This is a genomic window from Flavobacterium coralii, from assembly GCF_019891545.1.
Classification (GTDB): Bacteria; Bacteroidota; Bacteroidia; order Flavobacteriales; family Flavobacteriaceae; genus Flavobacterium; species Flavobacterium coralii.
This window is the reverse complement of record NZ_JAHDIU010000009.1, coordinates 1-57,671: the sequence shown is the minus strand read 5'-3', so window position 1 is coordinate 57,671 and position 57,671 is coordinate 1. Positions and strand designations below refer to the sequence as shown.

At 40.9% G+C, this 57,671-nt stretch carries 48 protein-coding genes (1 of these 48 running past the window's edge); 19 read left to right on the top strand and 29 right to left on the bottom strand.

The features are described 5' to 3' along the window. Positions 1–569: the 5' portion of a LysM peptidoglycan-binding domain-containing protein gene (locus KJK34_RS12545; RefSeq protein WP_223054231.1), read on the bottom strand. Its footprint begins 451 nt before the window's first position; 569 of the gene's 1,020 nt are visible here — the first part of the coding sequence; its start codon is at positions 567–569; its stop codon lies beyond the left edge, outside the window. 230 nt (positions 570–799) lie between these two features. Continuing rightward, positions 800–2,329 carry a glutamine-hydrolyzing GMP synthase gene (guaA, locus tag KJK34_RS12540; protein ID WP_223054230.1) on the bottom strand — a complete coding sequence of 510 codons (1,530 nt, stop codon included), beginning with the start codon at positions 2,327–2,329 and terminating at the stop codon, positions 800–802. 240 nt (positions 2,330–2,569) lie between these two features. Between guaA and KJK34_RS12535 the strand changes: the two genes are divergently transcribed. Together KJK34_RS12535 and KJK34_RS12530 are read left to right on the top strand one after the other, a co-directional pair. Continuing rightward, the gene (locus tag KJK34_RS12535) at positions 2,570–3,241 is read left to right on the top strand and encodes a hypothetical protein (protein WP_223054229.1); all 672 of its coding nucleotides are present in this window, start codon (positions 2,570–2,572) and stop codon (positions 3,239–3,241) included. Between the two features lie 149 nt (positions 3,242–3,390). Then, a complete protein-coding gene (locus tag KJK34_RS12530) occupies positions 3,391–3,639 on the top strand; it encodes a DUF7218 family protein (protein WP_223054228.1) in 249 nt (82 codons plus the stop codon). On the opposite strand, the gene KJK34_RS12525 is transcribed toward KJK34_RS12530, so the two are convergent. Beyond that, complete coding sequence (locus tag KJK34_RS12525; protein WP_223054227.1) at positions 3,636–4,262, bottom strand: hypothetical protein; 627 nt, start codon at positions 4,260–4,262, stop codon at positions 3,636–3,638. The two genes, KJK34_RS12530 and KJK34_RS12525, sit on opposite strands and share 4 nt — an antisense overlap. Before the next feature lie 15 nt (positions 4,263–4,277). Then, positions 4,278–6,143 (bottom strand): ABC-F family ATP-binding cassette domain-containing protein, encoded by a 1,866-nt coding sequence (locus KJK34_RS12520; protein ID WP_223054226.1) that lies wholly within the window; start codon positions 6,141–6,143, stop codon positions 4,278–4,280. A gap of 170 nt (positions 6,144–6,313) precedes the next feature. On the opposite strand from KJK34_RS12520, the gene KJK34_RS12515 reads away from it, so the two are divergent. Beyond that, on the top strand, positions 6,314–6,748 hold the full coding sequence (locus KJK34_RS12515) for an Hsp20/alpha crystallin family protein (RefSeq protein ID WP_223054225.1): 435 nt from the start codon (positions 6,314–6,316) through the stop codon (positions 6,746–6,748). A gap of 76 nt (positions 6,749–6,824) precedes the next feature. Here the strand turns inward: KJK34_RS12515 and KJK34_RS12510 are convergent, their stop codons facing one another. The 3 genes from KJK34_RS12510 to KJK34_RS12500 form a co-directional block, all read right to left on the bottom strand. Further along, on the bottom strand, positions 6,825–7,247 hold the full coding sequence (locus KJK34_RS12510; RefSeq protein WP_236937650.1) for a DoxX family protein: 423 nt from the start codon (positions 7,245–7,247) through the stop codon (positions 6,825–6,827). Between the two features lie 8 nt (positions 7,248–7,255). Next, positions 7,256–7,786, bottom strand: coding sequence for a YceI family protein (locus KJK34_RS12505; RefSeq protein ID WP_223054223.1), 531 nt, complete (start codon positions 7,784–7,786; stop codon positions 7,256–7,258). Positions 7,787–7,950: 164 nt separating this feature from the next. After that, complete coding sequence (locus KJK34_RS12500) at positions 7,951–8,859, bottom strand: AEC family transporter (RefSeq protein WP_223054222.1); 909 nt, start codon at positions 8,857–8,859, stop codon at positions 7,951–7,953. Between the two features lie 63 nt (positions 8,860–8,922). On the opposite strand from KJK34_RS12500, the gene KJK34_RS12495 reads away from it, so the two are divergent. Beyond that, entirely contained in the window at positions 8,923–9,384 is a 462-nt protein-coding gene (locus tag KJK34_RS12495) for an Rrf2 family transcriptional regulator (RefSeq protein WP_236937649.1), read from the top strand. A gap of 62 nt (positions 9,385–9,446) precedes the next feature. Beyond that, entirely contained in the window at positions 9,447–10,535 is a 1,089-nt protein-coding gene (gene meaB, locus KJK34_RS12490) for a methylmalonyl Co-A mutase-associated GTPase MeaB (protein WP_223054309.1), read from the top strand. 116 nt (positions 10,536–10,651) lie between these two features. Here the strand turns inward: meaB and KJK34_RS12485 are convergent, their stop codons facing one another. Together KJK34_RS12485 and KJK34_RS12480 are read right to left on the bottom strand one after the other, a co-directional pair. After that, positions 10,652–10,882 (bottom strand): DUF8828 family protein, encoded by a 231-nt coding sequence (locus KJK34_RS12485; protein ID WP_223054221.1) that lies wholly within the window; start codon positions 10,880–10,882, stop codon positions 10,652–10,654. A 21-nt stretch (positions 10,883–10,903) separates the two neighbouring features. Beyond that, positions 10,904–12,292: an MATE family efflux transporter gene (locus KJK34_RS12480; protein WP_223054220.1), complete on the bottom strand. Its 1,389-nt coding sequence runs from the start codon at positions 12,290–12,292 to the stop codon at positions 10,904–10,906. Positions 12,293–12,483: 191 nt separating this feature from the next. Here KJK34_RS12480 and KJK34_RS12475 point away from each other — a divergent pair, with 191 nt between their 5' ends. Both KJK34_RS12475 and KJK34_RS12470 read left to right on the top strand, forming a co-directional pair. After that, positions 12,484–13,032: a hypothetical protein gene (locus KJK34_RS12475; protein ID WP_236937648.1), complete on the top strand. Its 549-nt coding sequence runs from the start codon at positions 12,484–12,486 to the stop codon at positions 13,030–13,032. A gap of 102 nt (positions 13,033–13,134) precedes the next feature. Next, on the top strand, positions 13,135–13,503 hold the full coding sequence (locus KJK34_RS12470; RefSeq protein ID WP_223054219.1) for a hypothetical protein: 369 nt from the start codon (positions 13,135–13,137) through the stop codon (positions 13,501–13,503). Here the strand turns inward: KJK34_RS12470 and KJK34_RS12465 are convergent. Then, positions 13,467–14,351, bottom strand: coding sequence for a PPK2 family polyphosphate kinase (locus KJK34_RS12465; RefSeq protein ID WP_223054218.1), 885 nt, complete (start codon positions 14,349–14,351; stop codon positions 13,467–13,469). The two genes, KJK34_RS12470 and KJK34_RS12465, sit on opposite strands and share 37 nt — an antisense overlap. Positions 14,352–14,423: 72 nt before the next feature. Between KJK34_RS12465 and KJK34_RS12460 the strand changes: the two genes are divergently transcribed. The 5 genes from KJK34_RS12460 (at position 14,424) to KJK34_RS12440 (ending at position 19,519) form a co-directional block, all read left to right on the top strand. Further along, on the top strand, positions 14,424–15,260 hold the full coding sequence (locus KJK34_RS12460; protein WP_223054217.1) for a DUF6929 family protein: 837 nt from the start codon (positions 14,424–14,426) through the stop codon (positions 15,258–15,260). A gap of 151 nt (positions 15,261–15,411) precedes the next feature. Continuing rightward, positions 15,412–15,930, top strand: coding sequence for an RNA polymerase sigma factor (locus tag KJK34_RS12455; protein WP_223054307.1), 519 nt, complete (start codon positions 15,412–15,414; stop codon positions 15,928–15,930). Then, positions 15,914–18,727, top strand: coding sequence for a vWA domain-containing protein (locus KJK34_RS15325; RefSeq protein ID WP_317196884.1), 2,814 nt, complete (start codon positions 15,914–15,916; stop codon positions 18,725–18,727). The genes KJK34_RS12455 and KJK34_RS15325 overlap by 17 nt, the downstream gene beginning before the upstream one ends. Positions 18,728–18,822: 95 nt before the next feature. Then, complete coding sequence (locus KJK34_RS12445) at positions 18,823–19,134, top strand: hypothetical protein (protein ID WP_223054216.1); 312 nt, start codon at positions 18,823–18,825, stop codon at positions 19,132–19,134. After that, the gene (locus KJK34_RS12440; RefSeq protein ID WP_223054215.1) at positions 19,100–19,519 is read left to right on the top strand and encodes an FEKKY domain-containing protein; all 420 of its coding nucleotides are present in this window, start codon (positions 19,100–19,102) and stop codon (positions 19,517–19,519) included. Before KJK34_RS12445 ends, KJK34_RS12440 begins: the two co-directional genes overlap by 35 nt. A gap of 114 nt (positions 19,520–19,633) precedes the next feature. Here the strand turns inward: KJK34_RS12440 and KJK34_RS12435 are convergent, their stop codons facing one another. From KJK34_RS12435 to rpmH, 4 genes are all read right to left on the bottom strand, one after another. Continuing rightward, on the bottom strand, positions 19,634–21,265 hold the full coding sequence (locus KJK34_RS12435; protein WP_223054214.1) for an ABC-F family ATP-binding cassette domain-containing protein: 1,632 nt from the start codon (positions 21,263–21,265) through the stop codon (positions 19,634–19,636). Between the two features lie 260 nt (positions 21,266–21,525). Further along, positions 21,526–22,488, bottom strand: coding sequence for an ion channel (locus KJK34_RS12430; protein WP_223054213.1), 963 nt, complete (start codon positions 22,486–22,488; stop codon positions 21,526–21,528). A gap of 56 nt (positions 22,489–22,544) precedes the next feature. Next, the gene (gene carB / locus KJK34_RS12425; protein WP_223054212.1) at positions 22,545–25,397 is read right to left on the bottom strand and encodes a carbamoyl-phosphate synthase large subunit; all 2,853 of its coding nucleotides are present in this window, start codon (positions 25,395–25,397) and stop codon (positions 22,545–22,547) included. A 161-nt stretch (positions 25,398–25,558) separates the two neighbouring features. Then, a complete protein-coding gene (gene rpmH, locus KJK34_RS12420; protein WP_026979292.1) occupies positions 25,559–25,720 on the bottom strand; it encodes a 50S ribosomal protein L34 in 162 nt (53 codons plus the stop codon). Positions 25,721–25,888: 168 nt separating this feature from the next. Between rpmH and KJK34_RS12415 the strand changes: the two genes are divergently transcribed. Further along, the gene (locus tag KJK34_RS12415; RefSeq protein WP_223054211.1) at positions 25,889–26,404 is read left to right on the top strand and encodes a DUF2892 domain-containing protein; all 516 of its coding nucleotides are present in this window, start codon (positions 25,889–25,891) and stop codon (positions 26,402–26,404) included. Position 26,405: 1 nt separating this feature from the next. On the opposite strand, the gene KJK34_RS12410 is transcribed toward KJK34_RS12415, so the two are convergent. Next, positions 26,406–27,170, bottom strand: a complete 765-nt coding sequence (locus KJK34_RS12410) for an OmpA family protein (protein ID WP_223054210.1) — start codon at positions 27,168–27,170, stop codon at positions 26,406–26,408. Positions 27,171–27,261: 91 nt separating this feature from the next. Continuing rightward, positions 27,262–29,451 (bottom strand): glutamine synthetase III family protein, encoded by a 2,190-nt coding sequence (locus KJK34_RS12405; protein ID WP_223054209.1) that lies wholly within the window; start codon positions 29,449–29,451, stop codon positions 27,262–27,264. Positions 29,452–29,818: 367 nt separating this feature from the next. Here KJK34_RS12405 and KJK34_RS12400 point away from each other — a divergent pair, with 367 nt between their 5' ends. Continuing rightward, entirely contained in the window at positions 29,819–30,082 is a 264-nt protein-coding gene (locus KJK34_RS12400; protein WP_223054208.1) for a hypothetical protein, read from the top strand. A gap of 66 nt (positions 30,083–30,148) precedes the next feature. Continuing rightward, on the top strand, positions 30,149–32,512 hold the full coding sequence (locus KJK34_RS12395) for a glycosyltransferase (protein WP_223054207.1): 2,364 nt from the start codon (positions 30,149–30,151) through the stop codon (positions 32,510–32,512). A gap of 79 nt (positions 32,513–32,591) precedes the next feature. Here KJK34_RS12395 and KJK34_RS12390 read toward each other — a convergent pair whose 3' ends face one another. Beyond that, a complete protein-coding gene (locus tag KJK34_RS12390; protein ID WP_223054206.1) occupies positions 32,592–35,480 on the bottom strand; it encodes an Ig-like domain-containing protein in 2,889 nt (962 codons plus the stop codon). Positions 35,481–35,614: 134 nt separating this feature from the next. Further along, on the bottom strand, positions 35,615–36,433 hold the full coding sequence (locus tag KJK34_RS12385) for a T9SS type A sorting domain-containing protein (RefSeq protein ID WP_223054205.1): 819 nt from the start codon (positions 36,431–36,433) through the stop codon (positions 35,615–35,617). Positions 36,434–36,656: 223 nt separating this feature from the next. Here KJK34_RS12385 and KJK34_RS12380 point away from each other — a divergent pair, with 223 nt between their 5' ends. The 3 genes from KJK34_RS12380 to KJK34_RS12370 all read left to right on the top strand — a co-directional run bounded on the left by KJK34_RS12380 (position 36,657) and on the right by KJK34_RS12370 (position 40,141). Continuing rightward, a complete protein-coding gene (locus tag KJK34_RS12380; protein WP_223054204.1) occupies positions 36,657–38,102 on the top strand; it encodes a glyceraldehyde-3-phosphate dehydrogenase in 1,446 nt (481 codons plus the stop codon). A gap of 136 nt (positions 38,103–38,238) precedes the next feature. Beyond that, a complete protein-coding gene (locus KJK34_RS12375; protein WP_223054203.1) occupies positions 38,239–39,531 on the top strand; it encodes a FliH/SctL family protein in 1,293 nt (430 codons plus the stop codon). Continuing rightward, a complete protein-coding gene (locus KJK34_RS12370) occupies positions 39,521–40,141 on the top strand; it encodes a T9SS type B sorting domain-containing protein (protein WP_223054202.1) in 621 nt (206 codons plus the stop codon). The genes KJK34_RS12375 and KJK34_RS12370 overlap by 11 nt, the downstream gene beginning before the upstream one ends. Before the next feature lie 325 nt (positions 40,142–40,466). Here the strand turns inward: KJK34_RS12370 and KJK34_RS12365 are convergent, their stop codons facing one another. The 11 genes from KJK34_RS12365 to KJK34_RS12315 all read right to left on the bottom strand — a co-directional run bounded on the left by KJK34_RS12365 (position 40,467) and on the right by KJK34_RS12315 (position 55,766). After that, entirely contained in the window at positions 40,467–42,020 is a 1,554-nt protein-coding gene (locus tag KJK34_RS12365) for an argonaute/piwi family protein (protein ID WP_223054201.1), read from the bottom strand. Then, positions 42,001–43,359 carry a toll/interleukin-1 receptor domain-containing protein gene (locus tag KJK34_RS12360; RefSeq protein ID WP_223054200.1) on the bottom strand — a complete coding sequence of 453 codons (1,359 nt, stop codon included), beginning with the start codon at positions 43,357–43,359 and terminating at the stop codon, positions 42,001–42,003. The genes KJK34_RS12365 and KJK34_RS12360 overlap by 20 nt, the downstream gene beginning before the upstream one ends. 178 nt (positions 43,360–43,537) lie before the next feature. Further along, entirely contained in the window at positions 43,538–45,811 is a 2,274-nt protein-coding gene (locus tag KJK34_RS12355) for an aconitate hydratase (protein ID WP_223054199.1), read from the bottom strand. Between the two features lie 282 nt (positions 45,812–46,093). Then, positions 46,094–46,477, bottom strand: coding sequence for a hypothetical protein (locus KJK34_RS12350; protein ID WP_223054198.1), 384 nt, complete (start codon positions 46,475–46,477; stop codon positions 46,094–46,096). Between the two features lie 193 nt (positions 46,478–46,670). Further along, on the bottom strand, positions 46,671–47,624 hold the full coding sequence (locus tag KJK34_RS12345) for an AAA family ATPase (protein ID WP_223054197.1): 954 nt from the start codon (positions 47,622–47,624) through the stop codon (positions 46,671–46,673). A 105-nt stretch (positions 47,625–47,729) separates the two neighbouring features. Next, positions 47,730–49,142, bottom strand: coding sequence for a peptidylprolyl isomerase (locus KJK34_RS12340; protein ID WP_236937647.1), 1,413 nt, complete (start codon positions 49,140–49,142; stop codon positions 47,730–47,732). Then, positions 49,126–49,977: a hypothetical protein gene (locus tag KJK34_RS12335; RefSeq protein ID WP_223054195.1), complete on the bottom strand. Its 852-nt coding sequence runs from the start codon at positions 49,975–49,977 to the stop codon at positions 49,126–49,128. The genes KJK34_RS12340 and KJK34_RS12335 overlap by 17 nt, the downstream gene beginning before the upstream one ends. Beyond that, positions 49,977–51,947 (bottom strand): peptidylprolyl isomerase, encoded by a 1,971-nt coding sequence (locus tag KJK34_RS12330; protein WP_223054194.1) that lies wholly within the window; start codon positions 51,945–51,947, stop codon positions 49,977–49,979. Before KJK34_RS12330 ends, KJK34_RS12335 begins: the two co-directional genes overlap by 1 nt. A 158-nt stretch (positions 51,948–52,105) precedes the next feature. Beyond that, positions 52,106–54,049: an OmpA family protein gene (locus tag KJK34_RS12325; protein WP_223054193.1), complete on the bottom strand. Its 1,944-nt coding sequence runs from the start codon at positions 54,047–54,049 to the stop codon at positions 52,106–52,108. Positions 54,050–54,060: 11 nt separating this feature from the next. Further along, entirely contained in the window at positions 54,061–55,002 is a 942-nt protein-coding gene (locus KJK34_RS12320; RefSeq protein ID WP_223054192.1) for a PorP/SprF family type IX secretion system membrane protein, read from the bottom strand. Positions 55,003–55,097: 95 nt separating this feature from the next. Further along, entirely contained in the window at positions 55,098–55,766 is a 669-nt protein-coding gene (locus KJK34_RS12315; RefSeq protein ID WP_223054191.1) for an EndoU domain-containing protein, read from the bottom strand. Between the two features lie 138 nt (positions 55,767–55,904). Between KJK34_RS12315 and KJK34_RS12310 the strand changes: the two genes are divergently transcribed. Next, on the top strand, positions 55,905–57,494 hold the full coding sequence (locus KJK34_RS12310; RefSeq protein WP_223054190.1) for a peptide chain release factor 3: 1,590 nt from the start codon (positions 55,905–55,907) through the stop codon (positions 57,492–57,494). The last annotated feature ends 177 nt before the right edge of the window (positions 57,495–57,671 follow it).

Here is a 57,671-nt window from a genome sequence, read left to right as displayed (position 1 = left end):
GCCGGTATGGTTAGCTCCTGCCCTATCTGTAATCCGTGCTTTAGTTTTTGCTTATTTGCATTGGTAATCGCTGTAACGGTAGTGTTGTATTTTCTGGCAAGAGCAGTAAGTGTTTCACCATTTTTCACATTGTGCGTAACTTCAAAAACGCCATTATCAGGAAGTGCAACAGGCTCCGGCTGAGCTGTATCGGCGGTAAAAGTTTCTTTTACAGGAGCTAAAGGAAGTTGTTTAGAAGCGGGCTTTTCCGGTGCCGGAGCGGCAGACGCTACATATGTGGTTTTTTCTTCTTTCTTAGGCGCTTCAGGCTGCACTGCCCTGTCAAGCGGAATTTTTAAAAGCATTCCTGTACTCAGGCCCTCAACGGCATCCGGATTAAATTCATAAATATCAGAAGGTCGAACCAGGTATTTTTTTGCTATCAGCACAACAGTTTCGCCAAAAGCCACCCGATGGTTTACTACACGCTCTGCCACCGTTTCCTGAACCTGCACATTATCAGGCTCCTGTGCACAAACATTGCTATAAATGAACCCGAGGGCCAGCAATGCTAATAGTTTAGTTGTCATCTTTCCTTTAGTAAATTTTGTTAAAATTTTCCTAAAAGTAATAATTATTGCAATAACTTAACACAAAATCAACAAAATTATTACATCAGTAAAACATCAGTTATGAAAGAAAAAAAAAGCCGTATTATCTGCAAATAAAATTGAGATATACGGCTTTTTTATAGAAATTATTTAAAATTATTTAAATTCAGGATGTAAATAATGCATTTAAAATATAAGTTAATATTGCATTATTCCCATTCTATTGTGGCAGGCGGCTTAGAGCTTATGTCATAAACCACGCGGTTTACACCTTTAACTTTGTTTATAATTTCGTTAGATACCTTCATTAAAAAGTCATAAGGCAGATGCACCCAGTCGGCAGTCATACCATCTGTAGATTCTACAGCGCGCAGTGCCACCACTTTTTCATAAGTACGTTCATCGCCCATAACACCAACACTATTTACAGGCAGCAATATTGCCCCGGCCTGCCATACCTTATCATACAGCCCGTTATCTTTAAGCCCTTGTATAAAAATATGGTCAACCTCTTGTAGTATCCTTACTTTTTCGGGAGTGATATCGCCAAGTATCCTTATGGAAAGGCCCGGCCCCGGGAATGGGTGCCTTCCTAAAAGCTCTGCATCTATACCAAGCGTAGCACCCACGCGGCGCACCTCATCCTTAAACAACATACGCAAAGGCTCTACAACCTGTAGCTTCATAAAGTCCGGCAGCCCTCCCACATTGTGGTGAGACTTTATAGTTGCAGACGGCCCCTTTACAGAAACCGATTCAATAACATCAGGATAGATAGTTCCCTGTGCAAGCCATTTAACATCGGTCAGTTGATGTGCCTCGTCATCAAATACTTCGATAAACACACGGCCTATGGTTTTACGTTTTTGTTCAGGGTCTTCAATGCCTGCAAGCGCACCTAAAAAGCGGTCGGTAGCATCTACACCTTTTACATTAAGCCCCATGTCTTTATATTGGTGCAGCACGCTTTCAAATTCATCTTTGCGCAGCAATCCGTTATTTACAAAAATGCAGTACAGGTTATTGCCTATGGCTTTATTTAATAGTACCGCGGCAACGGTAGAGTCAACTCCACCGCTTAAGCCCAGTACCACTTTATCATTCTGTATCTTTACCTTTAGCTCTTCAACTATATCTTCTACAAAAGTATCCGGTGTGAAGTTTTGCGGCACTTCGGCTATCTTCACCAAAAAGTTCTCCAGCATCAGCTTACCATCTGTAGAGTGGTACACCTCAGGGTGAAACTGTATGGCATAAGTAAGCTCTCCTTCTATCCTGTATGCCGCATTTTCTACATCTTTGGTACTGGCAAGCCTTACACCATTTTCAGGAAGCTGCTTAATTGTATCGCTGTGGCTCATCCAAACCTGGCTGCCGGGTTGCACGCCCTCTAAAAACGGCTCACCTTCTTTTACATAGGCAAGGTTGGCACGGCCATACTCGCGAATATTACTCGGCGCTACCTCACCACCATTAAAATGGGCAAGGTATTGCGCACCATAGCAAACAGCAAGCAAAGGCAGCTTACCGCGGATTTCTGACAGGTCAGGATGCGGCGCGTTTTCTGCCCTTACAGAGAAAGGGCTGCCTGATAGTATTACAGCTTTGTATGATGATAAATCAACCGGTGGGTTGTTGTAAGGGAAAATTTCGCAGAAAATATTCAGTTCGCGAACCCTTCTCGCAATCAGTTGTGTGTATTGCGATCCGAAATCTAAAATAAGTACGTTGTGTTGCATGTGCAAAAATAGATATAAAAGCGGTAATTGAAAACCTGTACTTATTTTTTTGCCTTTTAGTATGTGGCCAAACTCAATTTATAGCCTTTATCAAACCTGTAATTCTTAAAATAATCTTAATATATATTAATGAAAAGTTATAAATACTAAAGTATTCTTAATAAATAAAGTTAAATTTTGAATTGTAATTAAAGCGCATTTACCTTTACACCATCAAAGTAACATAAATACAAAACTACCATGAAAAGACTGAATTTAGTATTAGGAGCTGCTCTTATTGCAGCTGGTTTAACCTCTTGTAAGAACGATGCAGAAATGGCTGCAGAAAAGAGTGTTGACCGTTACGAATCTTTTGTTGACTCTATTGACCGCCTTGACGATGAAGAAAGGATGGCTAACTGGGAGGCTATAGAAGCACAGTATGAAGCAAGGCTTGCTGAAGCTGAAGCTGCACTGGAGAACCTTAAAGACAGGGAAGGTGCCGAAACAAGGATTAACGACAAAAAAACGAAATATGACGAAGTGAAAATGGAAGCTTCGCAAAACATGAACCAGGCATCTGCTGATAACGGCCAAACGCTTTACGTTAGCTTTTTTGGCGAAGGTAACGGTGTAGGTAACGATATGGACTTTACATGGGTTAACAAAGACAACATACTTAGCGTATATGAAAACTTTGTAAAAACTTTTGAAGCCAACAAAGACAACTACTCTCGTGAGGATTTCGATAAAATCAAGAACTGGTATGAGGCTCTTGATGCAAGAAAAAATACTGTTGAGAAAGAAGGACTTTCTGCTGAAGACAACAGGAAAATTGCAGCGCTTAAAGTTGAATTTGCCCCTAAATTTAAGTGGGAGCGTATGACAGCTAAAAGCCAGGAGAATGAAAATGCTAAAGAAGCTGCAGAATAATACTGAATAGATAAAGGTTGATTATAAATTTGCGTGTAAAAAGGCTGCCGGATTCCCGGCGGCCTTTTTCTTTTTTAACTGGGGGTTAACGCATTAAATGCTAAAGGCTGTGTAACTTGTATATAGTTATGAATTTAAAATAAATACTTATGGCAAAGAATCACGGACCACAGGTTAAAGATGATGAGCAATATGAAGCTCTTAGGGATAAAGGCTACAGCAAAGAGAAATCGGCACGGATAGCCAACAGCAAAGGCGCAGAGAAACGTGGCGGCAAAGCAAAGCAATATGAAGACCGCACCAAAAAGAGCCTTTATGATGAAGCTAAAAAAGTAGGTATTGAAGGCAGGAGCAAAATGAGTAAATCAGAACTTGCCGAGGCTTTGCGAAATAACTAACCCAAAAGCCCCCAAAGGTTTTTAACGCCAAACAATGCATCTGCCCAGAATGAGCGGAATGGCCTTATCAGGAAATGCTGTTTGGCCTGCGCCGGCCTGAAAAACACAAGTCCTATATGGTAAAAATCTATTGTTACGGTAGCTTCAGGTTGGCTTGTTACCTCATACCATGCGGCTTCAGCTTCAGGCGTTTTACGAATATCACCTACAATACACGCACTGTTTTCGCACGATACTTCCCGTATCCGGGCAAGCAATTGTGGTACAGATGTATTAGTTTCAGCAGAAAAATAAGCCAGGTCTATGGTGCCCGGCACAGGCGCCATAGGCGAAAAGAACCACACCTGCTGGTTATGTACTTCTGCAATTTCCCTTATAAGTGCAGTAGCTGTTCCTTTAGGGTCATCCGGCACATAAAGCTTAACCGGCTTTAAGCCTGTTATTATCTTTTCCAGTATGCTGACTGCTTCTTTAGGTAAAACCGACTGACTATTGTGATAATATTTTAAATGACTTGTATTCCTATAAAAACACTTATCAGCCACCTGGTACACAAATGGCGAATGCAGCCCATGTGCATTTACCGATTTCCAAAGAAAAGCAAATCGTGACATTGTTTTCATAGCCGTATATCTTACTTATCCTTCCATTTTAGCCGTCAGTTCAAACCAACGCTCGGTTTTATCTTCAATACTTTGTAATATTTTCTGGAGTTCATCAGCTTTAGCTGCAATATCGGAATCGGCTATACTGCCATCGCTAAACTGCTTTTCTATGGCTTCTTTTTTAGCTTCAAGCTCCTTAATTTCCTTTTCTATCTTGTCATACTCCTTTTGCTCATTAAAGGTAAGGCCCGCCTTTACATTATTCTGTTTCCAGGATTTTTTATCTGAGCCTGTTTTGCTTTCGTCTTTTACAGGCTCAGCGCTATCCTCATACGTACGGAAATCACTGTAATTACCGGGAAAATCTTCTATCACACCTTCTCCCCTGAAAACAAAAAGGTGATCTACAATCTTATCCATAAAATACCTGTCGTGCGAAACTACTATAAGGCAGCCCGGATAATCCAGTAGAAAGCTCTCCAGTACGTTCAGTGTAACAATATCAAGATCATTGGTAGGTTCATCCAGTATCAGGAAGTTAGGGTTTTGTATCAGTACGGTACACAGGTAAAGGCGTTTCAGCTCTCCCCCGCTCAGTTTCTCTACATAATCGTGCTGCTTTTTCCTGTCGAATAAAAAGCGTTCCAGTAACTGCCCTGCCGAAATAGTCCGCCCTTTGGCAAGCGGAATAAACTCACCAAACTCTTTAATGATATCAATAACTTTTTGTCCTTCTTTTGGTGTAATGCCGCTTTGGGTATAGTAACCTATTTTAATAGTTTCGCCTACAACCACTTTGCCATTATCCGGCTGCATGGTTTGGGTTAGAATATTGAGGAAAGTAGATTTGCCCGTACCGTTTTTACCGATTATACCTATACGCTCTCCCTTTTTAAAGTTGAAGTTGAAGTTTTGCAGTATGGTTTTATCCTTAAACTTTTTTGAGACATTGTGCAGCTCAACAATTTTGCTGCCCATGCGCTCCATATTAATCTCCAGCTCTACCTGGTGCTCTTTGCGGCGGCTATGGGCTTTTTCTTTTATTACATAAAAATCATCCTGCCTTGATTTAGATTTTGTAGTACGCGCCTTGGGCTGGCGGCGCATCCAGGCAAGTTCTTTTACAAATAGGTTCTGCGCTTTGTCTATACTGGCGTTTTCAGCAGCTATGCGTTCTTCTTTTTTGGTAAGGTAGTAAGAGTAATTCCCCTTATACTGGTACAGCTTGCCGTTATCAAGCTCTATGATTTCGTTGCAAACGCGCTCTAAAAAGTAGCGGTCGTGCGTTACCATAAAAAGCGTAATGTTTTCTTTGGCAAAATAATCTTCCAGCCATTCTATCATTTCAAGGTCAAGGTGGTTGGTAGGCTCATCCAGAATAAGTAAGTCGGGCTTATTGATAAGTATTATTGCCAGCGCAAGGCGCTTTTTCTGACCTCCTGATAAATTCTTAACCTTCAGTTTTAAATCATCCAGCTTAAGCTTAAACAGTATCTGCTTGTACTGGGTTTCAAAATCCCATGCATTGTAGAGTTCCATACGCTCAAAAGCCTTTTGGTATACTTCTTCGTCTTCAGGATTCTCCAATGCTTTTTCATATTGCTCTATAACCTTAAGTACATCATTATCTGATGCAAAAATGCTTTCCTCAATTGTTAGCTCCGGGTCAAGATTAGGCTCCTGTGAAAGGAATCCCATTTTAATTTCCTTACGTATTACCACCTGCCCGGTGTCGGGCGTGTCTTCACCGGTTATGATTTTCAGAATACTGGTTTTACCGGTTCCGTTCTTGGCAACAAAAGCTATTTTCTGGTCTTTGTTTATACCAAATGATATATTCTCGAAAAGGGTGCGTTCGCCAAACGACTTGGATATATTTTCTACCGAAAGATAATTCACGAAATAAAATTTTTGCAAATGTACGCTAAATAGTCACTTAATCAATAAATGCCATTTTGACACCATTAACGACAAAATGGCATTAAAAATTGAATGGTACAGGAATTGACTATTACTAAGCAAATGATTAAGATTTCAAATTAAGTCAAACACATAAAAACATTTTAGTTATGAACTTAGTAAAGAGAAACACAGCAAATGCTAACCGTTTATTCCCGTCTGTAATGGATGAATTATTTAAAGACTGGGCCGGCGGCACACAGTTTAACAGGATGATTGCTCCTGTAAATATTAAAGAAACAGATGAGTCCTACACTGTAGAACTTATGGCTCCGGGAATGAAAAAAGAAGATTTTAACATCGAGATTGATAACGACCTGTTGACTATTTCAGCAGAAGTAAAATCTGAAAAAAATGAGCAGGAAGAAGGCAAATATACCAGAAGGGAGTTTAGCTACTCTTCTTTTAAAAGAGCCTTTACTTTACCGGAAAGCGTTAAAGAAGATGACATTAATGCTTCTTACCAAGACGGCATATTAAGAATTGCCCTTCCTAAAAAAGAAGAAGCATTACCAAAACCAAAGAGGTTAATAGATATTTCATAATAGTTTTTGAGTTAGTTGGTTAATGTAAAAAGCGCCCTCATCAAAGGGCGCTTTTTTATTATGAATTTAATACTTATTAAAATATCTTTTTCTTTTTGCCGCCTGCTATAAGCCTGTCGACTGAAAACCTGCCACTGCCCACAACAAGCAGCAGTACATATACTGCAAGGTATAGTCCCGGAAGTTCCTTGTTATCAAACGGGTCATTGGCATGCACCACAAATAATATCACCAGCATGGTAATTATTAAAGGTATTGCAGCCAGCCTTGTGGCAAAGCCCATTATAATTAGAAACGAACAGATAAGTTCTGCAAATACAGTAAGGATTAGTGACAACTGCTCTCCTACGCCTATAGGGTCTGCAAACTTTACAGGCCCGTCTTCCATCAGCATATCCAGCTTCTGGAGTCCGTGCGTCATCATAAAGCAGCCAACGGCAATCCTCAACAAAAGCAATGCTATATCATACAGGTTCTGGTTGTATGAAGTACTGAACATCCGCATGATTACTGCTCAGTGAATTGAAGGTTACCTACCAGCTTCACATCTTCGCTAACGGTTAACCCTCCGCCTTCTATAACAGCATTCCAGTTAAGCCCGAAATCTGTCCTGTTTATCTTTCCGGTAACCTCAAGCCCAACCTTTTTGTTGCCATATCCGTCTGTAGCCGTTCCGCCATATTCTCCTTTAAAGGTTACCTGTTTGGTTACACCCCTCATAGTAAAATCAGCTTTTATAGTATAGTCATCGCCGCTAACCTGCTCTATAGAGGTTGTCTTTATAGTAATTTCAGGGTGGTTGTCAGCATCAAAAAACTCTTCACTGCGCAGGTGACCGTCACGTTGCCCGTTATTGGTGTTAATACTTGCCGCCTTAATTGTGATAGAAATATCTCCGCCTTCAAAAGTATCTTCGGGTGTAGTTGCGCTTCCGCTGAACTCTCCGAAAGAACCCGATACGGTAGAAATTACAAGATGCTTAACTTTAAAAAGTATTTCTGAGTGTGCAGGGTCTAAAGCCCAGTTTTTTGTAGCCATTGTTTCCTTTGTTTTTATTTATAATTCTGGTTTAGCAGCGTAAAAATAGGGAAAATGCTACAAACTGCCGTTAAAATAGTGTAAATTAAGCCCTAATTATTAAATTCCCGATAATTCACTCTGTTTTTTGCAATCTTACAGTTATGAGCAAGCGTTTAACTCTTCTAAAACTGTAGCAGCCAGTACCACAGTGCCAGCGTTAAAAAGGATAACGGGATACCAACGCCTATCATCATGCCTGATAAGCGAGGCTTTAACCCATGAGACGATGCCAGTATAGATGCCGTAATCATGGGTGCCATAGCGGCTTCCATTACAGATACATCTATAGCCAGCCCTTCGGCACCGATAGCAAGTTTGTACAGGACGAAAAAGAAAGCAGGCATTATTATCAGCTTAAAGAAAAGCCCCAGCCCCAAAAAGCCCCAGTGCCTGCTTTTGCGTTCAATTTTAAGCTGCATGCCAACAGCAACAAGCGCCACCGGGGTCACCGTACTGCCCAGCCGCTGAAATACCGATTGCAGGCTATCTGTAAAGTCATAACCTGTCACATTCATAAATATAGCGGTAAAAAAAGCTATAAACGGCGGAAATAAAACTATCTTCCTGATTATAGCAGATGTGCCTACCACACCCCTGCTGTAAGCAGCTGCTACCATAATGCCGAATGTTGCCATTACCACAAATGTACCGGGCTGATCTACAATGATCGCTGTTTGCAGCCCTTCTTTACCATATAGCGCCTCTATAACCGGGAAACCCACAAAAGAGGTATTGCCAAGCCCTGCGGTAAGTATAAGGCAGCCGGTAAGCTTTTTAGACCAGCCTATTGCCTTGCCAAGCGTAAAGAAAAACAGGAAAGCCAGCAAAAAGCCAATCCACGCCACACCCAGCGGATACAGCAGCTTAAAGCTGACCGTAATTTTAGGTATGTAATATAAAGCCAGTGCAGGCAACGATATATAAATAACAAATTGGTTTAACGCAACATACGCATTCTTAGGAAATGCCTTAACCCGTTGCAGCCCTACGCCCGCAAGCATACAAATAAAAACAAGCAGAATACTATCCAAAAGCTGTAAATTATATTTCCCAAAAATACAGCTATTGGGCATAGTTTATATAAAAAACAGCAGATGTTTTGCGGTTTGGTAAATCACTCTATATTTGTAACAGAATTTATTACAGAAATGATTTCAGGTAAATTTGCCATTACGGTGCACATACTTTCGGTACTCTCCAAATATCCTGAAGATTACCTGTCTTCAGAGATGCTTGCTTCGAGCATGAACATAAACCCGGTGCTGGTAAGAAAGGAAATTGCAAACCTTAAAAAACACAGCCTTGTAGAAAGCCGTGAAGGTAAATATGGTGGCACACGGCTCGCAAAGCCTGCCACAGATATATCGCTTGGCGATATTTTCAGGATAACTTTTGAGCAGGTAAACCTGGGGTATTGCAAGAACGCGCCTAACCAAAACTGCCCGGTGGGTAAGAAAATCAACATGAGCCTTGACAGGCTTTATGATGACATTAATGGAGATATAAACAACAAGCTGTGTGGCATTACGCTGTTGCAGTTTGCAGAGTCGTTTTAGTATATTCTTTTATAGATGGTTTTACCAAAACCCTTAACTTTACGGGTATAAACAATCCTCTTTTGGAAAATCAGCACAACCATAAAACCGCATTGCACGAAAAAGACGGTATAAACCAGCCCGAAAGCATTAGCGCGGCAGCAATAGCGCAGATAACAAAACTGCGCCGCAAACAACCCGATGCCCAGGAAATGGTTGACGGCATATTTGCAGGCAATAAAACCATGCTGAGCCGTGCCATTACCCTTGTAGAGAGCACCAACCCCGCACATCTTGAAAAAGCCGGTGAAGTAATAGGCAAATGTCTTCCACACGCTAACAAATCAGTTCGCATAGGTATTACAGGTGTGCCGGGTGTCGGTAAAAGTACTTTTATAGAGGCATTTGGTAAGTATCTTACAGGTATCGGTAAAAAAGTGGCGGTACTGGCGGTTGACCCCAGCAGTTCTTTATCACATGGCAGCATACTGGGCGATAAAACCCGCATGGAAGAGCTGGTTAAAGACGAGAATGCCTATATACGTCCATCAGCGTCGGGAGATACACTTGGTGGTGTAGCCCGCAAAACCCGCGAAGCCATAATACTTTGCGAAGCCTGTGGTTTTGATACCATAATTATAGAAACAGTTGGTGTAGGCCAAAGCGAAACTGCCGTCCACAGCATGGTCGATTTTTTTCTGTTGCTTAAAATTGCCGGGGCGGGCGATGAATTACAGGGCATTAAACGCGGCATCATGGAAATGGCCGACCTGATAGTTATTAATAAAGCCGACGGAGATAATATTAAAAAGGCAAAGCTCGCAAAAACGGAATTTAACCGTGCGCTGCACCTGTTCCCTGCTAAAAGTTCAGGGTGGCAGCCAAAGGTTACTACTTGCAGCGCCATAACGCATGATGGCATTGCCGATGTGTGGCAGATTGTAACCGATTACTTCGAAATGGTAAAGGCTAACGGTTATTTTGAAGGCAAACGTGCAGGGCAAAACAGTTACTGGCTTACCGAAACCATAAACGAGCAGTTAAAAGCAGGCTTTTATAACAACGAATACTTAGCTCCGCTTATAGAGCAATATAAAAAAGCGGTGCAAAACAATGAACTCTCACCGTTTGCAGCCGCTACTATATTGCTGGATAAATATTTTGGAAACTAAAGCTATTAGCCTTGGCTTTCAGCAAAAAAGAAAGAGTAGATTCGCTTCGCTCTGAATGACAATTCAGCAAAAGCTAATCGCTGAAAGCTGTGAGCTTTCAGCTAAAAAGCTAATTACTATTCGCCTTCGTACCGTTCCATTTCGCGGTCATAGAATTTATTTGCCTCTTCTATCAATGATTCCATTTCAGATTCAAGCTCGTTTTCATCAAGGTCGTCCGGCTCTTCTAAAAACTCTACCTCATCATCTTTAAGGTTTATGATAAAACGCGGGTAATCAAGGTGTATGATAAAAATATCATCCGGGAAATCGGTATTATCTGCAAGTACAAATTTTGGTAATTCCATTACTGGTATATTGTTTAAAGTTTAATGTTCAGCCAATTGCTGCCGGCTGATCAGTTTCTTAGTTAAATAATTAAAGCGAAGATACAAAAATAATGCAGCAGCAGTTAAGCCCGCCAGCAGCCCTATCCAGATGCCTGCCGCCTCAAGGCTGGTGTAGTGCCCTAAGTAATACGATATGGGGAAACCGATTATCCAGTAAGAAACAAAAGTAATAACAGTAGGTATTTTTACATCCTGCAGGCCGCGCAGCGCACCAAGCACTACTACCTGTATGCCATCGCTTATCTGGAAAACGGCAGCAACCAAAAGCAGTTGTGCTGCGATGCCTATAACCACCTGATTTTCGGTTATAAGTGCAGGATCATTCATATCAAGGAATAACGGCGGTAAAATTTTATGGAATGCCACAAACAAAATAGCAAAAGCAATTTCCAGCAATACCGCCAGCAGGAAGATTGAACGCGCCACAAGCAACAATTTTTTATAGTCTTTAAGCCCTTTTTGGTTGCCTACGCGTATCATGCCTGCTACACTAAGCCCCATGGCAAACATAAAAGTAAGGCTGGCAAGGCTCAGTGCAATCTGGTTGGCTGCCTGGCTGGATTTCCCTATAGAACCCGAAAGCCATACTGCAGCCGTAAACAAAGCTACCTCAAAAAGCATCTGCATACTGGATGGCAGCCCGAGAGCTGTTATCCTGCGCAGTACCGACTTTTGTATTTCGCCAAAGCTAAAGCCTGAAAGATAGGTCTTGAGCTTATTATTGCGCGCAAGTATATAATGCATATAGACAACCATGAAGATACGCGAAGCCACAGTACCGATGGCAGCGCCTATTATACCCATTTCAGGGAAGAACCATATACCATAAATGAACAGGTAGTTAACCACTATATTGATTATGTTGCTTATAATAACCGCATACATGGCATATTTAGTAAGAGACAAACCGTCTGTAAACTGCTTGTATCCCTGAAAAATAATCATGGGAAACAGTGAAAAGGCAACCCAGTCTATGTAAGGTGCTGCAAGCGCTACCACTTCTTCAGGCTGGTTCATTAAATACATTAGTGGCTTTGCAAACCACACCACCCCGAAAAGTAATGCACCCAATATTGTACACAACAAAAGCCCGTTATGGAAAACTGTGCGCACCATAGCCGTGTTTTTCGCGGCATCATACTGCGCCACTATTGGTGTTATTGCTGTAGAAAAACCTATACCTGCCGACATGGCAATAAAAACCATGCTGTTGCCTAATGATGCGGCAGCAAGCTCGGCAGTACCCAGTTTACCCACCATTATATTATCTACAATACCGGTAATGGTATGCCCCAGCATTCCCAAAATTACGGGCCAGGCAAGGCTGATGTTATACCTGAATTCTTTAGTGTAAGCGGAAAATTTCAATTTTTCATGCAATTAGGGTGCAAATGTAAGCAGAAGATTTGGTTAAGGAACGATAAATTAAAAGAGCTACAAATTTGACAATCATCAATTTAATCTTACATATATAAAATTTTAATAAGTCTTTCTCAAAGAATTAACAAAACATTGGAATTATTTACGATGCAGGCATACTAATTTTACATCAGTAACAAATGAGAAAATCGATTATGAAACAGTTGATGAATGTAAAAGGCCTGATGCTGGGTGCATTATGCTTTTTAGGCGCAGGAAATGCTTTTGCACAGGATATTACCGGAACAGGCGAACCTGCCCTTGATAATTATGAACAAGGCTTCAGGCTTGGATTCGGCCTTAATGCAGGCCCTGCAACAGGCGATTATTTTAATTTTGCCCTTGGCGGGGATGTAAGGCTGCAATATGACCTTACCCAGAAAACCTCTTTAACCCTTACAACAGGTTATACACATCTTTTTGGCGAGGAAGACTATATAGATGATTTAGGCTATATACCTGTTAAGGCTGGCTTTAAAGCTTTTGTGTGGGAAAACAGCTTTTACGTTTTAGGCGAGGTTGGTGCCGGTTTTGCCGTAACCAATGACTATGACGAAACAACCTTTTTATGGTCGCCGGGTGTGGGTTATGCCAATGACGTAATAGACATTAGTGTCCGTTATGAAGGCATGAACGACTTTAACGCCGACCAGATAGCATTGAGGCTTGCTTATGGCTTCAGGCTGTAATAATAACACCTTTAACACCTAAGTACAAAAACTAACTTTGTAAAACCTGTATCATTTTGGTGCAGGTTTTTTATTTTTGTTACTCCGCACATCCGAATAAAAATGAAACTATTTATTATTGACTGGAGCAAAGACAGCTCCACTCCGCTTATAGAATATTGTAAAGGCACTAACCACAAAATAATAGGTACAGAGCTAACTGATGGCGGTACCGCTTATAAAAACACTGCGCTTTGCAAACCCGATGCTATAATAATAAATTATGCAGTAAAACCCACCCACGGGCGTATTACTGCACAGCAAATACGTAACCGCAAACTGACAGCGGCAATACCAATCTATTTTATAAACGGTGATGAGGATGACAATGAGAAAGTGCAAAATTTAGGAATCTGCCTGAGTGAGGATGAGTTTAAAGAACTGCTGGATACAGATCAGCCCGGTTCTTCGTTAGAAAGTTTCCTTTTATAAAGGTTAATATTCTCCATAACCTCATCATCAACCTCAGGCTCACGGATATCGTATTTAAGCAATTCGTCATAAATTGTTTTTGCAACAAGGTAGCGTGCAGCCTTTTTATCATCGGCAGGTATGGCATACCAGGGTGCGTGTGGTTTAGAGGTACTGTTTAAAGCCTCTTCATAATACTTTTGGTAATCTTCCCAAAATCCCCTCTCATCAAGGTCGGCAGGCGAAAATTTCCAATTATGGCTTTTCTTGTTAAGCCTTCGCATTAATCGCTGGCGCTGCTCCTCTTTACTGATGTGTAAAAAGAATTTCAGTATTATAGTGCCATTTTCAGCAAGGTGTTTTTCAAAGTTATTTATCTGCTCAAACCGTTGCTGCCATAAATCAGCAGGAACATCTTTAACAGTATCCATACCGGGCAGGTTTTCGTTCAGTAAATATTCAGGGTGTACCCGTGTTACCAATACATTCTCATAATGGCTTCGGTTAAAAACAGCAAACTTTCCTTTTTCGGGCAGGGCTATATAATGCCGCCATAAATAGTCATGTTTAAGTTCGCGCGATGTTGGCTGCTTAAATGTATAAACATTAACACCCCTTGCATTAAAATACTTAAAAACCTCACGTATAAGGCTGTCTTTGCCCGATGTGTCCATACCCTGCAGGCATATCAGCACACTGTAGCGGTTGTTGGCATACATTTTATCCTGCAGCTTTCCCAGTTGCTTGCTTATCTGTTTAAGCGCCTGTTTCTTTTCCTCTTTAGTTGCTCCCAGGCTCTCATGCGTTATAGCCCCTGCTATGCTGAAAGGTGCTGCAATTTTAAAACTGTTATCTGCTGCATTTATCATAGTTAAAATGCTTTATCTTTATATAAATGTAAGAATTTATACGCCGCTGCGTTTTGGTAAAAACCTAATATTATGCAAAAGTTTAAATTAGAGCTGTTATTCAGGATAATAGGCATTGGTTCTGCTTCCGGATTATTTTTTAACGGCAGTTCTTTATTTATCATTTCCGATAACAGTCATTTTTTATATGACATCAATACACAAAAGCTGGATAAAATTCCGCTGGTAGCTGCCGAATACACAGGCCCTTTGGAAAATGTGCCAAAGCCGGACAAGCCCGACTATGAAGCTATAGCTGCTAAAGACGGGCATCTGTACCTATTTGGCTCAGGCTCTACAGAAAACCGTAACATCATCGGACACATTAACAGTAAAACCAAAGAAGTTTACCCGCATATAGATGCTACCGATTTGTATATGGTTATGCAAAGCTTTGGCGAAATTGCACCTGATGATTTTAATATAGAAGCGGCTGTAAATGATGGCTCGGTTTGGTACCTGCTGCAACGCGGCAATGGCAAAAGCGGGCAAAATGGTATTTTTACGCTTGATGGTGATATAGCCGATACTAACTTCCAGATACTTTATAATGCAATTGACCTGCCCGAGATAGGCGGTGCCAAGGCAGGGTTTACCGATGCTGTAAAAGTAGGCAGCGTTTTATACTTTATTGCTGCCGCAGAAAAATCTTCATCAACCTATCATGATGGCGAAGTTACCGGTACACTTATCGGATCGCTTGACCTTGAAACCATGAAAATAAAGAAAACACAGGTAATAGGAAAAAATAAGTTTGAAGGTATAACCCTTTATAAAGACAATGGCAGCACACTTGAGTTCCTGCTATGTGAGGATAAAGATAATGATGAGGCTACATCTGATATTTATAAGCTTAAAATTGAGAAGTAAACCTCTTCCCGACCCTCTTATATTCCCCCTTTGGGGGTTAGAGGGTTAATTTTTTTCACCCCCTTCCCAACCTTTTGTTCAGTTTGGTGCTCTATATAGGTAAAGAGACATAATTGTGATGGACGAAAAACTCATAGATGCATGCAGAAAAATGCACCGCGACGCTCAGCGGCGGGTGTATGAGCTTATGGCGCCAAAGCTGTACCATACCTGCAAAAGGTACCTGAAGAGTGAAGAGCTTATAGAAGAGGCAATGGCCGATGCCTTTTATACCATCTTTACCAAACTGGAACAACTGAAAGAAACCGCGGCTTTTGAAGCCTGGGCACGCAAAATTGCCGTGAACCAGTGCTTGCTGAGCCTGAAGCGGAATGTAAACTTCAATATTTATATTGAAGACATGGCAGCGGCAGCCGAACCTTCGCAAACCCATTCGGCCGGGCTTGAAGAGGAAGACCTGCTGCACCTGCTTACCTACCTGCCCGAAGGCTGCAAAACCATTTTTAATTTGTATGCTATAGAAGGGTACTCGCACAAGGAGATAGCCTCCATGCTGAACATTAGTGAGGGAACATCTAAATCACAATTAAACGTCTCCCGAACCAAACTGAAGGAATTAGTAAACAATGTTTATTACCAAAACGTGAACAGCAATGGAAAATCAAGATAAAATATACGAACAGTTCAAAGAAGCTGCCGGTAAAGCCGAACAAAAGGGTTTTGACCGAATGGAAGCGGTATGGAGCCGCGTAGAGGAAAAACTGGACGAGAAGAAAAAACGCCGTGGCATAGCATGGTGGAAATATACAGGCGCAGCCGCTATGCTTTTGCTGTTTATCAGCATAGGCAACCTCATCATGCGCAATAATGCTGACCCGGTTGTAAACCCGAATGTGGCACCGGAACGTAATGTCACTACGGTTATTGATACACAAAAGGTAAATGAGACTTTTAACCCTGCTCCTGAAAAAGTAGCTAAGGGCGCTGATGAAGCCGTTGTAGTGAATGGGCCTAAAGCCAGCCAAATATATGATACATTAGGCAATGGACGTATTTCAAATCGTGGACTACCTGTCAGCGAAAGAACTTTTGGGAATAATCCGAATATTGTATATAAAGGACGGGCAAAATTTACCGAATCTAGGAATGCTCCAACACCTGAGGCACTGCCTTTTGGTTATTTTGATAGTGAAAAAACGAAAGAGAAAAAACAAGCTGCAGGTGCCGTAACAGCAATTTCGTCAGAGGAATTATCAAAGGCGTCAGTATCTAATATGGCTACCGTAAGCCCTAATGCATCAAATCAATATCCTGCAGCAACAACAAACCGCTACCCTATTGACAGGAGCATACCTATAACCGGTAATGCAACTAACAATATAGTTGCAAAACAGGAAGTAACTGTTGCAGAGGATAGGGCTAATGCCTCTGTACTTCAAAGTCTACAAGGCCAGGTTGCCGGGCTTAACATAGCTACAGGTAAGGGGCAACCTGGTGCTGATACCACGATAATATTGCGCGGAACCGGTAGCATCAATGGAAATATTGAACCATTGTTTATTGTAGATGGAGTACCTGTAGATGAAGATGGTTTCAGGAGTATAAATCAAAATGATATAGATTCCTATAAAATATTAAGCGATGCTTCAGCTACTTCTATATATGGCAACAGGGGCGCTAACGGCGTAATACTGATAAATACAAAGTCAGGGGCATTTCAGGAAGCTCATTATGAAAGGCCTGAAGAAATTAAAGCAAAGTTAGACAACATCAGCAGGCTACCCGGAGAAAACACTGTATATATTATTGACGGTATTGTTGTAGATAAAGATGTAATCGATACGTTAAACCCTAATGATATTGCAACTTGTGACATTTACAAAAATGACCCGAATACGTTGTTATATAGTAACCGTGGCAATAGCCCTACAGTAATATTCAGGACAAAAGGCGGCCTCTCTAAAAAAACAAAAAGGATTATTGAAAGAAGCAGGAAAAATGATAGCGATACTTCACAACAACTGGAATTTCAACCTGTAAAACCAAAAGCTAAAATACAGGTTGACCAGGAAGAATATGAATCTTTTGAAGAAAATAAGTTTGAGAATACAGCAACAGTACCGCTTTCTACTTTCTCTATTGATGTTGACAATGCCTCTTATACCAACGTGCGCCGCTTTTTAAACAACGGGCAAACGGTGCCAAAAGATGCTGTAAGGGTTGAGGAAATGATTAACTTTTTTAAATATCAGTATCCGCAGCCAACAGGTAACGATGTGTTCTCTATCAATACCGAGTATAGCGATGCACCATGGAACCCAAAACATAAGTTATTGAAAATTGGTTTGAAAGGTAAAGACATACCAACTGCCGATTTACCTGCATCCAACTTTGTGTTCCTTATAGATGTGTCGGGTTCAATGAGCGACAGCAACAAGTTACCATTACTAAAGCAGTCGATGAAACTGCTGGTAAACCAGATGCGCCCGCAGGATAGAATAGCCATTGTAGTATATGCCGGGGCGGCAGGGCTGGTACTCCCTTCTACCAGTGGGGGCGAGAAAAGCACCATCATCAATGCACTCGATAAACTTGAGGCAGGCGGCAGCACCGCAGGTGGCGCAGGTATAGAGCTTGCTTACAAAACCGCACAGAAAAACTTTATAGGAGGCGGCAACAATCGTGTGATACTGGCAACGGATGGCGACTTTAATGTGGGAGCATCGTCTGACACCGATATGCAGACGCTGATTGAGGAAAAGCGCAAAAGCGGCGTTTTCCTTACCTGCCTGGGCTACGGCATGGGCAATTACAAGGACTCCAAAATGGAAATACTGGCAGATAAGGGCAATGGTAACTACGCCTACATTGATAACATGCAGGAAGCTGACAGATTTCTACAAAAAGAGTTTAAGGGTTCTATGTTTGCCATAGCCAAAGATGTTAAGATACAGATAGAATTTAACCCTAAGCATGTGCAGAGCTACCGCCTTATCGGCTACGAGAACCGCAAGCTGCGCAATGAAGATTTTGCCAACGATGCTATAGATGCGGGGGAGCTGGGCAGCGGGCATACCGTAACGGCACTATATGAGATAATTCCGGTGGGTGTGGAAAGTAATTACTTTACCCCTGCCCCGGAACTTAAATACAGCGAGTCGGTAAAAACATCGGGCAACTATAGTGATGAGCTGGCTACCATAAAATTCCGCCACAAAAAACCGGATGAAGATGTGAGCAAAGAAACAGTTAAGGTAATTCCTAATGTGGTAACACCATTAAGCACTACTTCGGGCGACTTTAAGTTTGCGACTGCCGTGGCTTGGTTCGGGCTAAAGTTGAGGGACAGCAAGCTGATACCCAATAAAGAAACCAAAGCCATTTTAGAACTGGCAAAAGAGGGGCAGCAACCCGACCCCGAAGGTTACCGCGCGGAGTTTATCCGATTAGTGGAGATGGTGGAGTAGCTCAACCTTTAGCTTTCAGCTTTCAGCTTTTAGCTTTTAGCTTTTAGCCAATAGTGATTAGGCAAGAGGCAACAGAATTAAATTGTAAAGAAAACATGAAATTAACAGTGTTAGTGGCTTTTATGATGCTAACTGGTATATGCTACAGCCAGGATTTTAATCCTATACCCATCCCCAAAGATACGGTATATATTATCAATGGCATGCCTGAACCTACGGCACAATTTCATAAGATAAACTTTGATGATATAAGCAGTTTTTCGATACTAAAAGACGATAATGTACCCGCCTGCATGAGTTGCAGAAATGATGACAGAATAATCATTGTGATAACAACTATAAAAGCACTAACAAAACGTGAACGAAGAAAACATGAAAAGAAAAAGAAAAAATTACAAATACCTTAAAGCCATAATTCTAACGGCCTTTTCATTAATGTCATTTTTCAGCTACAGTCAGGAAAGTGGTCGAGATGAAAATTCAAAACCATTACCTTTTGCGCAGGTAACGCCTGAACAAAAGTTTGAATATGACAGCAAGAGAAATTCTTTTACTATTTATACCGTTGGAGGATTAAAACCTTACAACCATGAAGCTACGGAAACTTTTCAGAAAGAGTTTAATATAACTTATCACGATTTCGGCTGCATTGCTCCGGGAAACATGACTTTCTTTGAAACATATAACTTACTTGTCTTTCAGCACCTTCAAAAGCAATATGGTAAAGACTGGCAAAAAAACATCAGGGACAATGCAATAGGCATCAATAAATGGAAAGAGCGTAATAAATAGGTTTAGTTTAGTTTAGTTAAATTGAAAAGGCACCACGTTCATGTAGTGCCTTTTCTAATTTATAGCGCCGGCCTGTAATCTGAAAGCTAAAAGCTGAAGGCTGAGAGCTATCAGCTATTTCTCTATCTCCCGAAGGTTTTCCATTTTTTTAAGCTCAAGGAAACCTTTAATATCTTCAAAATGTTCTTTAACGCGCTTGTTGCCAAACTCAAATACCTTCGTTACCAAACCGTCAAGGAAATCCCTGTCGTGCGAAACCAGTATCAGCGTACCGTCAAAAGCATTAAGGGCATCTTTAATAATATCCTTTGTTTTCATATCAAGGTGGTTGGTAGGCTCATCCAGAATCAGTACGTTAACCGGCTCCAGTAATAGCTTTATCATTGCCAGTCGCGTCTTCTCCCCGCCTGATAATACTTTTACTTTTTTAGTAGTATCGTCTCCGCTAAACATAAATGCACCAAGCAGGTTCTTAATCTGCGTGCGGATATCGCCTTCGGCAATACGGTCAATTGTTTCAAAAACGGTAAGTTCACCATCCAGTAACGATGCCTGGTTTTGGGCAAAATAACCGATTTTTACATTGTGCCCAACTTCCAGTTTACCCTCAAAGTCTATCTCCCCCATTATGGCTTTCACCATTGTAGATTTACCTTCGCCGTTTTTACCAACAAAGGCAACCTTTTGCCCGCGCTCTATAACCATATCGGCATCTTTAAATACAACATGGTCACCATAGGCTTTATATAACCCATTTACCACTACAGGATACTGTCCTGAACGCGGTGCAGGAGGAAACTTTAATCGTAATGCAGAAGTATCTACCTCATCAACCTCTACCAATTCCAGCTTTTCAAGCATCTTTACGCGGCTTTGCACCTGCAGGGTTTTAGAGTATGTTCCTTTAAAACGCTCTATAAACTCTGTTGTTTCAGCAATCATTTTTTGCTGTTCCTCATAAGCCTTTTGCTGATGCGCACGGCGATCTTTCCTTAATTCAAGGTAATGAGAGTATTTTGCTTTATAATCGTAGATGCGCCCCATGGTTACCTCTATGGTACGCGTGGTTATGTTATCTACAAATGCACGGTCGTGCGATATTACCATTACTGCTTTGGCACTGTTAACAAGGAAATCTTCCAGCCACTGGATACTCTCAATATCCATGTGGTTGGTAGGCTCATCCAGTAAAATAAGGTCGGGCCTCTGTAACAATATCTTGGCAAGTTCTATGCGCATGCGCCACCCGCCACTGAATTCTGAAGTGGGCCTGTTAAAGTCCATGCGGCTAAAGCCCATTCCTTTAAGCACTTTTTCTACCTCAGCTTCATAGTTTAATTCTTCAATAGAGTAAAATTTTTCACTAAGCTCTGATACCCTTTCGATGATTTTGTAATACTCTTCCGATTCATAATCGGTTCGCACCGTAAGCTCTTCATTAAGCGCATCTATTTCCTCCTTCATCTTAAAGATTTCAGCAAAAGCCTTACTTGTTTCTTCAAAAACCGTTGCATTATCTTCTGTAAGCAAATGCTGGGGAAGATAAGCGATAACAGTTCCTTTTGGAGCCGAAACGTTACCTGATGAGGGTTTGTTAACGCCTGCCAGTATTTTTAGCAGGGTACTTTTACCCGCACCGTTTTTACCCATAAGGGCAATTTTATCGGTTTCGTTTATAGAGAAAGAAACATCGCTGAAAAGAGTGGTACCGCCAAATTGTACCGATAGGGCATCTGCAGTTATCATTACCTGTTTGATTTTGAAGGTGCAAAGATAATGGAAAACTATAAACAGCAACCGGCTATTGCTGTTAACCGAATATAAAAAAATAAGCCCGCCTTAAAAGGCTGGGCCTAAAAAAACACACTCAGTCCATATTTATGTTACCTAACTGCATTCAGGATAACTTAATACTGTAAAGTAACATTATGGAGACGAGAACTTAAGAGGCAAATTAGAATATGCGCAATCTTGTTTAGAATATGGTTATTAACGCTTAGTATTTGCTATAGCTGAATTTTGCTGTAGGAGTTAATACGATCTAAGTTTAATATTGTTTTGGTATTAGCATCATTTTCTTCATACATCATGTCAAACTTAGCCCCATATACAATCTCCTCAAAAACATAAGATGTACCTGTAGAAACCGTACTGCTGAAAACATCATCAAAAGCTTTTATATATACAATAATTTCTCCTTCGGTAGTATCAAAGTCTTCTTTTGTAAACCCGAAAAAGGGGCTTTCTTCATTTATTGGGTGTACCAATGTCCAGCTTAGGGTTAATGCATTAATTTTTTGCAGTTCAAGGTCAAGCGTATAGAATTTATTAACCATACTGCCGTTTTCTTCAACACCCATACCAAGTGTCATTCGTGCTTCGGCATCAATAAGGTTGGTGTTCTTAAAAGCAGCCATACGAATCATAAATGCCGTACCGTTGCGATAAGGTGCTATAAGCGCATTTTGTGAGAACCTGATAAATGCCCTCGGCCTGCTGAACCTGCCATAAAAAAGTCCTGTTGCTATAGCAAAACTAAGCAAACCGGTAAGGGCTTCTGTTGCTGCAAGCGCGCTTGTTAAAAAGCCGTTGGGGCTTATATGCCCGTAACCGACTGTAGTAAAAGTCTGCGCACTAAAGAAATAAGCCTTTCCGAACTTCAACCACTCTGAACCCTCTTTGGCATCTATACCATCAAGATATTCTATACCTATTGCATAATACAGCCCTGCAAAAACAAAGTTGATACCCGCATAAAAAAGAAAAAGTATGCCGATAAATTTCCATGCAGGAAGTCCCTGCATGGTGTGGTACCAGCTAATGCGGCTTAAAAACGGCACTCCCCTTTTCTCTACATTGGCAGAGCCATCTTTATTTATAAAGCGCCCGCCATAGCTGCCGGGATTGGTTCCGAAACCGGTACTGTTGCTTGTCTTGGCGCGGATATTTATTTTTTTGAATACGTTCATATAATTTGTGTTACAGCAAATGTAAATAAAAAAGCCCCTTTTTCAGGGGCTTTTATTTATCTGCTTAAGTACATTTTTCTTCTTGAATACAGCTCGTAGAACTGGTCATCTTTCAGGTCTTCTATAAACAGGATGCTTTCTCCTGTACTTTTCATTTCAGGCCCGAGCTTTTTGTTTACTCCCGGAAACTTGTTGAAGGAGAACACTGGTTGCTTGATAGCATAACCTTTAAGCTGAGGGTTAAAAGTAAAGTCTTTCACCTTCTTTTCACCCAGCATTACTTTAGTTGCATAGTTTACATAAGGCTCGCCGTATGCCTTGGCAATAAAAGGTACAGTTCGCGATGCACGCGGGTTAGCCTCTATTATATATACTGTATCATCTTTAATGGCAAACTGTATGTTGATAAGCCCTACTGTTTTTAGTGCCAGTGCAATCTTTTTGGTATGGTCTTTTATCTGCTGCATTACAAACTCGCCTAAGTTAAAAGGCGGCAATGTAGCATTACTGTCGCCACTATGCACACCGCATGGCTCTATATGCTCCATAATACCGATGATGTAAACATCCTCCCCGTCACAAATCGCATCTGCCTCGGCTTCTATGGCGCCATCAAGGTAATGGTCAAGCAACAGCTTGTTATTCGGTATGTGCTTCAGTAGCTCTATAACATGCTCTTCAAGCTCCTGCTTATTGATCACGATTTTCATCCCCTGCCCTCCTAATACATAAGATGGCCTTACCAGTAGCGGAAAATCAAGGTCATCGGCAAGTTTAACGGCTTCTTCAGCGCTTTCTGCCACACCAAACTTAGGGAATGGTATGCCGAGTTCGCTCAGCAATTCAGAGAAACGCCCGCGGTCTTCGGCAAGGTCAAGCGCCTCGAAACTGGTGCCCAGTATTTTTATACCATAGCGGTCAAGCTTTTCAGCCAGCTTAAGGGCAGTCTGCCCGCCAAGCTGTACTATAACACCTTCCGGCTTTTCGTGGCGTATTATATCATATATATGCTCCCAGAAGACCGGCTCAAAGTACAACTTGTCAGCCGTGTCAAAATCGGTAGAAACGGTTTCAGGATTACAGTTTATCATGATGGTTTCATAGCCACATTCAGAAGCTGCGAGCACACCATGCACACACGAGTAGTCAAACTCAATGCCCTGCCCTATCCTGTTTGGCCCTGAACCAAGCACTATCACTTTTTTCCTGTCCGAAACCACGCTTTCGTTGGATACATATTTTGTACCGTCGGCCCTTTCAATTTCTGCCTCAAAGGTAGAGTAGTAATATGGTGTCTGCGCCTTAAATTCAGCCGCGCAGGTATCTACAAGCTTATACACACGCTTCACGCCCATTTCTTCACGCTTGTTGTATACCTGGCTTTCCAAGCAGCCTACCATGTGTGCTATCTGCCTGTCGGCAAAACCTTTTTGTTTGGCTTCAAGCAGCAGCTCTTTCGGCAGCGTATCTATGGTGTAATTTGAAATTTCTTTTTCCAGTGCATACAGTTCCTCATATTGCTTAAGGAACCACATATCAATCTGGGTAATTTCATGGATGCGGCTTAGCGGTATGCCCATTTGTATGGCATCATAAATTGTAAATACCCTGTCCCAGCTTGCATTGGTAAGCTTATCTATAACCTGCTCATAATTAGTGTAACCTTTACCATCTGCTCCCAGACCGTTACGCTTAATTTCGAGCGACTGAGTGGCTTTGTGCAGCGCTTCCTGGAACGAGCGCCCAATACCCATCACCTCGCCTACCGATTTCATCTGGAGGCCAAGTGTTCGTTCTGCACCTTCAAATTTATCAAAGTTCCAGCGTGGTATTTTTACGATAACATAGTCAAGCGTAGGCTCAAACAATGCCGAGGTAGATTTTGTTATCTGGTTCATGAGTTCATCCAAATGATAGCCCAAAGCCAGTTTTGAGGCTATCTTCGCAATCGGGTAGCCTGTAGCCTTAGATGCAAGCGCTGATGAGCGTGAAACCCTCGGGTTGATTTCGATAGCAACGATATCTTCTTTTTCATCCGGGCTAACGGCAAACTGCACGTTACAGCCACCAGCAAAGTTACCAATGCTGCGCATCATCTTTATAGCCATGTTACGCATCTTTTGGTAAGTGGTATCACTCAGCGTCATGGCAGGGGCAACTGTTATACTATCGCCTGTATGGATTCCCATCGGGTCCATATTTTCTATAGAGCAAATAATAACAACGTTATCATTCTTATCACGCAGCAGCTCAAGCTCATATTCCTTCCACCCGAAAAGTGCCTTATCTATAAGTACTTCGTGTATAGGCGATGCCTCTAAGCCGCGTGTAAGCAGCTCATCAAAATCTTCTTTGCGGTGCACAAAAGATGCCCCTGTACCACCAAGCGTAAACGAAGGGCGGATAACCAGCGGGAAACCAAACTCCTGTGCTATTTCTTTTCCTTTAAGGAAAGAATTAGCTGTTTTTGCAGGCGCGGCAGGTATGCCTATACGCTCAAGCAACTGCTTAAACTGCTCCCTGTCTTCAGTTATGTTTATGGCGTTTATATCTACCCCAATCAGCCTTACATTAAAGTCAGACCATATGCCTTTCTCTTCTGCTTCAAGGCAAAGGTTAAGTGCAGTCTGCCCACCCATTGTTGGCAATACGGCATCAATTTCAGGGTGTTCCTTAAGTATCTCAATAATAGATTTTGTAGTAAGCGGCTTCAGGTACACATGGTCGGCCATGCTTGGGTCGGTCATAATGGTTGCCGGGTTAGAGTTTATCAGTATAACCTTGATACCTTCTTCCCTTAATGAGCGTGCCGCCTGAGAGCCTGCATAGTCAAATTCGCAGGCCTGGCCTATAACTATTGGCCCTGAGCCGATAATAAGAACAGATTTAATGGAGTTGTCTTTTGGCATTTTGTGTTGTTGTAGTTGTAGTTATTACTTTATGAATACAAAGTTAGTATTTATTTTAAAAAATGCCCCGCCGTTGGCAGGGGTTACAGATTTTATATGGTATAAAAAAAGGCGTTACCCTTATTAAAGTAACACCTTTATGTATGCTTTGTTATAAAACATTATTTTTTATGCCTTGGTTCGCTAGAAACTGTTAGTTTATGCCTTCCTTTAGCCCTTCTGCGAGCAAGCACCTTCCTACCGTTGGCAGAAGCCATTCTTTCCATGAAACCGTGCTTGTTCCTTCTTTTTCTTTTTGATGGTTGAAACGTTCTCTTACTCATTGCTTTGTATCTTTAAATCTTAATGTAATGTCTTTTAAGGGCATCAGGAACACTTATTCCAAAACCGAGTGCAAATATACAAAGCTTTTTTTTACTCACAAGTGCTTTTGTAAAATTATTTTTAATTCATTTTCTTACCTTTGCACCGCAAAATTAAACATTACCGTTATGTATAACAAGAATATAAAATTAATACTTGCTGCCCTTATAGTTATAACCGCAATATGGCAATTTACCGATAAAAACATTGGTAACGGCATTGCCCTGCTGCTGCTGGCAGGTATGTTTATCTTGCTGTACTTTAAGAACGAGATTATTATAATGGCTTTCTTTAAGCTGAGAAAGCAGGATTTTGACGGCGCTAAAAAACTACTCGACAAAATAAAAAATCCTGAGGCTGCACTTGTTCGCAAACAACAGGGGTACTACAACTACCTGAACGGCCTTATGCTTTCTCAGACTAACCTTACACTGGCAGAAAAACACCTAAAAAAGGCAGTGGAGCTTGGCCTGAACATGGATCAGGATATGGCAATGGCAAAGCTTAACCTTGCGGGTATTGCCCTTACCAAAAGAAGGAAAATGGAAGCCACACAACTACTTAACGAGGCTAAAAAACTGGACAAGCACAATATGCTGAAAGACCAGATAACCATGATGAAGCAGCAGCTTAAAAAGATATAATTTAATTGTCGGTTATCATAATTTCTACGCGGCGGTTGGCAACGCGCTCTTCTTCATTCTTTTCAGGTAGCGGATATACCGGCCTTGTGCTGCCAAAGCTCTTATAAGTCAGCCTGTCTTTATCTATACCACTGTTAATAAGAAACTGGTATATGGCTACTGCCCTTCTTAGCGATACATCGTTTTGCTCTACCTCCTGGCAACAAATATGCCCCTGTATTTCTATTTTAAGCCCCGGGTTATCTTTCAGTATCTGCAAAAGTTCCATAAGTATGGGCTGGGACTCCCTTAATATTATGTCTGAATTATTATAAAAATTAAGGTTAGGCAGTTTTAATATATCCCCCTTTTTAGCCGATTGAACCGCTTTGGCAAAGGCTTTTACTTCCTTTTGAGGATTTTCATAATACACCACTACTTTGCGGTTCTCATCCTGGTTAGCGGCATAATCAAATTCTTCTCCAAACCCTTTCACTTCTGCATCCGGAGCAATCTCTACCTTAGCTGTATTTAATTGTTTTAATGCATAGGCAGCACGCCTTTTTGATAATGCAATATTATACTCAGGTGTACCCACAGTATCTGTATATGCATATACTTTCAGCACCTTTGCAGATGGATTTTCAGCAATCCAGTCAGCCAGGTTTTTTTGCGATGGCTTGTTTGCCTCATCAATATCAAAATCAAAATAGGCCGTAAAGGTTTGCTGCGCCGATATGTTTATGCAAGCACCAAGAAATACAGATAACAGAAAGATTTTTTTCATTATGGATGATTTGTAAGGATAACTCCAAAACTACAAATTTTAGTATAAAAAAAGCCACGCAGTGCGTGGCTTTGGTCGTATTATGTATCGATTATCTCGTAAACAGAAGCTCCCTGTATTTGGTAAGCGTCCAAATTTCGTCGTCAACCAATAGCTCCAGCTTGTCGCAGTGGTTTCTTATTACATCAAAATATGGTTTTACCTTTTCGCAATAAGCATCTGCCATAGCTTCGGCATTTTCAAGTGCGTTGGCATTTTTACGCTCTTCGGTCATTTCCTCCACTTTTGAGTTGATTCCTGCAATGTGTTCCGAAATTTCACGGATTAGTGTTATCTGCTCCCTGCCTATAGACTCATACTCGCTCCCGAATATCTCCTTAAGCCCCTTAACGTTCTCGATAAGGATGTTCTGGTAACGGATAGCGGTAGGTATCACGTGGTTGCGTGCAATATCACCCAGTACCCTGCCTTCTATCTGTATTTTTTTGGTATATTCTTCAAGTTCAATTTCATAACGGGCCTCCACCTCTACATGGTTCATTACCTTAAGTTCCTGAAACAATGCAAGTGATTTTTCAGAAACTTTGGCCTTAAGCGCTTTAGGAGTTGTTTTGTTATTACTCAGTCCACGCTTTGCCGCTTCCTGCTCCCACTCATCGCTGTAGCCGTCGCCTTCAAATAAAATATTCTTGGTTTGCTTGATATACTCCCTTAGTACGTTGAATATGGCATCATCTTTTTTCATGCCTTTATCGCTGATAAGCGCATCAACCTCTTTCTTAAAGTCCCTCAATTGCTTGGCAACTATAGCATTAACAATAGTCATTGCATTGGCACAGTTAGCGCTTGAACCTACGGCACGGAATTCGAACTTATTACCTGTAAAGGCAAAAGGAGAAGTCCTGTTCCTGTCAGTATTATCAAGTAATACATCCGGAATTTTACCTACCACGTTAAGCTTAAGGTCGGTTTTCTCTTCCGGAGAAAGTTTGCCTGAAGACACACCCTCAAGCTCCTCAAGCACTTTTGTAAGCTGCTGCCCGATAAATACTGATATAATTGCAGGCGGTGCCTCGTTAGCGCCAAGCCTGTGGTCGTTAGATGCTGTAGCAATAGATGCCCTTAGCAACTCTTCATTCTCCTGAACTGCTTTAATAGTGTTGATGAAGAAAGTAAGGAATTGCAGGTTGCTCATTGGGGTTTTACCCGGGCTAAGCAGGTTAACTCCTGTATCTGTAGCCATACTCCAGTTATTGTGCTTACCACTGCCGTTTACGCCTTTAAACGGCTTTTCATGCATCAGCACTTTAAAATTGTGGCGCTCAGCTACTTTCTGCATAATATCCATAAGCAGCGAGTTGTGATCTACTGCAAGGTTGGCCTCTTCAAATATAGGAGCAAGCTCAAACTGGTTAGGCGCAACTTCGTTGTGGCGGGTTTTTACCGGTATGCCAAGCAGCATACACTCGTTCTCAAGGTCGCGCATGTAGTTTAACACCCTTGTTGGTATAGAACCAAAGTAATGGTCTTCAAGCTGCTGCCCTTTTGCAGAGGTATGCCCCAACAGCGTGCGGCCTGTTATCATAATATCCGGCCTTGAGTTGGCAAGTGCCGCATCTATAAGGAAATACTCCTGCTCCCACCCTAAGGTAGCAGTAACTTTTTTTACATTTTTATCAAAATAACGGCATACATCTGTTGCAGCATCATCCACAGCGCTAAGTGCCCTTAAAAGAGGTGTCTTATAGTCCAACGCCTCACCTGTGTATGACACGAATACTGTAGGTATGCATAGCGTAGTACCATATATAAATGCCGGAGATGTTGGGTCCCACGCTGTGTAACCGCGGGCTTCAAATGTATTTCTTATACCACCGTTAGGAAAGCTCGATGCATCAGGCTCCTGTTGTACAAGCTGGCTTCCGCCGAATTTTTCTACCGGGTCGCTGCCATCAAAAGATGTTTCAAAAAAAGCATCGTGCTTTTCGGCAGTAGAGCCTGTTAACGGCTGGAACCAGTGTGTATAATGTGTAACGCCTTTACTAAGCGCCCACTCCTTCATACCCATGGCGATATAATCGGCAATCTTACGGTCTATTTTTGTTCCATGCTGCATTGCATTTTTCACGGCCTGGTAAGCTTCAGGCGTTAAAAATTGTCGCATTGCTTTGTCATTGAACACGTTGCTACCAAAAATAACCGACTTTTTGTCAAGTTCTTCAACTTTTACCGGTTTTCTGCCGGCAGTCTCTTTTAAAGCCTGAAAACGTAATGTGGACATGAAACTAAAATTTTGATTGTTATTTATTAAAAACAGTGCAAATATACAAAAAATATTACACACAGAACGGCACCCTTATTTTTTAGGGGGATATACAATTAAAAAAATATACAATTAAAGAGTAATACCCCTTATTTTTCATAGCAAAAAATAAACAATGTAACTTTTACATAACATAAGGATAAACTATATCTGCTGTCATCCCAAAAAATGCATAATATTCAACAAACAAATCAAATTTGTTAATTAAAATTTAAAATTCTTACACAAATTAGCCGTATGTTAAATATAATATAAGCAAATTGCTGTTTGAATATTGATTATCTAATTTAGCTGAATAAAGTAAAAACATAATCAGATAAAAGCTATGAACAATAAAAAATTAGCCATCGGTATTGCAGCAGGTGCTGCACTGGCAGGAGCCGCTTATTTAATGTACAGGAACAAATCTAAAAAGAGGGCTTTCCGCGAAACAGTTGAAGAAGCTAAAGACAACATGAAAGGCAAGCTTAACGAATTACAGCGCAAAGCTGAAAAAGAGTATAAGAATGCTCCATCAGAAACTAAAGATGCTGTAAATACTGCTAAAGAAAGAGCCAATAACTGGGTAAACAAAACCAGCAACGCCTAATTTACCACGAGCGCGGTATTAACACACAGCACCCATTTTAAAAAACTGCTAAACACACACAGTGCTATGAAAGCCAGGAGAAACACAGGGAAGCACATGCAACCCTATACAACATACTTAAAACAACTTGCTACTCAGGATATTTCCGGCACAGAAAAATTGCCGGAAATATTGTTCTTAACCACGTTTCCACCGAGGCAATGTGGTATAGCAACTTATTCGCAGGACTTAATAAAAGCACTAAACAACCAGTATGTAGAGTCGTTTTCGCTTAAGATATGCGCGCTTGAAAATGCTAACGAGAAGCATGAATATGAGGATCCCGATGTTAAGTATAAACTTGATACATCAGATGAAGCTTCTTATAAAGAACTTGCACTGGCCATAAATGCAGATGATAACCTGAGGGCTGTTCTTATACAGCACGAATTTGGCCTGTTTGCAGATGGTGTGCAGCATTTTAATAATTTTCTTAAGGAGGTTAAAAAGCCGGTAACGGTAGTTTTCCATACAGTATTGCCCGGCCCTGATGATAATCTGAAGAAGAATGTTCAGCATATACTCGACAGGGCAGATTCTGTTATCGTGATGACTAATAACGCATCAGATATACTGCTGCGCGACTACAGCACTACTAAGGATAAAATTGCTGTTATACCTCATGGCACCCACCTTGTGCCACATGCTGACAAAGCAGAACTTAAACATAAATACGGATTTGAAGGCAGGAAAATACTTTCTACTTTCGGGCTTTTAAGTTCCGGCAAAAGTATTGAAACCACACTTGAGGCATTGCCTGCAGTAGTGGACAAATCTCCTGAAGTATTGTTTTTAATTATAGGGAAAACCCATCCTACTGTAGTACTACACGAAGGTGAACAATACCGGGAAACGTTAATAAAAAAAATACAGGAACTTGGGCTGGAAGAAAATGTAAAGTTCATCAATAAATATGTGCCATTAGATGAATTGCTGGAATATTTACAGATGACGGACATTTACCTGTTTACCAGCAAAGACCCTAATCAGGCTGTGAGCGGTACCTTCTCGTATGCGCTAAGCTGCGGGTGTGCCATTATCTCTACACCAATACCGCATGCTAAAGAAGTGCTTGCCGGCGATACAGGATTAACCTTTGATTTTGGTAATTCTGAACAACTGGCAGAATGCATCAATACATTGCTTTTTGATGTAAACCTTCGCAACAACATGATGCTGAACGGGCTGCATAAAATTAACCCTACAGCTTGGGAAAACTCGGCAGTGGCACACGCAAAAGTGATGCAGAAAGCCTGTGGCAACCTTAAGCTGCAATACAGGAACCCGAAAATAAACCTTGACCATATAAAAAGGCTAACTACCGATTTCGGTATGCTGCAATTCAGCCAGCTTAACAGGCCGGATATTAATTCAGGCTACACACTTGATGATAACGCACGTGCTTTAATAGCCATGTGCCAGTATTACAAGCAGCACAGAGATAAAAGTGTACTGCCCTATATAGAGATATACCTTAACTTTATAGACCATTGCCAGTGTAAAGACGGTAGGTTTATGAACTATGTAGATTTTAATACCAATTTTGGCGTACAAAACCGTAATGAGAATCTTGAAGACAGCGCAGGCAGGGCAATGTGGGCTTTAGGATATGTTATCTCGCTTTCGCAGATACTGCCTGCTGAATTCTCCCAGAAAGCGGAAGCTATGTTCCAGAAGTCACTGGGGCTTACCAAGAACATTTATTCTACAAGGGCAATGGCTTTTGTAATCAAAGGACTGTACTATTACAACCGTCAGGTAAAAGATACTGATACCCTTATCTACATAAAACTGTTTGGTGACAGGCTTGTACAGATGTACCGCCACGAAGCTGACAGCAAATGGAAATGGTTTGAAAACTATCTTACCTATGCTAACAGCGTGTTACCGGAAGCATTATTGCTTTGCTATGCTATAACCGGAGAAGAAGTATATAAAAATGTTGCAAAGGAATCCTTCGACTTTTTACTTACTACCATCTTTGACGGTGAGCGTATAAAAGTAATATCTAACAAAGGCTGGTACTTTAAAGGTACCGCTAAGGAACATTATGGAGAGCAGCCTATTGATGTTGCTTATACCATACTGGCACTTCGTAAATTCCATGATATTTTTAAGGAAGAGGATTACCTTAACAAGATGGAAATTGCCTTTAACTGGTTTTTAGGTAACAACCACCTGCAACAGGTTATTTATAACCCGTGCACAGGCGGATGCTTTGATGGCCTTGAAGAGCACAGTGTAAACCTTAACCAGGGTGCCGAATCAACTGTGAGCTATTTAATGGCAAGGTTAACCATCAATAAATACTTCGGCAATCCGAATGACATTTATTTCAGGAGAAAGATTAAAGCTGCAAAAGTAAATGCAGCAAGGGCATTAAACCTGTAAACACTACACATCTATTTTCTAAATAGTAAAAGGGGGCAGCTATATGGCTGCCCCCTTTTCGGTTTATGGTTTGTAAAGGTTATTGCTTTACTACCTTCAGGGTTTTAACTGCGCCCTGTGAAGTCACTTTTACGATATAAGTTCCGGCAGATAGCTGCGCCATGTCAAGCTGCATTTCATTGCTGCTGCCGCTTCTCTCTATTACAGACTGGCCTAACAGGTTGTAAACAACCACGTTTTCTATTGCACTGCTGTAGGTAAGTGTAAGCACGTCTTTAACCGGGTTCGGATGGTAACGGAATGCTGCCGAGTCAAAGCTTTCTGTACTTAACACAACTTCTACTGTTACTGCAAAAGGTGCGCTTTCGCATCCGTCTATCTCCTGGGTTACATACAGGGTTTGGGTTTCTGTGATCTCATAGTCGTTATCAAGGTCGTTATCGCTGTTCAGGGCGTCTTCTTCTGATGCATACCAGGTAAGTTCGCCTTCAGCGGTTATATCGATATCCTCAAAGGTTAGTGTGGCTGGGCCGTCAAATTCCTGGATTGTTTCCCCTGTTGGTGCAGGCACTACATTCAGGGTTACGGTAACGGCTGTGCGCTCACTTTCACACTCGCCATCTACAGATGCGGCATAGTAGGTAGTGCCATCGGTAAGCATGGTTTCGATATCCAGTGGCTCTCCTCCTGTTTCGTCGGCATACCATACTACATTATCGCCTTCTGCCATAAGCTCTTCAAGTGCTGAGCCGTTACAAACGGTTTGCTGGGCATCGGCTACCGGGGCTTCAACACCTTCTGCCGGCTCCAGTACTACTGTAAAGGGTTCGCTTATACAGCCCAGTTCATTTTCTACATAAACCATATAGGTTCCTCCCTCAAGCTCGCTGAATACATTTGATGCCTGGAAGTCGGCTCCGTTTATGGAATATACCAATCCGTCTCCTGAAGGGGTATCAATGGTTATACTACCAGAGTTAACTGCACATGTGGGCTGTATAACGGTTACGTTTGGTGTATCTATTGTAACAACGGTAATGGTTACTGCTGTACGTGACTGGCTTTCGCAGCCGCCTTCGGGTATTTGTGCTGCGTAGTAGGTTCCGTTTTCAAGTACGGTTTCTTCTTCTAAAGGCTCACCGCCTGTTTCTGTGGTGTACCATACTATTGTATCGCCATCGGCTGAGAGGCCTGCTACTGTAGCTCCTGCACAGAACTGCTGTTCGGCAACAGCCGTAGGGGCTTCTGTATCGCAGGTTACGGTTAACACACCGCTTACATTGGTGGTGCCATCCCAGTAGCCGCCGCCTGTCGGGGTGTAGCCGCCGTAGGTATAGGGGCCTTCCTGCAGCTGGAAACGGCTGGCATAGTAGTAGGTGCCCGGCTCAAGCCCGGCGCCTATATCGACCATAAATTCATCGTTGTTGCCTGTTACGGCTGTGTTGTAGGTGGCCGGTATCCAGGTGTCCCAGGTAGACGGGTCAGTATCTTCTTCGCTGATGCCTATCCAGGCGGTAACGCCTGCGCCGGGGCCTGCGCCCGGGGTAACGCCGTCTTCATAGGCCTGGGCATATACTGTACCGGTCTCGCCTACTGAAAGCTCCATTGTCGGCGGCCATTGAAGGTTGACATAATCAAGCTGTACAGGTGGCAGTATGTTTACCAGGTAATCTTCTGCCTGGCCCCATCCGTTTTCTTCTCCACAACTGTCTATTGTATATTCGTCATAGTTCTTTACAATCCTCATCATGGTTAGCCCTTGCATGGCATCTAGCGGTATATAAATTTCACCTGTAGCCTCCTGCCCGTCTTCACCGTCAGAGTTTTCAATAGAACCTATTTCAAATGCTTCGCCTATAAATTCAAATTCGCCATTGTGGTTAAAGTCAATAAACACTGTAAAGAATGTTTCATAATCGCCATTGGTATTACCTTCTAAAGCAATATCATAGGTACCACCTGCATTTACCTGTGCAGGTGCAACGTTTGTAAAGTTTTCAAGCGATGGGCTTGCATCTGTTTCAGGAGAAGAAGCATTATCAATGCCTGCAAACTCAACATTGGTTATCGGCTCAACAATCGACCAGAACTCTATATCGCAGTAGCATGGGAGCCCTGAAGCCACAACCTGCACTGGGGTACTGTTTACAGACTGTCCGCTTGCTGTACAGGTAATTACTGCCCTGTACCATGTGGTTGCTGTTTGTGTGGTTACATAGGTATCATCTTCACCACCTGTTGCAACATCGGTAAAATCTGTACCATTGGCAGATGTCTGCCACTGGTACTCAAGCCCTGATGCTGTAGCAAATGGCAGTGAAAGTGTGACATCACCCTCCTCACATGAAAATGCTGTTGAAGCAAGTGTTGCAACTACCGCAGGAGTGCCTGTACAAGCTTCTAAAGGTTCCTCAACTACAGTTATTTCATCAAAGAAAAACAAAAAGTCATTCGAAAGGTCACCAAGCTCTGCAACAACATAAATATAGAGTTCTACCCCTGCAGGTGGCGTAAATGTAGCCGTGCGCGTAGCACAATCAGCAGACTCTATATGATTATCAGGGTCAATAGTTTCGATAAGGGTAAATGGGCCTGTAGGTGATGTGGCGTAGTAAACCTCAAAATAACCCCAGTCGTCTGCATTTTGTACAGGTACCGTAGGATTCTCATCATCATACTCCAATAGTTTGTACTGGTAGGTAAGTGTAACCTCTGTGCCCAGAGATGTACCAAGAGCCGGAGAGGTCATTTCTGCAAAGTAACCAAAAAACCAACCGTCATAAAGATTCGCATAGAGTGAACCCGCACCCTCGCAGGAAATTCCTTCAGCTTCATAAAAGTCATACAAATCCCAGTTATGGGTATCGTCGTCAAAACTTTCTGAATAATTGATTTGCGCATAACCGCTAAGGGATAACGCCGCAAAAATGGTAAAGCTGTAAAACAGCAATCGTAGATTTAACTTCATATGTAACAATTTTAATTGATTAGATTCTTAAAATTAACATAATTAGTAACCTACAATATACTTAATCACAACTATAACATTTCTTTAAGATATTTTTAACAATAGATGGTTCAATTGTTTATAGTTGCTTCTAATTATTTTTTCATTACTGTAACTGTACGTTTATGATTTTCTGTAGTAATATGTAAGGTATATTCTCCATCCTGAAGCCCTGACATATCAAGCTGTGTTAATGTACCTGAAGGAAAAGGTACCTCTATCTGTTGTCCGTATGGGTCAAAAACAGCAACATCGGTAATAAAAGCATCATAATAATCAATAGTAAGGTAATCATCTACCGGATTTGGGTACACTAGCAGCCTGTCAAACTCAAAAGCCGGCTCAACGGTGAGTGTATCCTGCAAAACGCTTATATTATCGATATAAAAGTAATACCCTGGCTGAAGTCCGGAGCCGGCTGCTGCCACAATACGTACAAAAACCTGCCCGCCTCTTGGCGGCTCAAAGCGCACACTTCTTACTGTGCATTCTGCCGATGGCCTGTGTGTGGCAGGGTCTATATAATCTACTGTTGTCCAGGGGCCGTTGCGTGTTGGGGCATACTCAACATAAAAATAGCCCCAATCAGGGTCATCAACAGGCTCGTAAGGTAAAACCGCATCATAGTTTAAAAGTTTGTACTGATAGGTAAGTGTTACGCTCTCGCCGTTAGAAACGCCCATACTCTTAGACACCATTTCAGCCACGTGGTTTGGCGTAACAGAAGGGTTAACCCTGTAAGCGCTGCCATCATCGCACACGGCAACATCGGTTTGCAAAAAGTCGGCAGATGTCCAACGCATGGTAGTGCCGGAAAAGTCTTCAAAGTAGTTAATCTGAGCAATGGCGGGGTTGCAGCAAAGCATCAGTGTGAACATTAAGGTTTTTATCAGGTTAGGTAGCAGTGTTTTCATTTGTGTTTGATTTTTAAGCCTTTGTAATAAATTTACAAATAAATTACTGTTTTACCTGTTAATAAACTGTTGTTTAACTGCACTTTAAATCATTATCAGTTGTGTTTTAACCATAAGGTTAGATATAATTCAAATTAATCAGAAAATGAAAAAATTATTTTACGAAAACGTTTGAAATATATACTTTTGCAGCCAACAACAACACTAATTAATCTTTATCTTCATGAGCAATAATGTTTTATACGAAAAAGAATTGTCCTTCCAGGCAGACCGCAGGAGAGCAGGCGTAGAATTCATAAAAATCGTCAGCGATTTGTGGTATGACAAGTCAATAGAGCTTGTACTGTTCCGCAACCAGCTGATTGACAGGAATGTTAGCGACATCATCAACCTGCATGAATATGCGGTAGAGTTCGTAAAGAAGCCAATCAACATTTTCGACTCTGTAGAAATAGCAAGGGCAATACAGTCGTTAGACCTTCCGCCGTCGCGTATAGACATTGGCAAGCTTACCTATGAGTACCACCTTGAAGATGATAAATATAACGATGCCACCGCATTTGTTTTAGACAAGCTGCGCGATGCCAAAGGAAGCCGCAACATAGAGCCGAAAGACGTTGTATTATACGGCTTTGGGCGTATAGGCAGGCTGCTTGCCCGCGAGATAATGAGCAAGATAGGTAAAGGCGCACAGCTACGCCTAAGAGCCATTGTAGTGCGCGAAAAGCCTAATGCAGAGCTTCTTGAAAAGAGGGCTTCACTTTTGCGTTACGATTCTATACATGGCGACTTCCAGGGGTCTGTAACGGCTGATATAGAGAACAATGCCCTGATTATCAACGGGACAACCGTACACATCATCAGCGCAAACGGCCCTGAAGATATAGATTATACCCAGTACGGCATCAACAACGCACTTGTTATTGATAACACCGGAGCCTTTAAAACCGACGAAGACCTTAAGCGCCACCTTACCAAAGGTGCTGATAAAGTGTTACTTACGGCTCCCGGAAAAGGTGTGCCAAACATTGTGTATGGCGTGAACCACAACGACTACGACCCTGACGGTGTAGACATCTACTCTGCGGCTTCGTGTACTACAAACGCCATAACCCCTGTGCTTAAGGCGGTTGAAGACACGCTTGGTGTGGTAAAAGGCCACCTTGAAACCATCCACGCTTACACCAACGACCAAAACCTGGTTGACAACATGCACAAGAAATACCGCCGTGGCCGTGCCGCAGCACTTAACATGGTTATTACCGAAACCGGCGCAGGCAGTGCCGTGAGCAAGGCATTACCATCGTTAACAGGCAAGCTGACCAGCAACGCCATCCGCGTGCCGGTGCCAAACGGGTCGCTTGTGGTGCTTAACCTTGAAGTAGAGAGGCCTACAACCGTAGAGGAGGTTAACGAGATAATGAAACACTACGCGCTGGAGGGCGAACTGGTAGAGCAGATAAAATACTCGCTAAGCAACGAGCTGGTATCCAGCGATATAGTTGGCACATCAGCCCCATCAATATATGACAGCAACGCTACCATAGTGAGCGCCGACGGCAAGAGCATTGTAATGTATGTGTGGTATGATAACGAATATGGCTACAGCCACCAGGTTATCCGCCTTGCAAAATATATTGCCAAAGTGCGCCGTTATACTTACTACTAGCAGATAAAAAATAGATGCGGACAGGAATAGCCATTTCCTGTTATGAGATCCGGCTCTTTTGAGCCGGATTTTTTTTATTAACAGTAGTTTTTAAAATTTAACATTATGTATATATTTGATAAATAAAACACATAGCATGAAAATATTCCGATTATTATTAGTGACTACATTTCTCACTACCTCACCATTTTTTGCACAAGTGCCATTTACTCACATAACTAATTCTACCTTTAATGCTGAAAGGGTAGCCAGTTTTGGTGCTATTGATGCTCCCAATGACTTTCTAGAAATTACCAATTCCACACAATTTGACAATAGCTTTATTCCTTCAATCTGGGGACATCAACAATCAGATAATCGATACGTACTGAGGCTTTTTGCAACAACATCCTCTAGCTATGATGCAGGAAGTTTACCTTTAATGATGTTTAGGACTGAAATAAGAAATAATTTAAATCTTAACGCACCAGCAGGAGGAAGTTTTCCCTGGGGAATAAATGGTCAAAATGTTGTTAACCGACCATTATTTGGATGGGAAAATGGAAATACCAGATTAATGACAATGCAGGCTAATGGTTTTTTAGGTATTGGTACTGAAACTCCTACAGCTTTATTACATACAATAGGTTCAGTTAGATTTCAGGGACTAGCAAACCGAACTAACCCAGCATTTTTATTAGGTACTGATTCAAATGGCAACGTTTATGAGTTTCCTGTTTCAACGGGTGGTGGCTCAATAGCAGATTACGACTGGTTAAAGCCTGATGGTACTTTTCCTGACAATATCAATGATGTAATTTATACTAATGGAAGTATTGGTATAAATGTTGAAAATCCTACAGCTAACTTGCATTTAAATGGAACAGTCCGACTACAAAACTTACCTAATGAGATAGAAGCAGTGTACATGCTTGGTACCGATTCAAACGGAAATGTTGCTGAATACCCTGTACCTGAAAATATAGGTGAAATAATTACAGATTCTGATTGGTTAAAAATTGATAATGGCATTGCAACTTCCATTAATGATAATATTTATACTAATGGTAAGGTTGGAATAAATGTAAATCAATTTCCAACATTTGTAGGAGATGAAGATGTAAGTTTTTATAATTTGTTTGTAACTGGGGGTATTTTAACTGAAGAAGTGAGAATTTCTCTAAAAGAAGATTGGGCTGACTATGTTTTTAAAGAAAGCTATAAATTACCAACATTACAGGAAGTTGAAGAACACATCAAAAAAGAAGGTCATCTTATAAATATTCCGTCAGAAGATGAAGTCAAAAAAAATGGTATTGAGATTGGCGAAATGAACAAACTTTTACTTGAAAAAATAGAAGAACTAACTTTACATGTAATTGACTTAAATAAAAAAATAGAAAAACAACAAAATGAAATTAACGATTTAAAGAAGAAAAATGAAAAATAAAATACTTATCATAGTTATTTTAATCAGCCATATTTCGTATGGCAAAGATTCTCTTCCTCCGGTCGTTAAAGAAAAAAATAATGAATTTTTGCAAAAATATATTATACAGCAGTTTTTCAGCAGTTGTGAGCAAAATATAGCCTTAAATAATCCTGAAGAAAATATATATTATATCTATCAAGCTGCAAATAGCATAAGGGTAAGTAGTAACTACAAAATTTCAGGGAGTAATGGATCTAATATAACCATGAAGGCTGGAGAAACAATAGTATTAAAACAAAAAACAACAATATATCGCGGAAGTAAATACCTAGGTAGAATAGAACCATGTGAAGAAGATGCGTGCAATGCACTAACATCTTCAGATATACCAAGAGGAATATCACCTAATGGTGATAATTTAAATGACACTTTTGATCTTTCAGGTTTTTGCATCAAAAAAATAAACATATTCAATCGATATGGTATGTTAGTATACGAGTCAACAAATTATACTAATGAATGGTATGGACAGCACGCAAATGGAGACTTGCCTTCAGCTACCTATTTTTATCATATTACACTTTTTTCAGGAAAGCAGATAACAGGCTGGGTGTATGTTCAAAAATAGTAATATACAATTTATAACTTATATCTTATGAGATCCGGCTCTTTTGAGCCGGATTTTTTATTTTCCCGAATTTACCCCCCAAAAACCGGTCGGGAATTAACATTTTTACTGTTATGGCGGCCACATACTGCTGCAACCGTTCTTTCAGTGGTTGTAGCGGGTTGGGTTGCGCGTGCGATATACAAATTTTTACGGACTCCGCGCTGAAAAACCCGCTTCTGTAAACTAACAGAAAGGCGGTGTAGTTTTGCAGAAGTTCTTTGACATAGTGATTAATGTTAAGATATTTAAGATCGATATTAAATAAATTTTTGTAATTCTACTATTATATATAATATCTAAAGGGCAATGCTGGTTTTAAGTCGTCAATTTTTCCAGATGTTAATATATCACCTATCACATTAGCAAATTTTAATGTTACAGGCAACCCATCACAAAATCTACACGAGTTATAGTTTAATTTAGTTAGTGCTAATATATCCCTGCACACAGTATCTATTGGAACACGTCCATTATTCCTAATCAACGATATCGTTAATGGATTAGGAGTTTCCATACCTAAAGGCTGCTGTAATCTAGGAATAAAACCTTTAGTCCATAGAAACGCATTATTTTTATCTTTGATGTAATAACTACCTCTCAATATTGGAAAATCTTTATCTCTATATAGCTTGAAGGTTTTCTCATCTTTTATTGTTACACCAGTTAAAGATATATCATACTCACTAACAGCATCACAAAAGCCTGACCATTCTTCATCATCAAATTTAGTGCGACCATGAATGAATACTTCTTTTGGCAATTCTTTATTATTCGATTTTTGAAAAGATTTTAACGCCTTATCTAGTAAGTCAAATGCTGCTGATTTAGTCAAATGATATTCTCGCGTGTCTTCATTATACCATGGCCCAACTGCCCCTTTAAATACCATTCCATCACCACTATCCAAAAACATCTGTGCGGCACAACATGCGTATTTATGGCTCTTCTGTCGAGAATCTACTTTGAAAACTAATCCAATATAGCAAACACCTTTTCTTATTGTCCCCAACTTCCAAGGTAGTCCACCAATCTTATAATAAACTGATGTGGCAATATTCCACGCTATGTCAGTCTCCATCTTTGACAAATCGCGCTTAGGCTCATTGTTTTTTTTTAAGTATGGGTATTCATTATATGCAATTGTGGATTCTCTAACGATTTGAGTAAGAATTTCATGTTTGAGAAGTTTCAATTTAAGTTGATTATGAAAGTGATTATCATATTGATATGCCTCCCTATCTTTTACTAAATCTGGCATAATTTCGTCAAATAAGGTAGCGCTAGTGCGGCTTAATTTATCTTTAATGCCAACTTTAATAATATTCCCTCCGGCTTTAGACTTTGTTCTTCCATGAAGATAAACATCATCGGGAATTATAACAAACCAAATATTTACAGGTGGTCGATCATCATCCTTTTTGTACTCAACCAATTCGTCAACATATAAGTCTACCATATTGGCAACTCTAATATGTGAGTCTGAATATCTATAAAATTCCTTTAATTTATTTTCTTCTATATCAATTTCAATAATTGAATGAGGATTTATTGAAACTCCGAAAATAGCTTCAAAACCTGGATAAAAAGGTTTTGAAAAATCTTTTTTTAAAGGAATTATAGGTTTAGAAAATTTTTCTAACCAACATTTAAGTTTTTGTCTGCCAAAGGACGTCCCTATTATACCAATCGAGAAATTGTTAACCTTATTTTTATTATAAGGTCCAAATAGAGTAAGTCCGTCACGGGGATCTATTACCTTTTGGTTGTAATTGAATAGCAAAAATGGTTCGTGGATGTAGTCGAGTTTCATATGTATATCAAAAATTTTCTTCTTCATAAAATTCTTCTTCCTCAATATAATGATCCAATGATGCTACCCTACCTTTATCATTAGGTTCTATATAACTGAAGTCGGCCTTAAAGAGAATTGGGGTTGTTGAAACCACAATGTTCTCATCTTCAGAAGCAAGTATAACCAATTCTCCTTTGTCATTATCAGATAGAGACGCTAAGAAAGCTAGCTGTTGGTCTCTCCATTCCTTGTTTCTCATGTTTTTACCTTTGTCTCGCCTCGCTTTATGCATTTTTTTTGAATCACTCCATGGAGATTTTCCATCATCAGTAAAAATGATATGATTTTTTAGGCTGTAACATAGTTCAGGAAAAAGTATAGGCTTGAAGCTTATAGCATAATGCCAAAATGATTCATAATATTTTCCAGTTACACCAATCTTTTTTTGTTTATCATTTACTATAAATTCTCCCTTAATCTTTTTTTCTGGATTATGCTCATGGAAATAGCATCTACTAGTAGATAAATCAAAAAATTGTAAATCTTTATCGGATAAATATCTTTCGAAGCATTCTCGCATAAGCCGAACAAATAACCTTCTAAAATCGCTAAAAGTTGGAAATTCATCACTATCATATCTATTATATATATCTTCTGTATCTTTTGAAACAATTTGAGATGGATAAACATCGAATTGATTATCTTCAAGATAATAGTTTAATTTTTTTTGAAAAGTGACCAATACATTTCCATGCCTAAATGCTGGATATATTATATTATTCTTTAAAACTGCTTTAGCCTGAACTTCATTTTGGAATTTATAGAAAAATATCTTAGAAGGAGTAATAGGAATTTTAATCCAATTTGAGAAGAAAACATCTGATTCACCAGTATCTATACCTGACCAGTTTGTATAAACATTATCAAACCAGTCTTTAACTGAAAGAGAATTAGATTTCTGACGGGGTACATCATCATACTCTAATTTTCTTAATAACTTTTTTAACCCCGAGGCCCAATTATTTTCAAATGAGATTATATTTCTACGATTTAAACCAATTCGCGAACTATATGATGAGTTGTCAATTTTTACAGGAATAATAAAATCCTTAAGTTTTTCCTGTCTTTCGATTGTTTTACAATGCTCCCATTCATCTAAGACTCCCGATTTTTCAAATGTCACCTTTGATATGACTAGTATATATTTGATAGTACTGATCTCTAAGATATCTTGAAGGCTTTTCCAATAATCCGCTTCACCTCCTAATAAAAACGACAGATCACATTCACAATTATATCCTTCATTCTGAAGTTTGGACTGAAGCCACATTGTAAACTCATTATCTTCTGGTGTAGCGTGTCCAATAAAAATCGTATCCCTCATTCGATAAATGTTTTATTAAAAGTAAAAAAATCATTATTTGATTACAACTTTAATTATTAACATCCTTAATTCTAATATTCTGAGTAATTAAAAACATAATTACTATGTGACTCATATAAATAACAAAAACCCCTCTCACCTTTCGGCGGAGGGGTTTCATATTTATATTAAAATACTATTAAGCGTTAGCCCTGCCGGCTGCTGCAATAAGGTTAAGCGCAGAGCCTGCCTTAAACCAGCCAATCTGGCCTTCGTTATAGGTGTGGTTGCAAAGTATGGTGTCTTTGCTGCCATCATCATGAATAACTTCAAGGGTTAGCTGCCTGTTAGGGGCAAACTCCTTAAGGTCTACAAAGTTAAAGGTATCATTTTCCTGTATCTTGTCATAATCAGCCTCGTTAACAAAAGTAAGCGCCAGCATACCCTGCTTTTTAAGGTTGGTTTCATGAATACGTGCAAACGATTTTACCAGTACGGCCTTAACACCCAGGTGGCGCGGCTCCATAGCGGCATGCTCGCGGCTCGAACCTTCGCCATAGTTGTGGTCGCCCACTACAATACTTGGCACACCGGCAGCCTTATAAGCACGCTGAACGGCAGGCACGGCATCATACTCGCCCGTTAGCTGGTTTTTAACATTGTTTGTTTTTTGGTTATAGGCATTAACCGCACCAATAAGCATGTTGTTAGAAATATTATCTAAATGCCCACGGAAACGCAGCCATGGCCCCGCCATAGAAATATGGTCGGTAGTACACTTACCAAAAGCCTTTATAAGCAACTTGGCACCCATAATGTTTTCGCCGTTCCACGGTTCAAACGGGTCAAGCAGTTGCAGTCGTTCGCTTTCCGGGCTTACCACTACTTTAACGCCGCTACCGTCTTCAGCAGGCGACTGGTATCCGTTATCCTCAACAGCAAAGCCCTGCGGAGGGAGTTCCCATCCTGTAGGCTCGTCAAGCATTACCTCTTCGCCGTCTTCGTTTATAAGTTTGTCTGTTTTAGGATTAAAGCCCAGGTCGCCCGCAATGGCAAGTGCCGTTACAAGCTCCGGCGATCCTACAAACGCAAGCGTGTTAGGGTTACCGTCGGCACGCTTAGAGAAGTTACGGTTAAACGAGTGTACAATGGTGTTACGCTCTTCTTTCTCGGCACCTTCCCTGTCCCACATACCAATACATGGCCCGCAGGCATTGGCAAATACAGTTGCGCCAATTTTATCGAAGGTGTCAATATAGCCGTCGCGCTCTATAGTATAACGCACCAGTTCAGATCCCGGTGTGATGGTAAACTGTGCCTTTGGCTTCAGCTTTTTCTCTGCCGCCTGTTTGGCGATAGATACCGAGCGCGAAATATCTTCGTAAGATGAGTTGGTACAAGAACCGATAAGCCCTACCTGAATGTTAAGAGGCCAGTCGTTCTTGGTGGCTTCTTCCCTCATCTGAGAAATAGGGGTAGCCAAATCCGGAGTAAACGGCCCGTTTAAGTGCGGCTCAAGCTCCGAAAGGTTTATTTCGATTACCTGGTCAAAATACTGCTCAGGGTTTTCATATACTTCTTTGTCGGCAGTAAGGTACTCAGCTACCTGGTTGGCTGCATCGGCAATATCAGCACGGTTGGTAGCACGCAGGTAACGGTCCATAGACTCGTCATAACCAAAGGTAGAAGTTGTTGCGCCTACCTCGGCACCCATGTTACAAATAGTACCTTTACCGGTACATGACATAGCCCTCGCGCCTTCGCCAAAATATTCTATAATAGCGCCGGTACCACCTTTTACGGTTAGGATACCCGCCACTTTAAGGATAACATCTTTAGGAGCTGTCCAGCCGCTTAGCTTACCTGTAAGCTTAACGCCGATTAGCTTAGGGAATTTAAGTTCCCATGCCATGCCGCTCATTACATCTACCGCATCGGCACCACCAACACCAATGGCAACCATTCCGAGGCCGCCGGCGTTAACTGTGTGAGAGTCGGTACCAATCATCATACCGCCCGGAAACGCATAGTTTTCCAACACTACCTGGTGAATGATACCTGCACCCGGTTTCCAGAAACCAATACCATATTTATTAGATACTGACGAAAGGAAATCGAAAACCTCGTTGCTTTGCTCTTTAGCACGCTTAAGGTCGGTTTTAGCATCTATCTTAGCCTGTATAAGGTGGTCGCAGTGCACAGTTGTAGGCACGGCTACCTTAGCTTTACCGGCATGCATAAATTGCAATAGCGCCATCTGGGCTGTAGCATCCTGGCAGGCAACCCTGTCCGGTGCAAAATCTACATAATCTTTACCGCGGGTAAAAGCCTGAGACGGCGTTCCTTCCCAAAGGTGAGAATATAAAATCTTTTCAGAAAGTGTAAGCGGACGGCCGGTAAGCTCGCGGGCTTTATCTACGCGGGCAGCCATATTTGCATACACTTCTTTAATCATTTCAATATCAAAAGCCATAAATAAGTAGTATTAATGTTCGTTTGTAAAAAAGTGCTGTAAAATTACTAATTCTTAAACCAACTAAAAAATTTTTAGCCTTTCTTTAAATTACGTTCATTATTATTTATAAACATTCTATTTTGCCGAAAATAATGCAATTATATTAAGAAACAGCACCTGTTTTTTAAGAATTCTCAAAATACGAACTTTATTTTAAGAATTTCTAAATAACTTAGGATTGTAAAACAAGAAAGCCACTTGCAAATTACTGCAAATGGCTTTAGTTATAGGTTTATTTAGCTAAAACGATATAGTAAATTCGTTCTCGGCGTGCTTTTTATTGGTAGTTAAATACCTGTATAGCATTTTTCCTGCCATAAAAGCCGCAGTACCAAATACTGCCACACCAAAAAACAACAATGTCCATGCCTCGGTGTTAATTGTTGGAAACTCTCTGAATTCTGAATATACCGCTACAAGCATATATAATGAGAAAAAGCCGAGGATATTACCATAAACAATTCCTGCTATACGGTTTTTGTAAATAAGCTGCAGGAACAACAGCCATGAAATAAGTATGGCTATGTAATTGATGTGCCCGGATGCAAGGAAATTTTCTACAGCCCAGGCTGTGCCTAAACCTATAAAAAAGATTTCAGGCAGGTTTCTTAATAGTCGTTTCATTTCTTCTTTCAGATTAGATGCATAACAAATATATAACGGAAAAAGAACGTTTATATTTTGTTTATGAAATTTTTATCAATAATATATTAACAATACAGCAACAAATGTAGACTATTAATACATTATTAATAATTTGAATAATATTTCTTACTTATAGTATCATAAACAAATACTATTCCAAAAAAAGAAGCTGTTAAAACAGCTTCTCAATAATTTCTTCTTCAGTAATGCCTTCGGCATCTGCCTTGTAGTTCTTTATTATCCTGTGCCGCAGTATGCCTGTCGCTACTGCCCTTACATCTTCTATATCCGGGGAAAATTTACCGTTAAGTGCAGCATTGGTCTTTGCGCCCAGTATTAAATTCTGCGATGCCCTTGGGCCCGCACCCCAATCAAGGTAGGTATTTACATAATCATTCGCTAACAGGCTGCCGGGCCTTGTTTTACCCACAAGCCCTACTGCGTACTCTATAACATTGTCGGCTACGGGTATGCGCCTAATCAGGTGCTGGTAGTCTAATATTTCCTGTGCGGTAAATAATGGATTAACTGTTGCATTGGTATCTGCCGTTGTGCTTTTAACCACCTGTACCTCTTCCTCAAAAGTTGGGTATTCCAGCTTTATAGCGAACATAAAACGGTCTAACTGGGCTTCGGGCAACGGGTAAGTACCCTCCTGCTCTATCGGGTTTTGTGTTGCAAGTACAAAATAAGGCAACGATAGTTTATGGTGCTCACCTGCTATGGTTACCGCTTTTTCCTGCATGGCCTCAAGCAGTGCTGCCTGTGTTTTAGGCGGTGTACGGTTTATTTCGTCTGCGAGGATTATATTAGAAAAGATAGGCCCTTTGATGAATTTAAACTGCCTGTTCTCATCTAATATCTCGCTGCCTAATATATCAGACGGCATAAGATCGGGCGTAAACTGGATACGTTTAAAATCGAGCCCCAGCGCTTTGGAAATAGTGTTTACCATAAGTGTTTTAGCAAGCCCCGGTACGCCCACAAGCAGTGCGTGCCCACCCGAAAAGATACTTAATACTATCTGGTTTATTACTTCATCCTGCCCTACAATTACTTTTGCAATTTCATTTTTCAGGTCTTTTTGTTTCTGAACCAACTGCTGAACGGCTGCTACGTCTGACATATGTTTTTATCTGCTGTTTAAACAATAAAGCTAAGGAAAATTCCTTAGCTTCAAACTTAAAAATATTTTTGTTGTTTACCTAACTATTTATGAAGGGCGGCTAAATTATTTCACCCATTCGTTTGCAAAATCGCAGGCCTGGTAATCAGGGGCAACTTTAATATAGGTTTCTTTAATTTTTTCGTCACTCCATTTAGATATTACCTGCAACTGCTTTTCTTTAAGTGCAAGTTCTTTAATCTTGGTATAATCAAGCGCATAATCTGCCATGTGCTCATCATAGCGGTTGGTAACCGTCATTATCTTCCAGCTTTTGCCTGTACGCGGGTCATCATTAAGTATAGGCTTTGATATTTCGCCTTCTTTAAGGTCTGATACCTCATTATAGATTTCCGGCTCAAGCTTGGTAAGCTCAAAGCGTGTTTCAAGCGTGCGTGGGTTAAGCAAAAGGCCTCCGCTGTTGCGGGTCTCTTTTTCATCTGACTCAGAACGTGCCGCCTCTGCAAAAGTTATCTCACCCGACATTATACGTTCCCTTATCTTTTCAATTTTTTCTTTGGCAGCCTTTAGCTCTTCGTTGCCTACTTTAGGCTTCATTAATATATGCCTTACATCTATGTCCTGCCCCCTTATCTTTTCTACATATATGATGTGGTAGCCAAATTCAGTTTCTACAGGCTCAGATATTTCACCCTCAGCAAGGCTGAATGCCGTATCTTTAAATTCTTTTACAAAAGGAGTTTTACGGTTCATTTTATAATAACCGCCGTTAGAGCTCGAGCCGGGGTCTTCTGAATAAAGTACAGCCTTACTGTAAAAGCTGGAACCGTTAAGTATATCCTGCCGTATCTGCTTAAGCCTGTCTATTACCTTTTGCTTTTCAGCCTCTGATATTTCAGGCTTTACCACTATCTGTGCAATTTCCATTTCGGCACCAAACCTTGGTATCTCGTCATCTTTAAATTTAGAGAAGAACAATCTTACCTCTTCCGGTGTTATTTCTACCTCATCAATAATTTTGCGTTGCATACGCTCTGTTAGCATTTGGTTTTTGGTAATGGTAAACAGTTCCTGCTTAAAGGCATCAATGTCTTTTTTACGGAAGTATTCTACCATCCTGTCTTCAGAGCCAAGCCTTTCTACAAAAAAGTCTATCTGCCTGCTCATCTTGTCATTTACCTCTGCATCTTCTATCACAATACTGTCCTGTATTGCCTGGTGGGCATACAGCTTATCTTCCATAAGTTTGCCCAGCAGTTCGCAACGGGTAACATCTTTTACAGGAATATTTTGCGCCTGTAGCTCCCTGTACATAATATCGATATCAGAATCAAGTACCACAAAGTCGCCCACAACGGCAACCACGCCATCTACCTTTACCCTGCCCATAGGCTTTTTAGGTGCCGGCTTTACCGTATCTGCAAGCGGTTCAGGTATAATTTCCTGTGCGCCGGCGGTGGTTAAAGCCATAAAGAACATGGCTAATAATAGGTAAATCCTGCTATTTATAAACTTCATATTTATTATTTTTAATCGCATCGTCTGTTATTTCCTTTTCAAGTTTCTTTATTAACTCCAGTTTCCTGTTGTTTATTATAAGCTGTACCAATGTAGGCCTTATGTATTCATAGGGCGATACCATATTCTTATCGAGCACCCTTGAAACTTTTACCAGATATACATCTGTAGAGTCAGGGTATTGATACGATATGCCGTTGCCGATATATTTGTTCCTGTTATCGGGTGTTATAAACGGCAGCTTGGTGTACACTTGGTTCATATCTACCCAGGTAGTATCATTAAAGGCAAAGCTCTTAAACTGTATCGACATATCCTGAAGGGCCTTTAGGTCTTTTTTGTTGCCGCTTAAAAACCTGCTGCGTATAGTGTTGAACTTTGGGTGCTCTTTATCTACCTTAATATACTTTAGCCTTACCAGCGTTTCGGTAGTACGGAAGTTATCTTTATACGAGTTGTAATAAGCAGCTACGTCGGCATCTGTTACAACTGTATCTACGCTCCGTTTTACAAGTTCCTCAATATAAGCCTTGGTAAAAAGATCTGTCTTGTATTGCCTTACCAGTGTGTTATATTCTTCCTGCTTTTCTTTGCTAAGGTTAACCTCGGCAGCGTTATATAGCAGCTTTTTAGAAGCCCACCTGTCTATAAAGTTCCTTATAATGGCTATACTGTCTTCTTTAGAAGTCCCCGCAGGCACAATACCCGCTATATCTTCTTTATAAAGATAAGAGTTGCCCACCCGGGCAACTGCCTGTGGCTTTTGCTCTTCCTTAAAACTGTCACACGAAATAACAGCAAGCGCCGAAAGCAGCAGTACAGCTTTTTTAAACATTATTGTTTAAGCTCTTTTTTAACTCCTTCAAAAACATCTTTGTTTACCTTAACCGTAAACTCTTTCCTTAAATCATCAACCCATGTGCTTTCCAGGTATTGCTGATAGTCGTTAACTACTCTGCCCCTTGCCTCTTCAAGTGTTTTAGTACCTGCAGGCAGCAGCTTTGTGGTTTTTACCACATAGTAATAATTACCATCTTTCATTACATCCGAAACACCTTCTGAATACTTAGCCTTAGGCAGTGCATCGCTGTCAGTTTCAAATGTCCCGGCTTTCTCCATTACATTTACCTGTGCCTCTGTGTTCAGTTCTTTTTTAATGAATTCGGCATCCTGACCTTTTTTAAGGTACTTCCTTGTCTTTTTAATTACATCTTCTTTTGTAGAAGAATATACTTCTGCCTCCACCCTTTCTTTCCACTGGTAATCGGCTTTATGGCTGTTGTAGAAGCTTTCAAGCCCCAGTGTATCGGTCTTGGCTTTCTCCCATATTTCTTTCTCCATCAGGTCGAACAGCAACAAGCCGTCCCTGTATTCTTCCATTACTATGCCAAACTCAGGGAACTCATTCTCAAGGTTATCATTATAGTAGGCATTCAGTTGCTCATCTACATACCTTTCATACAGCACATCGGCAAACTTAGAGGCAGGCGATACAGTTGCTGCGCTTTTCTGGTTGTTGGCCATATACCTCATAAAAGATTCGGCTGTAAGCTTCCTGTCTTTATTGATGGTTACAAGTGTTTGGTTGTAGGTATCAACATCTTTAGGAAGTTCCCAGTTTTGCCCACTTGTTTTATTGCCTAAAGCTTTAAGCACTTTTGCATAAACCTTCTGGTTTCTTTCAACCGCATATTTTTTCTTCAGCTTCTCATTCATAGAAGCTGCTATCAGCTTAGAGCGGTCGTCTCTTCTTATCCTGTTTTCAAAATCGGCTTCAACATCCGCAAAAGGTTTTGCAGGGTGTTTTTCTATCAGCTTTACTATATGCCAGCCAAACTCGGTTTTAAAAGGCTCTGAATAATCACCGGGCTTACCCAATGCAAAAGCTTTATCTTCAAAAGTAACAGAGCTTAATTCGCCCGAGCTGAAACGGTTTAGCATACCACCTGCCGGAGCAGATGTTTTATCCTGAGAGAACTGTTTGGCAAGCGCTTCAAAGCTTTCGCCCTGCTTTAGTTTCTGGTATATCTCGTCAATAGTTTGTTTTGCTTTTGCTTCGGCGGCGGCATCTTCTTTGCGCGGAATAAGTATCATGATATGCGCTACAGTGATATCGCCCCTGTTATCCCTAACATCGTTAACCTTTATAAGGTGGTAGCCAAAGCGGCTGCGCACCGGCTTAGACACCTGCCCTTTAGGAGTGTTGTATGCACCCGTTTCAAACGGGTAAACCATCCTGAAAACAGAAAAATAGCCTAAGTCACCTTTATTTTCTTTAGCGGAAGGGTCTTCGCTGTACTGCTCTGCCAGTTTACCGAAATCTTCTCCGGCAAGGGCTTTTTTACGGACATCAAGCGCTTTGTTATACGCCTTTAATGTATCAGCAGGCGAAGCATTTTCATCTACCATAAATAATATATGCGATGCCTTTATCTCTTTCTTAGAGCGGTTGTAGGCCTCTTCTATAAGTTCTTTGGTAACTTTAGTATCGGTAAGGTAGTTGCGCGATAGCTGGTTGCGGTAGCTTTTGAGCTCATTCTGGTATTTTTTACCATTTTGAAGCCCAAGCTTGTTGGCCTTATTAACCTTAAGCTTGTAACCTATAAACAGGTCGAGGTAATTATTAAGGTCTTTTTGCGAATCGTCTTTAACCAGATCGAGGTTTTTGTTGTAAACCCTTATAAATTCGTCAGTGTAATACGGTGTACCGTCTATTGTAAATAACACCTCTTTTTTTGCCTGCTGTGCGAAAGAAACAACAGTAACAAACAGGGATAAACCTAAAAGAACCTTTTTAAAATTCATTATTTTTAAAATTTTATAACTCTTTAAATACGGTTAGTAAACGCAGCCCTTATGCATATAGTATGCACAACGGCATTTTTTGCGACCAACAAAAGTAACAATTCATTAAGATTATACAATAAGTATTATTGCAAAACATTGAAAATAAATAGTGCGGGCTACTCTCCCCCCGAAACTATTATAAAATCGCTGCGGCGGTTTAGCTGATGCTCTTCATCGGTACACGGCACGTCATTGCTGCATTGGTTAAGCAACTGCGACTCGCCATAGCCTTTAACGCTTTCTATTCGCCCTGCATTTACACCCTTAGCTATAATATAATTATAAGTAGCATCAGCCCTGTTTTGAGAAAGCACCATATTATAGTCATCGCTGCCGCGCGAATCGGTATGCGACTCTATTTTTATAATTATATCCAGAAACTGCTGCATTACATATACTACCTTATCCAGCTCCTGCGCTCCCTGCGGTGTTATGTCATACTTATCAAAATCGAAGTATATAGGGTCAATCTTTATTTTAGCAACATTATTCTCTTTCGTAATGAGGTTATCATACTTAACTAACTGAAAGTCAATTTTCACTTCTCCGGATGGTGCACCCGGCGTAGTAACATCATCCGTATCAGTACTGTATCCTTTTTTAAAAGCACCTGCCATGATAAACAAATTACAAGGCACCTCCTCTACTATATACCTTCCTTCCGTATCCGTAATTACATCACCTGTACCTACTACATTTCCATATACATCGCCAACTTTTATGGTAACGCCTTCAATCGGTTTTTTACTGGTAGCATCGGTTATAATTCCCGTAAGGGTATGAAGGCACGAATGCTCCTCTTTACGGGTAAAATAATAAATATCGTCATCGCCCATGCCGCCCTCACGATTAGACGAAAAATAACCGTATCGGCCTGTTGCATCTGTTATGTAGGCAAAATCGTCGGCATTGCTGTTTATAGATGAACCGAGGTTTACAGGCTCCCCTACGTTTAAATCATCAGAGATAGTACACATAAAAATATCAAGTCCGCCCAGCCCATAGTGGCCGTTGGAAGCAAAATAAAGCCTATTGCCACTCACAAACGGAAACATCTCTTTGCCTGGCGTGTTTACCTGCTCCCCTAAATTAACAGGTTTGCCATAAGTGCCATCATCGTTTATAGCCACGGCATATAAATCGGTTTCACCAAGACCGCCCTGCATATCGCTTGTAAAAATGAGCCATTTTCCATCTTCTGTTAAGGCCGGGTGTGCCACCGAATATTTTATATTACAAAAAGGCAGCACCATTTCATTGATAAGTTCATCACCCGAAATTGTAGCCCTGCTTATCCGGAGATTGTTGGTACCGTTACTTGCATTGTTAAGTTTATCCCTTTTTTTAACGGTATTGGTACTGTAGTAAATCGTCTGCCCGTCGGATGCAAAAGCAACCGATGCATTATGGTAGCGGGTGTGGCTCTTGGGCATAAACTTTTGCTCATTGATAAGCGCTCCGGTAGCGGTATCTCGGTCGGCGACATATAAGTCCAGAAACGGCTGCTCGTTCCATTTATAAACCCTGCCACCCAGATGGGCAGTATCTTTAGCAGAAGAATAAACAACTTTATCCCCATAAAAAGCAGTTCCAAAATCAGACTTGCGTGAATTTATATTCAGCGTGTCAATGGTATATACCGTTCCGTATTTATTGATGCTGTCTAACTGTTTTTTCTGTTTCAGGAAGTTTTGCAGCAGTTCAGGCTTTTTGCTTTTGCCCAGCTTTGCGGCAAGGAGTTCATCTGCCTTTTCATACTGCTTCAGGCTGCGTAGCGACTGTATGTAGCGGTTAAAATGGTCATCATCTAATTTATCGGCCTTGCCCTTTTCATACCATTTTACTGCATCCGTAAACCTGTTTATATAATAGTAAGTATCGGCTATCTTCATTCGCGTAGATGTTGAAGGATTAGCACCCTTCACATAATCTTCATAGGCTTCGGCGGCGGCGGTATAAGCCATTTCATCATACAGCTTATTGGCTTTCTCTAACTTATACTGTGCGGAAGCAAACAGGGATGTAAGGAGCAGTACGGCTAAAAACAGATACTTTTTCATGGCTGGTAGTTTTAAAAGAACCTCGGCGATTTTATCCGTGCTGTTTTGGGCATTAGCTGAAAACGCAGTATAAACTCATGAGAGCCATCGTTATACTTATTCAGTTCTGTTACCGAATAATCAAAGGCATAACCTGCAAACAACTGCTCTGTTATCTGGAAACCCGCCAGCGCACTAACCGAATCGTCCCAACGGTAAGAAGCTCCAAATGTAAACTTTTCCTGGAACAGGAAGTTTGCCGAAGCATCTACCGTTACGGGCGAGCCCGAAACAACCTTGCCCAGCACGGCAGGCTTAAACTTAATGCTCCCTGTAAGGTCGAACACATAACCACCTATAAAGTAATAGTGCAGCCTGTCAGAAACCACCGTTTCCTGTATATCGTCATAATAATTATCGCGGATAAAATTGGGTACTGATACCCCTGCATACCATTTATCGGTATAATAGTAAACCCCGGAGCCTATGGTAGCGGCAGCCCTGTTATTGATGTTGGTATTTAAAAGCGGATCGCCCTCTTGGTAATAGCGCCCCCTGCTCCAGTCAATATTCAGTATGCGTGCCCCGGCCTTAAGCCCGAATGCCAGCCTGCCCTGCATGCCTAAATACAGTGTGTAAGAAAAATTACCATCAATATACAACTCATCTGCCGGGCCAATCCTGTCGTTAACCGCACTAAGGCCAAGCCCTACCCTTTCGTTCCACACAGGGGAATGCACTGCAAGCGCCTGCGTGCGCGGTGCGCCATCCATACCAATCCACTGCGAGCGGTGCAGCAGTATGGCATCAAGCCCGCCTGTGCTGCCTGTATAGCCCGGGTTTACCGTAAGGGTGTTATACATATACTGGCTGTATTGCGGCTCCTGCTGGGCGTGCAGTTTTAAGCCACACAATACAAGCAGCAAACTTGGCAACCACCTTAATAACTTATTTGTCAGGCAGGTATAATTCATTTATTGGCACATTCTTTCTTAAGCAATTATAACAATAGATGTAAAAATAGTGTTTTCAGTAATATAAGAGTAAAATGCTTACATGAAAAAAATTATTAGCTCAATGTTAGCAAAGGATAGATACTTATCAATTTACCTTCTTTTAAAATTATTTCAACTGGAATTCCACAAGTAGTTGTAGAAGAAAATTTATATTCTCCTATTTTAATTTTATGTTTAACAGTATAGTCACACTCATCAAAATATTTTTGTAAATCCCATGATAATGGAAACAGTGTGGTTTCTTTTTCTTTACTGACCCATTTATCAGTATTTTGGTTGCGAATAGCTATTTTTGCCTCCAAAACGCCTTTAACGTCAACTTTTAATGTTTCAATTATCCTGATATTATTTGGCATATAAAAATGACCTCCTTGGCTTTTAGAATCTTTTACACTCCCTTTCGTGCCATGCTCTAATAAATCTACAAAATCAAAACTGTAAGTCTTCCCATCTGGTATCTCGATTAAGTACTTAGAGTTAATGAAATTCTCGGTTCTGATAATTTTTGCATATTGTTTGGGATCGGTAATTTTGAGTTCCTTTATTAACTTTGAATTCTGTTTTAAAATATTTAAATTTAAAAATGGTCCTTCGAAAGTTTCTGAATCAGCGTAAAGATATGGTTCAAAGGTATCTCTGGTTATTATAGCATAAATTGGCTTTGCAGAGGAATTGTTTTTGACATATCTGTTCTTGAGAACGTAATAACATATGTTAGACATAATCCGATTTATAATAATTAGATAATATAAATTTGCATGTATAATTTCCCAAATATATCCAATTTATACAAAACTATGTTTTACAGAATATAAACCCTATTTTTGCACGGTTTTTAAATGTAACAGCTAAATTTTATAATGGGTTTTACTGACGAAATTAAAAGAAGGCGCACCTTCGGCATTATATCGCACCCCGATGCGGGTAAAACAACGCTTACCGAAAAGCTGCTGCTATTTGGTGGCGCCATACAGGAGGCCGGAGCCGTAAAAAGCAACAAGATAAAAAAGGGCGCAACTTCCGACTTTATGGAGATTGAGCGCCAGCGTGGTATATCAGTTGCTACATCGGTGCTTGCCTTTAATTATAAAGACAAAAAGATAAACATATTAGATACCCCCGGCCACAAAGATTTTGCCGAGGATACCTTTCGTACCCTTACCGCGGTTGACAGTGTTATTGTGGTAATAGACGTGGCAAAGGGTGTTGAGGAACAAACCGAAAAACTGGTAGAGGTTTGCCGTATGCGCAACATACCCATGCTGGTTTTCATAAACAAGCTTGACCGTGAAGGTAAAGATGCTTTTGACCTGATGGACGAGGTAGAACAAAAACTGGGGCTTACCGTTACACCGCTTAGTTTTCCTATCGGTATGGGGTATGATTTTCAGGGTATATATAATATCTGGGAAAAGAACATTAACCTGTTTAGCGGAGACAGCCGCAAGAACATAGAGGAAACCATTGCCTTTGACGATATTAATAACCCTGAGCTTGACAAGCTCATCGGTGCAAAACCGGCAGATAAGCTGCGTGAAGAACTGGAGCTTATATCTGAAGTGTACCCCGCTTTCGACCGCCAGCAGTATCTTGATGGTAAACTGCAGCCCGTGTTTTTCGGTTCGGCATTAAATAACTTTGGTGTTCGTGAACTGCTGGACTGCTTTATAGAAATAGCACCATCGCCCAGGCCAAAAGACAGTGATACCCGCACCGTTCAGCCTGATGAAAATAAATTTTCGGGATTCGTATTCAAGATACACGCCAACATGGACCCCAAGCACCGCGACAGGCTGGCGTTCATTAAAATAGTGTCGGGGCAGTTTGAGCGCAACAAGCCTTACCTGCACGTGCGCCACAACAAGAACCTAAAGTTCAGCAGCCCAAATGCCTTTTTTGCCGAGAAAAAAGAAATCGTTGATATTTCTTATCCGGGAGATATTGTAGGTCTGCATGATACAGGTAACTTTAAGATAGGCGACACGCTTACCGAGGGCGAACAAATGGCATTTAAAGGCATACCAAGCTTTAGCCCGGAACACTTCCGCTATATTAACAACGCCGACCCGATGAAAGCCAAGCAGCTTGAAAAGGGTATCGACCAGCTAATGGACGAGGGTGTGGCGCAGCTTTTTACCCTGGAGCTGAACAACCGTAAGGTTATCGGTACTGTGGGTGCGTTACAGTATGAGGTTATACAATACAGGCTGGAGCACGAGTATGGCGCAAAATGCAGCTATGAGAATTTCCCTGCCTATAAAGCCTGCTGGGTAAAGCCCGAAGATCCTAAAAATGAAGAGTTCGCCGAATTTAAGCGCATCAAGCAAAAATTCCTTGCAAAGGACAAATATGACCAGCTTGTTTTTCTTGCCGATTCAGAATTTTCAATACAGATGACACAGCAAAAATACCCAAGCGTTAAGCTGTTCTTTACATCTGAGTTTGATTAAGGTTACAACATTTATATAAAAGCAAAATGGGGCTGTCTCAAAAGTGATACAGCCCTAATTTTTTTATACAAATAAGGGAGCCCGAGAGCTCCCCATATTCGGCAAGTTTATTAACTTGCGGTGTGTCAATTAAATCAAAAGTAGTCTTTAAAGATTACAATCCCAAGCAAAATTTCC

Coding starts and splice junctions, on each gene's coding strand:
- guaA (WP_223054230.1), bottom strand. CDS start 2,329: ATGCAACACAACGTACTTATTTTAGATTTCGGATCGCAATACACACAA.
- KJK34_RS12535 (WP_223054229.1), top strand. CDS start 2,570: ATGAAAAGACTGAATTTAGTATTAGGAGCTGCTCTTATTGCAGCTGGT.
- KJK34_RS12530 (WP_223054228.1), top strand. CDS start 3,391: ATGGCAAAGAATCACGGACCACAGGTTAAAGATGATGAGCAATATGAA.
- KJK34_RS12525 (WP_223054227.1), bottom strand. CDS start 4,262: ATGAAAACAATGTCACGATTTGCTTTTCTTTGGAAATCGGTAAATGCA.
- KJK34_RS12515 (WP_223054225.1), top strand. CDS start 6,314: ATGAACTTAGTAAAGAGAAACACAGCAAATGCTAACCGTTTATTCCCG.
- KJK34_RS12510 (WP_236937650.1), bottom strand. CDS start 7,247: ATGTTCAGTACTTCATACAACCAGAACCTGTATGATATAGCATTGCTT.
- KJK34_RS12505 (WP_223054223.1), bottom strand. CDS start 7,786: ATGGCTACAAAAAACTGGGCTTTAGACCCTGCACACTCAGAAATACTT.
- KJK34_RS12495 (WP_236937649.1), top strand. CDS start 8,923: ATGTTTTGCGGTTTGGTAAATCACTCTATATTTGTAACAGAATTTATT.
- KJK34_RS12485 (WP_223054221.1), bottom strand. CDS start 10,882: ATGGAATTACCAAAATTTGTACTTGCAGATAATACCGATTTCCCGGAT.
- KJK34_RS12475 (WP_236937648.1), top strand. CDS start 12,484: ATGAGAAAATCGATTATGAAACAGTTGATGAATGTAAAAGGCCTGATG.
- KJK34_RS12470 (WP_223054219.1), top strand. CDS start 13,135: ATGAAACTATTTATTATTGACTGGAGCAAAGACAGCTCCACTCCGCTT.
- KJK34_RS12465 (WP_223054218.1), bottom strand. CDS start 14,351: ATGATAAATGCAGCAGATAACAGTTTTAAAATTGCAGCACCTTTCAGC.
- KJK34_RS12460 (WP_223054217.1), top strand. CDS start 14,424: ATGCAAAAGTTTAAATTAGAGCTGTTATTCAGGATAATAGGCATTGGT.
- KJK34_RS12455 (WP_223054307.1), top strand. CDS start 15,412: ATGCACCGCGACGCTCAGCGGCGGGTGTATGAGCTTATGGCGCCAAAG.
- KJK34_RS15325 (WP_317196884.1), top strand. CDS start 15,914: ATGGAAAATCAAGATAAAATATACGAACAGTTCAAAGAAGCTGCCGGT.
- KJK34_RS12445 (WP_223054216.1), top strand. CDS start 18,823: ATGAAATTAACAGTGTTAGTGGCTTTTATGATGCTAACTGGTATATGC.
- KJK34_RS12440 (WP_223054215.1), top strand. CDS start 19,100: ATGAAAAGAAAAAGAAAAAATTACAAATACCTTAAAGCCATAATTCTA.
- KJK34_RS12435 (WP_223054214.1), bottom strand. CDS start 21,265: ATGATAACTGCAGATGCCCTATCGGTACAATTTGGCGGTACCACTCTT.
- KJK34_RS12430 (WP_223054213.1), bottom strand. CDS start 22,488: ATGAACGTATTCAAAAAAATAAATATCCGCGCCAAGACAAGCAACAGT.
- carB (WP_223054212.1), bottom strand. CDS start 25,397: ATGCCAAAAGACAACTCCATTAAATCTGTTCTTATTATCGGCTCAGGG.
- rpmH (WP_026979292.1), bottom strand. CDS start 25,720: ATGAGTAAGAGAACGTTTCAACCATCAAAAAGAAAAAGAAGGAACAAG.
- KJK34_RS12415 (WP_223054211.1), top strand. CDS start 25,889: ATGTATAACAAGAATATAAAATTAATACTTGCTGCCCTTATAGTTATA.
- KJK34_RS12410 (WP_223054210.1), bottom strand. CDS start 27,170: ATGAAAAAAATCTTTCTGTTATCTGTATTTCTTGGTGCTTGCATAAAC.
- KJK34_RS12405 (WP_223054209.1), bottom strand. CDS start 29,451: ATGTCCACATTACGTTTTCAGGCTTTAAAAGAGACTGCCGGCAGAAAA.
- KJK34_RS12400 (WP_223054208.1), top strand. CDS start 29,819: ATGAACAATAAAAAATTAGCCATCGGTATTGCAGCAGGTGCTGCACTG.
- KJK34_RS12395 (WP_223054207.1), top strand. CDS start 30,149: ATGAAAGCCAGGAGAAACACAGGGAAGCACATGCAACCCTATACAACA.
- KJK34_RS12390 (WP_223054206.1), bottom strand. CDS start 35,480: ATGAAGTTAAATCTACGATTGCTGTTTTACAGCTTTACCATTTTTGCG.
- KJK34_RS12385 (WP_223054205.1), bottom strand. CDS start 36,433: ATGAAAACACTGCTACCTAACCTGATAAAAACCTTAATGTTCACACTG.
- KJK34_RS12380 (WP_223054204.1), top strand. CDS start 36,657: ATGAGCAATAATGTTTTATACGAAAAAGAATTGTCCTTCCAGGCAGAC.
- KJK34_RS12375 (WP_223054203.1), top strand. CDS start 38,239: ATGAAAATATTCCGATTATTATTAGTGACTACATTTCTCACTACCTCA.
- KJK34_RS12370 (WP_223054202.1), top strand. CDS start 39,521: ATGAAAAATAAAATACTTATCATAGTTATTTTAATCAGCCATATTTCG.
- KJK34_RS12365 (WP_223054201.1), bottom strand. CDS start 42,020: ATGAAGAAGAAAATTTTTGATATACATATGAAACTCGACTACATCCAC.
- KJK34_RS12360 (WP_223054200.1), bottom strand. CDS start 43,359: ATGAGGGATACGATTTTTATTGGACACGCTACACCAGAAGATAATGAG.
- KJK34_RS12355 (WP_223054199.1), bottom strand. CDS start 45,811: ATGGCTTTTGATATTGAAATGATTAAAGAAGTGTATGCAAATATGGCT.
- KJK34_RS12350 (WP_223054198.1), bottom strand. CDS start 46,477: ATGAAACGACTATTAAGAAACCTGCCTGAAATCTTTTTTATAGGTTTA.
- KJK34_RS12345 (WP_223054197.1), bottom strand. CDS start 47,624: ATGTCAGACGTAGCAGCCGTTCAGCAGTTGGTTCAGAAACAAAAAGAC.
- KJK34_RS12340 (WP_236937647.1), bottom strand. CDS start 49,142: ATGAAGTTTATAAATAGCAGGATTTACCTATTATTAGCCATGTTCTTT.
- KJK34_RS12335 (WP_223054195.1), bottom strand. CDS start 49,977: ATGTTTAAAAAAGCTGTACTGCTGCTTTCGGCGCTTGCTGTTATTTCG.
- KJK34_RS12330 (WP_223054194.1), bottom strand. CDS start 51,947: ATGAATTTTAAAAAGGTTCTTTTAGGTTTATCCCTGTTTGTTACTGTT.
- KJK34_RS12325 (WP_223054193.1), bottom strand. CDS start 54,049: ATGAAAAAGTATCTGTTTTTAGCCGTACTGCTCCTTACATCCCTGTTT.
- KJK34_RS12320 (WP_223054192.1), bottom strand. CDS start 55,002: ATGAATTATACCTGCCTGACAAATAAGTTATTAAGGTGGTTGCCAAGT.
- KJK34_RS12315 (WP_223054191.1), bottom strand. CDS start 55,766: ATGTCTAACATATGTTATTACGTTCTCAAGAACAGATATGTCAAAAAC.
- KJK34_RS12310 (WP_223054190.1), top strand. CDS start 55,905: ATGGGTTTTACTGACGAAATTAAAAGAAGGCGCACCTTCGGCATTATA.